General features: G+C 57.7%; 56 protein-coding genes (1 of these 56 only partly in view). 32 read left to right on the top strand and 24 right to left on the bottom strand.

Annotation, left to right across the window (positions count from 1 at the left end; genetic code table 11):
• Positions 1–617, bottom strand: partial view of a glutathione S-transferase family protein gene (locus ACR0JB_RS13990; protein WP_480790001.1) — the 5' portion only. It extends 373 nt beyond the left edge of the window; 617 of the gene's 990 nt are visible here — the first part of the coding sequence; its start codon is at positions 615–617; the stop codon falls past the left edge of the window.
• Positions 618–830: 213 nt separating this feature from the next.
• Here ACR0JB_RS13990 and ACR0JB_RS13995 point away from each other — a divergent pair, with 213 nt between their 5' ends.
• Positions 831–1,184: a hypothetical protein gene (locus ACR0JB_RS13995; RefSeq protein WP_170350352.1), complete on the top strand. Its 354-nt coding sequence runs from the start codon at positions 831–833 to the stop codon at positions 1,182–1,184.
• A 148-nt stretch (positions 1,185–1,332) separates the two neighbouring features.
• Here the strand turns inward: ACR0JB_RS13995 and ACR0JB_RS14000 are convergent, their stop codons facing one another.
• Positions 1,333–2,505: a MalY/PatB family protein gene (locus ACR0JB_RS14000; RefSeq protein ID WP_170377495.1), complete on the bottom strand. Its 1,173-nt coding sequence runs from the start codon at positions 2,503–2,505 to the stop codon at positions 1,333–1,335.
• Positions 2,506–2,599: 94 nt separating this feature from the next.
• Between ACR0JB_RS14000 and def (ACR0JB_RS14005) the strand changes: the two genes are divergently transcribed.
• The 6 genes from def (ACR0JB_RS14005) (at position 2,600) to speB (ending at position 5,891) form a co-directional block, all read left to right on the top strand.
• On the top strand, positions 2,600–3,118 hold the full coding sequence (gene def, locus ACR0JB_RS14005; RefSeq protein WP_480790002.1) for a peptide deformylase: 519 nt from the start codon (positions 2,600–2,602) through the stop codon (positions 3,116–3,118).
• Positions 3,115–3,609 (top strand): peptide deformylase, encoded by a 495-nt coding sequence (gene def, locus ACR0JB_RS14010; protein WP_170377499.1) that lies wholly within the window; start codon positions 3,115–3,117, stop codon positions 3,607–3,609. Before def (ACR0JB_RS14005) ends, def (ACR0JB_RS14010) begins: the two co-directional genes overlap by 4 nt.
• 2 nt (positions 3,610–3,611) lie before the next feature.
• Positions 3,612–4,526, top strand: a complete 915-nt coding sequence (gene fmt, locus ACR0JB_RS14015; RefSeq protein ID WP_170507393.1) for a methionyl-tRNA formyltransferase — start codon at positions 3,612–3,614, stop codon at positions 4,524–4,526.
• Between the two features lie 5 nt (positions 4,527–4,531).
• Positions 4,532–4,768 carry a hypothetical protein gene (locus ACR0JB_RS14020; protein ID WP_170350357.1) on the top strand — a complete coding sequence of 79 codons (237 nt, stop codon included), beginning with the start codon at positions 4,532–4,534 and terminating at the stop codon, positions 4,766–4,768.
• Position 4,769: 1 nt separating this feature from the next.
• Positions 4,770–5,006 carry a GlsB/YeaQ/YmgE family stress response membrane protein gene (locus ACR0JB_RS14025; protein ID WP_170398659.1) on the top strand — a complete coding sequence of 79 codons (237 nt, stop codon included), beginning with the start codon at positions 4,770–4,772 and terminating at the stop codon, positions 5,004–5,006.
• A 63-nt stretch (positions 5,007–5,069) separates the two neighbouring features.
• The gene (speB, locus tag ACR0JB_RS14030; protein ID WP_170398662.1) at positions 5,070–5,891 is read left to right on the top strand and encodes an agmatinase; all 822 of its coding nucleotides are present in this window, start codon (positions 5,070–5,072) and stop codon (positions 5,889–5,891) included.
• Here speB and ACR0JB_RS14035 read toward each other — a convergent pair.
• From ACR0JB_RS14035 to ACR0JB_RS14060, 6 genes are all read right to left on the bottom strand, one after another.
• Entirely contained in the window at positions 5,888–6,511 is a 624-nt protein-coding gene (locus ACR0JB_RS14035) for a trimeric intracellular cation channel family protein (protein ID WP_170398665.1), read from the bottom strand. The genes speB and ACR0JB_RS14035 overlap by 4 nt on opposite strands.
• Complete coding sequence (rnhA, locus tag ACR0JB_RS14040) at positions 6,508–6,975, bottom strand: ribonuclease HI (RefSeq protein ID WP_170360020.1); 468 nt, start codon at positions 6,973–6,975, stop codon at positions 6,508–6,510. The genes ACR0JB_RS14035 and rnhA overlap by 4 nt, the downstream gene beginning before the upstream one ends.
• Complete coding sequence (locus ACR0JB_RS14045; protein ID WP_170398668.1) at positions 6,968–7,552, bottom strand: class I SAM-dependent DNA methyltransferase; 585 nt, start codon at positions 7,550–7,552, stop codon at positions 6,968–6,970. Before ACR0JB_RS14045 ends, rnhA begins: the two co-directional genes overlap by 8 nt.
• Complete coding sequence (locus ACR0JB_RS14050) at positions 7,549–8,001, bottom strand: DUF3429 domain-containing protein (protein ID WP_170350363.1); 453 nt, start codon at positions 7,999–8,001, stop codon at positions 7,549–7,551. Before ACR0JB_RS14050 ends, ACR0JB_RS14045 begins: the two co-directional genes overlap by 4 nt.
• Entirely contained in the window at positions 7,998–8,948 is a 951-nt protein-coding gene (gene ispH, locus ACR0JB_RS14055; protein WP_170350364.1) for a 4-hydroxy-3-methylbut-2-enyl diphosphate reductase, read from the bottom strand. Before ispH ends, ACR0JB_RS14050 begins: the two co-directional genes overlap by 4 nt.
• Before the next feature lie 192 nt (positions 8,949–9,140).
• The gene (locus ACR0JB_RS14060) at positions 9,141–9,716 is read right to left on the bottom strand and encodes a LabA-like NYN domain-containing protein (protein WP_058283597.1); all 576 of its coding nucleotides are present in this window, start codon (positions 9,714–9,716) and stop codon (positions 9,141–9,143) included.
• Positions 9,717–9,844: 128 nt separating this feature from the next.
• Here ACR0JB_RS14060 and folK point away from each other — a divergent pair, with 128 nt between their 5' ends.
• The 10 genes from folK (at position 9,845) to rnc (ending at position 18,003) form a co-directional block, all read left to right on the top strand.
• The gene (gene folK / locus ACR0JB_RS14065; protein ID WP_480790009.1) at positions 9,845–10,426 is read left to right on the top strand and encodes a 2-amino-4-hydroxy-6-hydroxymethyldihydropteridine diphosphokinase; all 582 of its coding nucleotides are present in this window, start codon (positions 9,845–9,847) and stop codon (positions 10,424–10,426) included.
• A 95-nt stretch (positions 10,427–10,521) separates the two neighbouring features.
• Positions 10,522–10,875 (top strand): DNA-directed RNA polymerase subunit omega, encoded by a 354-nt coding sequence (gene rpoZ, locus ACR0JB_RS14070; RefSeq protein WP_170350365.1) that lies wholly within the window; start codon positions 10,522–10,524, stop codon positions 10,873–10,875.
• 26 nt (positions 10,876–10,901) lie between these two features.
• Complete coding sequence (locus ACR0JB_RS14075; RefSeq protein WP_170360026.1) at positions 10,902–13,034, top strand: RelA/SpoT family protein; 2,133 nt, start codon at positions 10,902–10,904, stop codon at positions 13,032–13,034.
• A gap of 16 nt (positions 13,035–13,050) precedes the next feature.
• Positions 13,051–13,749, top strand: coding sequence for a DUF2062 domain-containing protein (locus ACR0JB_RS14080; RefSeq protein ID WP_170360028.1), 699 nt, complete (start codon positions 13,051–13,053; stop codon positions 13,747–13,749).
• Entirely contained in the window at positions 13,742–14,488 is a 747-nt protein-coding gene (locus ACR0JB_RS14085) for a pyridoxine 5'-phosphate synthase (RefSeq protein ID WP_480790003.1), read from the top strand. Before ACR0JB_RS14080 ends, ACR0JB_RS14085 begins: the two co-directional genes overlap by 8 nt.
• A gap of 39 nt (positions 14,489–14,527) precedes the next feature.
• Entirely contained in the window at positions 14,528–15,505 is a 978-nt protein-coding gene (locus ACR0JB_RS14090; protein WP_170398677.1) for an NADPH:quinone reductase, read from the top strand.
• Positions 15,506–15,563: 58 nt separating this feature from the next.
• Positions 15,564–16,016: a hypothetical protein gene (locus tag ACR0JB_RS14095; protein ID WP_170398680.1), complete on the top strand. Its 453-nt coding sequence runs from the start codon at positions 15,564–15,566 to the stop codon at positions 16,014–16,016.
• Positions 16,013–16,432 (top strand): holo-ACP synthase, encoded by a 420-nt coding sequence (gene acpS, locus ACR0JB_RS14100; RefSeq protein ID WP_170350370.1) that lies wholly within the window; start codon positions 16,013–16,015, stop codon positions 16,430–16,432. Before ACR0JB_RS14095 ends, acpS begins: the two co-directional genes overlap by 4 nt.
• 57 nt (positions 16,433–16,489) lie before the next feature.
• Entirely contained in the window at positions 16,490–17,326 is an 837-nt protein-coding gene (lepB, locus tag ACR0JB_RS14105) for a signal peptidase I (RefSeq protein WP_170350371.1), read from the top strand.
• Complete coding sequence (rnc, locus tag ACR0JB_RS14110; protein ID WP_170360034.1) at positions 17,323–18,003, top strand: ribonuclease III; 681 nt, start codon at positions 17,323–17,325, stop codon at positions 18,001–18,003. The genes lepB and rnc overlap by 4 nt, the downstream gene beginning before the upstream one ends.
• A 62-nt stretch (positions 18,004–18,065) precedes the next feature.
• Here rnc and ACR0JB_RS14115 read toward each other — a convergent pair whose 3' ends face one another.
• On the bottom strand, positions 18,066–19,442 hold the full coding sequence (locus ACR0JB_RS14115; protein WP_170398683.1) for a multicopper oxidase family protein: 1,377 nt from the start codon (positions 19,440–19,442) through the stop codon (positions 18,066–18,068).
• A gap of 157 nt (positions 19,443–19,599) precedes the next feature.
• Here ACR0JB_RS14115 and era point away from each other — a divergent pair, with 157 nt between their 5' ends.
• Together era and ACR0JB_RS14125 are read left to right on the top strand one after the other, a co-directional pair.
• Positions 19,600–20,508 (top strand): GTPase Era, encoded by a 909-nt coding sequence (gene era, locus ACR0JB_RS14120; protein ID WP_170398686.1) that lies wholly within the window; start codon positions 19,600–19,602, stop codon positions 20,506–20,508.
• Entirely contained in the window at positions 20,505–20,834 is a 330-nt protein-coding gene (locus ACR0JB_RS14125) for a DUF1491 family protein (protein ID WP_170398689.1), read from the top strand. The genes era and ACR0JB_RS14125 overlap by 4 nt, the downstream gene beginning before the upstream one ends.
• Positions 20,835–20,883: 49 nt before the next feature.
• On the opposite strand, the gene ACR0JB_RS14130 is transcribed toward ACR0JB_RS14125, so the two are convergent.
• Positions 20,884–21,300, bottom strand: a complete 417-nt coding sequence (locus tag ACR0JB_RS14130; RefSeq protein ID WP_480790004.1) for a hypothetical protein — start codon at positions 21,298–21,300, stop codon at positions 20,884–20,886.
• 215 nt (positions 21,301–21,515) lie between these two features.
• Positions 21,516–21,956, bottom strand: coding sequence for a cupin domain-containing protein (locus ACR0JB_RS14135; RefSeq protein WP_480790005.1), 441 nt, complete (start codon positions 21,954–21,956; stop codon positions 21,516–21,518).
• A 207-nt stretch (positions 21,957–22,163) separates the two neighbouring features.
• Here ACR0JB_RS14135 and recO point away from each other — a divergent pair, with 207 nt between their 5' ends.
• The gene (recO, locus tag ACR0JB_RS14140; RefSeq protein WP_170411319.1) at positions 22,164–22,889 is read left to right on the top strand and encodes a DNA repair protein RecO; all 726 of its coding nucleotides are present in this window, start codon (positions 22,164–22,166) and stop codon (positions 22,887–22,889) included.
• On the opposite strand, the gene ACR0JB_RS14145 is transcribed toward recO, so the two are convergent.
• The 3 genes from ACR0JB_RS14145 to ACR0JB_RS14155 all read right to left on the bottom strand — a co-directional run bounded on the left by ACR0JB_RS14145 (position 22,873) and on the right by ACR0JB_RS14155 (position 25,712).
• Positions 22,873–23,265, bottom strand: a complete 393-nt coding sequence (locus ACR0JB_RS14145) for an META domain-containing protein (protein ID WP_480637567.1) — start codon at positions 23,263–23,265, stop codon at positions 22,873–22,875. The genes recO and ACR0JB_RS14145 overlap by 17 nt on opposite strands.
• Before the next feature lie 41 nt (positions 23,266–23,306).
• Positions 23,307–23,861, bottom strand: a complete 555-nt coding sequence (locus ACR0JB_RS14150; RefSeq protein ID WP_170377524.1) for a hypothetical protein — start codon at positions 23,859–23,861, stop codon at positions 23,307–23,309.
• A 159-nt stretch (positions 23,862–24,020) separates the two neighbouring features.
• On the bottom strand, positions 24,021–25,712 hold the full coding sequence (locus ACR0JB_RS14155; protein WP_480790006.1) for an acyl-CoA dehydrogenase family protein: 1,692 nt from the start codon (positions 25,710–25,712) through the stop codon (positions 24,021–24,023).
• Positions 25,713–25,857: 145 nt separating this feature from the next.
• On the opposite strand from ACR0JB_RS14155, the gene ACR0JB_RS14160 reads away from it, so the two are divergent.
• Positions 25,858–26,622, top strand: a complete 765-nt coding sequence (locus tag ACR0JB_RS14160) for a sulfite exporter TauE/SafE family protein (RefSeq protein ID WP_170507402.1) — start codon at positions 25,858–25,860, stop codon at positions 26,620–26,622.
• Here ACR0JB_RS14160 and ACR0JB_RS14165 read toward each other — a convergent pair.
• From ACR0JB_RS14165 to ACR0JB_RS14175, 3 genes are all read right to left on the bottom strand, one after another.
• On the bottom strand, positions 26,619–27,083 hold the full coding sequence (locus ACR0JB_RS14165; RefSeq protein WP_174821493.1) for a hypothetical protein: 465 nt from the start codon (positions 27,081–27,083) through the stop codon (positions 26,619–26,621). The genes ACR0JB_RS14160 and ACR0JB_RS14165 overlap by 4 nt on opposite strands.
• Before the next feature lie 111 nt (positions 27,084–27,194).
• Complete coding sequence (locus ACR0JB_RS14170; protein ID WP_170350384.1) at positions 27,195–27,485, bottom strand: hypothetical protein; 291 nt, start codon at positions 27,483–27,485, stop codon at positions 27,195–27,197.
• 360 nt (positions 27,486–27,845) lie between these two features.
• On the bottom strand, positions 27,846–29,444 hold the full coding sequence (locus tag ACR0JB_RS14175) for a phosphoenolpyruvate carboxykinase (protein ID WP_170350385.1): 1,599 nt from the start codon (positions 29,442–29,444) through the stop codon (positions 27,846–27,848).
• A 345-nt stretch (positions 29,445–29,789) separates the two neighbouring features.
• Here ACR0JB_RS14175 and ACR0JB_RS14180 point away from each other — a divergent pair, with 345 nt between their 5' ends.
• The 7 genes from ACR0JB_RS14180 to ACR0JB_RS14210 are packed head-to-tail and all read left to right on the top strand — an operon-like array spanning position 29,790 to position 35,213.
• Positions 29,790–30,494 (top strand): response regulator transcription factor, encoded by a 705-nt coding sequence (locus tag ACR0JB_RS14180; RefSeq protein WP_170350387.1) that lies wholly within the window; start codon positions 29,790–29,792, stop codon positions 30,492–30,494.
• A gap of 32 nt (positions 30,495–30,526) precedes the next feature.
• Entirely contained in the window at positions 30,527–32,245 is a 1,719-nt protein-coding gene (locus ACR0JB_RS14185; RefSeq protein ID WP_170398714.1) for an ATP-binding protein, read from the top strand.
• A 4-nt stretch (positions 32,246–32,249) separates the two neighbouring features.
• Positions 32,250–32,720, top strand: a complete 471-nt coding sequence (locus ACR0JB_RS14190) for an HPr kinase/phosphorylase (RefSeq protein ID WP_480790007.1) — start codon at positions 32,250–32,252, stop codon at positions 32,718–32,720.
• Positions 32,705–33,598 (top strand): RNase adapter RapZ, encoded by an 894-nt coding sequence (rapZ, locus tag ACR0JB_RS14195; protein ID WP_254429537.1) that lies wholly within the window; start codon positions 32,705–32,707, stop codon positions 33,596–33,598. The genes ACR0JB_RS14190 and rapZ overlap by 16 nt, the downstream gene beginning before the upstream one ends.
• Positions 33,595–34,002 (top strand): PTS sugar transporter subunit IIA, encoded by a 408-nt coding sequence (locus tag ACR0JB_RS14200; protein ID WP_170398721.1) that lies wholly within the window; start codon positions 33,595–33,597, stop codon positions 34,000–34,002. The genes rapZ and ACR0JB_RS14200 overlap by 4 nt, the downstream gene beginning before the upstream one ends.
• Before the next feature lie 2 nt (positions 34,003–34,004).
• A complete protein-coding gene (locus ACR0JB_RS14205) occupies positions 34,005–34,274 on the top strand; it encodes an HPr family phosphocarrier protein (RefSeq protein WP_170328297.1) in 270 nt (89 codons plus the stop codon).
• Between the two features lie 39 nt (positions 34,275–34,313).
• Positions 34,314–35,213 carry a lysophospholipid acyltransferase family protein gene (locus tag ACR0JB_RS14210; protein ID WP_170350394.1) on the top strand — a complete coding sequence of 300 codons (900 nt, stop codon included), beginning with the start codon at positions 34,314–34,316 and terminating at the stop codon, positions 35,211–35,213.
• Positions 35,214–35,270: 57 nt separating this feature from the next.
• Here ACR0JB_RS14210 and ACR0JB_RS14215 read toward each other — a convergent pair whose 3' ends face one another.
• The gene (locus ACR0JB_RS14215; RefSeq protein WP_170377533.1) at positions 35,271–36,146 is read right to left on the bottom strand and encodes a 3-hydroxybutyryl-CoA dehydrogenase; all 876 of its coding nucleotides are present in this window, start codon (positions 36,144–36,146) and stop codon (positions 35,271–35,273) included.
• Positions 36,147–36,309: 163 nt separating this feature from the next.
• On the opposite strand from ACR0JB_RS14215, the gene ACR0JB_RS14220 reads away from it, so the two are divergent.
• Positions 36,310–37,131, top strand: coding sequence for a DUF6473 family protein (locus tag ACR0JB_RS14220; protein WP_254440546.1), 822 nt, complete (start codon positions 36,310–36,312; stop codon positions 37,129–37,131).
• A gap of 60 nt (positions 37,132–37,191) precedes the next feature.
• Here ACR0JB_RS14220 and ACR0JB_RS14225 read toward each other — a convergent pair whose 3' ends face one another.
• The 6 genes from ACR0JB_RS14225 to ACR0JB_RS14250 form a co-directional block, all read right to left on the bottom strand.
• On the bottom strand, positions 37,192–38,121 hold the full coding sequence (locus tag ACR0JB_RS14225) for an electron transfer flavoprotein subunit alpha/FixB family protein (RefSeq protein WP_170398724.1): 930 nt from the start codon (positions 38,119–38,121) through the stop codon (positions 37,192–37,194).
• Complete coding sequence (locus ACR0JB_RS14230; RefSeq protein WP_170360063.1) at positions 38,121–38,879, bottom strand: electron transfer flavoprotein subunit beta/FixA family protein; 759 nt, start codon at positions 38,877–38,879, stop codon at positions 38,121–38,123. The genes ACR0JB_RS14225 and ACR0JB_RS14230 overlap by 1 nt, the downstream gene beginning before the upstream one ends.
• Before the next feature lie 163 nt (positions 38,880–39,042).
• Complete coding sequence (locus ACR0JB_RS14235) at positions 39,043–39,615, bottom strand: cob(I)yrinic acid a,c-diamide adenosyltransferase (RefSeq protein WP_170360066.1); 573 nt, start codon at positions 39,613–39,615, stop codon at positions 39,043–39,045.
• Entirely contained in the window at positions 39,616–39,819 is a 204-nt protein-coding gene (locus ACR0JB_RS14240; protein WP_170350405.1) for a twin transmembrane helix small protein, read from the bottom strand.
• 80 nt (positions 39,820–39,899) lie between these two features.
• Positions 39,900–40,727 (bottom strand): SDR family NAD(P)-dependent oxidoreductase, encoded by an 828-nt coding sequence (locus ACR0JB_RS14245; RefSeq protein ID WP_170398727.1) that lies wholly within the window; start codon positions 40,725–40,727, stop codon positions 39,900–39,902.
• A 69-nt stretch (positions 40,728–40,796) separates the two neighbouring features.
• Entirely contained in the window at positions 40,797–41,405 is a 609-nt protein-coding gene (locus ACR0JB_RS14250) for an SH3 domain-containing protein (protein ID WP_480790008.1), read from the bottom strand.
• 203 nt (positions 41,406–41,608) lie between these two features.
• Between ACR0JB_RS14250 and ACR0JB_RS14255 the strand changes: the two genes are divergently transcribed.
• From ACR0JB_RS14255 to ACR0JB_RS14265, 3 genes are all read left to right on the top strand, one after another.
• Positions 41,609–43,957 carry a DNA topoisomerase IV subunit A gene (locus tag ACR0JB_RS14255; protein WP_170398730.1) on the top strand — a complete coding sequence of 783 codons (2,349 nt, stop codon included), beginning with the start codon at positions 41,609–41,611 and terminating at the stop codon, positions 43,955–43,957.
• Between the two features lie 98 nt (positions 43,958–44,055).
• Positions 44,056–44,649 (top strand): hypothetical protein, encoded by a 594-nt coding sequence (locus ACR0JB_RS14260; RefSeq protein ID WP_170360073.1) that lies wholly within the window; start codon positions 44,056–44,058, stop codon positions 44,647–44,649.
• A gap of 113 nt (positions 44,650–44,762) precedes the next feature.
• The coding region (locus tag ACR0JB_RS14265; protein ID WP_480526299.1) for a GTP-binding protein at positions 44,763–44,943 on the top strand (181 nt) is incomplete at its 3' end.

A 44,943-nucleotide genomic window follows, 5' to 3' on the forward strand; every position in this document is an offset into this window, starting at 1 on the left:
TAGGCCTGTTGTGTGGTGGCAAAACCGGATTTGTAGACCCCATTGTTGATGTCGGAATAGATGCGGGCGTTGACCTCTTCGATCTCGTCCCGTATCGCCTCGGGCCAGTAGTTATCGGTGTTGCCGGTAATGCCGTCAAAGGCCGTATTGAACATACGGATGATTTCCGAACTTTCGTTCGAAACGATGGTCTGTTGTTGCTTGTCCCACAGGATCGGCACAGTGACACGTCCCGAATAAGCTGGATCAGCCTTGGTATAGATTTGATGGGCGTAATCGAATCCATAAAGGGTGTCGCCGGTTGCACCGTGGTCGTCAGTTTCAAAGGTCCACCCCTTGTCCAGCATGTCTGGATGCACCACCGAGACGGAAATCAGATCGCTCAGCCCTTTTAGTTCGCGAAAGATCAGTGTGCGGTGTGCCCAGGGGCAGGCGTGGCTGACGTAGAGATGATAGCGATCCGGTTCCGCCTTGAAACCGTCCTTGCCGGACGGCCCTGCGCTGCCATCTGCGGTCAGCCAATTGCGAAACTGCGCGGCGCTGCGTTTGAAGGCGCCGCCAGTAGATTCGGTGTCATACCATGTGTCGTGCCATTTGCCGTCGACCAACAGGCCCATTGCGTATCCTCCGCTTGTGCGTTTCGACAAACATAGGGTGTTGAACACAGCCATGACACGTGAAGGGTCGCGCACTGGCTCTGCGTCTGCGCACAGGGCATGCGATGATTTCCCAGCAACAGATCGTCAGCGCATGGCGCTATGTGACGGCCTTCACTGGATTTTTACAGTTGAGCCGTCACAATGGAATCCATTGCCGGGGGAATAATTGTTATGAGTACCTATGTTTCAAAGGAAATAAGCGCAGAATTGGACGCGGCGCGAATCGCGGGGTTGAAGAAAACCAGCCGCCTTCGTGTCGAAGTTGACGACAATACGTTCAAAATACTCAGATTGTGGAAGGATGGCTTTACGGTTGAGGCCGCTACGACACCGCAATTGCGTGGATTGGTCGATATCTACGACGGTGCGCGCCATTTGTATCAATGCCTGATCATCGCCGATGATGAAGAGGCCGGTGAGATGCGGTATGATTTTAAGCGTAGTACGGCCGCGGCCGACAAGGCCCCGCTGGATTTCTACCGCGCACCCGACGCGCCGATTGCTTTGCTAGGGCACAAAGACTAGGGACGGATTTTTCGAACAGGATGTAATCGGTTTGGTTGCTTGCGGCACCAATGCGGCGCGGGCGTGCGCAGGTCTAATCTGTGCCAGCTAATCCACGCCGTGGCAGCCAGTACGACAAGCAGGATCTATAGCTCAATCTAGCGCGACGCTATTGAAGGTCGCCAAACGCGCGTTTCAGGCGCGCGCAGGCTTCCTCGACGCGGCTGCGCTGGGTGGCCAGATTGAACCGTTCGAAAGTTTCTCCGCCAGCGCCGAATCCGGGGCCGGAGGAGGTGGCAATCCGGGCGTCCTCGCGCAGACGTCGAACAAATTCGTCGTGATCCATCCCGGTGCCCGAGAAATCGACCCAGGCCAGATAGGTGGCCTGCAGGGGCATTGACCACAGACCCGGTATTTCGGCGATGGCGGCGTCAAATAGTTTGCGGTTGCCGTCCAGATGCGCCACCTGCGTATCCGCCCAGGCCGCGCCTTCCGGTGAATAGGCCGCAGTGATCATGGCCACGCCTAAGGCACTGGGCGCATAGTCCAACGTTTTCAACCGATGCCGCATAGTGGCGCGCAGCTTGTCATCGGGGATGATCATGTTGCCGGTCCGCTGCCCTGCGATGTTGAACGTCTTTGACGCCGCAGTCAGCGTCACGGTCCAGGGGCGTGCCTCGGGCGCGGCCTTGTCCATCGGCACGAAGGTATGACCGGGATAGACCAGATCCTGGTGAATTTCATCCGACACAAGGATCAACCCGTTGCGTTCGGCAAAGGCGGCGACGGCCCGCAGCTCCTCGGGGCTCCAGACCCGACCCGACGGGTTTTGCGGTGAGCACCACATCAACAGTTTTTCAGACCCGTCCAGCCGTGACTGTGCATCCTCAAGATCAATGCCATAGCTGTCGCCTTGCCGCGCCAGCGGGCATTCCACCACGCGCCGCCCAGCGGTGTTAATCTTATGAGCAAACTCGTGATAGACCGGGGTAAAGATGACAACACCATCCTCCGGCTGGGTCCAGACATCCAGGCACAGGGCAATTGCATTGCCCAACCCTTGCGAGGTCAGCACCCAATCGGTGTCAATCGCCCAATCGTGACGGTTCTGCATCCACCACTGTACAGCGGCCAGATATTGCGGGTGTTCCCAGGTATAGCCAAAGGCCCCGTGATCGGCGGCATCCCGGACAGCCTCGATTACGCAAGGCGCGGTGGCATAATCGGAATCGGCGGTCCACATGGCCAGCCCATCCTGCGGCGAGACACCGTACAGCTTTTCCATCTTGTCCCATTTTGAGCTGTTGGTGCCCCGGCGGTCGATCAGGTCGTTGAAAGTCATGTCTGCTCCATCTGTCCGCAGGAAAGCTAGCTACAATTCCCGCAGGTGCAAGGGGGGCGTTGCGGCGGGGGGCGGGATGGCCTAAATCAACCCCATGAAGCGTAATATTTTGATCCATCCCGACCCCCGTCTGAAAAAGGTCTGCGCCCCTGTGACCGACCTGTCGGACGAACTGCGCAAACTAGCCGACGACATGCTTGAGACGATGTATGATGCGCCCGGCATCGGGCTGGCCGCACCGCAGATCGGCGTGCTGGACAGGCTGATCGTGATGGACTGCATCAAGGAAGAAGGCGAGACGCCACGCCCTCTGATCATGTTCAACCCTGAGGTCATCGCTTCGTCAGACGAGACTAACGTCTATGAAGAAGGGTGCCTGTCGATACCTGAGCAGTTCGCTGAGGTGACGCGCCCGAAAGTGGTGGACGTGACGTGGATGGATTGCGACGGGAACTTGCAGAAAGAGACGTTCGATGGGCTCTGGGCAACCTGTGTGCAGCACGAGATCGATCATCTGAACGGTAAGCTGTTCATTGATTATCTCAAGCCGCTGAAACGTCAGATGATCACTCGTAAGATGCAGAAACTCAAACGCGAACAGGCCCGCGCATGACCGTCCACAGCTGCCTGCCCTGGCCGGACAAACGTCTGCGGACCAAGGCCGAGGATGTGTCTGAAGTAACCGACGAAATTCGTGCTATCTGGGATGACATGATCGACACGATGGAGGCCATGCCTGGCGTTGGCCTTGCCGCCCCGCAGATCGGTGTGATGCTGCGCTTGGCGGTCGTTGACGGATCGACCGAGCGGGGCCGTGCAGTACGTCTGGCAAATCCCGAAATTCTGCACAGCTCTATCGAATTGCGAGAACACGAAGAGGCCAGTCCGAATCTGCCCGGCGTCTCGGCCAAGGTGAAACGCCCGCGTGCGGTGACGGTCCGGTTTCTGAACGAACAGGGTATGATCGACCGCCGCGACTTTGTCGGGATCGAGGCTACCAGCGTGCAGCATCAAATCGATCATCTGAACGGTCGGATGTATTTTGATCGTCTCAGCAAGGTCAAACGCGACATGCTGCTGCGCAAAGCCAAGAAACAGGGGTAGAAATGCGCGTCATTTTCATGGGCACGCCCGATTTTTCGGTCCCAGTTCTGGATGCGCTGGTTGAGGCCGGTCATGAGATCGCCGCAGTCTATAGCCAACCTCCGCGTCCGGCCGGGCGGGGCAAGAAAGACCGCCCGACGCCCGTACATGCCCGCGCCGAGGCGTTGGGCCTGACTGTCCGCCATCCGGTTTCACTAAAATCGCCTGAGGAACAGGATGCCTTTGCCGCACTGAACGCTGATGTGGCCGTAGTGGTGGCCTACGGGCTGTTGTTGCCTCAACCCATTTTGGATGCCCCGGCGCAAGGCTGCCTGAATATTCACGCCAGCCTGTTGCCACGCTGGCGCGGGGCGGCTCCGATCCATCGGGCGATCATGTCAGGCGATGCGGAAACCGGCATCTGTATCATGCAGATGGAGGCCGGTTTGGACACCGGCCCCGTCCTGTTGCGGCAGGCCACTGATATCGGGCCGCAGGAAACCACGGCGCAACTGCATGATCGTCTAGCACCGATGGGGGCTGATCTGATCGTAAAGGCTCTGGCCCGTCTGCCCGAACTGACGCCCGAGCCTCAGCCCGAGGATGGCGTGACTTATGCTTCGAAGATCGACAAGGCTGAGGCGCGGGTCGACTGGACCCGCCCGGCGGTCGAGGTGGATCGCCAGATACGCGGCCTGTCACCATTTCCTGGTGCGTGGACTCTGATCGGAGGGGATCGGGTCAAGCTGCTGGCCTCGAAATTGGCCGAGGGACAGGGCGCGCCCGGAGAGGTTCTGAACGACGCGCTGCGCGTGGCCTGCGGTGATGGGGCGATTGACCTGTTGCGCTTGCAGCGAGCAGGAAAAGGGGCACAGGATACGGAAACCTTTTTGCGGGGCTGGTCAATCGTGGCCGGAACCCGCCTGAACGCGGAGTAAGACAGATGTTCATGGTCTTGATGGGCACCGTCGTGATTGCCGGTATCGTGGGCTATCTGGCCGAGAAGACCGGGTTTACCCATAACGGATACCTGCCCTCGATCATCATTTGCGTGGGCGGGGCGTTTCTGTTCTATTTTGTCCGCATCATGTTCGGTATCAGTTTTGGCTCGCCCGGTCTGAACGCAGTTCTGTCGTCCATTGGTGCGCTGATTATCGTGCCAACGCATTGGAGGAAGTAACGTGCCCGTCATTGCCCTGATCGTCATCGGTGCTGCTGCCGGATTTCTGGCCACCCGGTTGATGCGGATTGAGGCAAACATACCAACGACCATGCTGATCGGAATCATGGGTGCGCTGGTGGGTGGTTTCCTATTGCGCTTTTTTATTACAGTGGCAGGTTGGCTGTCGGGCTTTGTGGGCGCGGTACTGGGCGCATTGTTGGTGATCTGGATTTGGCAGACCTATCTACGCCGCTAACCTCTTGACGTTTGGGCAGGATGCCAGCCAGATCGCCGGAATATCCAACCTGAAAGGTGCCTCATGCCACATAACCTGAATTCCGGTGACGTCGCTCTGATGGGAGTGCCGCTGGATTTGCATTCGTCTTTTCTGCAAGGACCTGCCTTTGCACCGGGTCGTATCCGCGAAGCGCTGCATTCCGGGGCCGCCAATCTGACAGCCGAGGATGGAACCGATCTGGGCGCGACGGACCGCTTCAAGGATACCGGCGACCTGGAGGTGTTCGAGATGATCGGGCAGGAACCCATCGACCGGATCGAAAAGGGCGCTGCCGCCCGCATCGCAACCGGTGCGCGGCTGTTGTCACTGGGCGGGGACCACTCGGTCGCTTATCCGCTGATCAAGGCGCATTCTGAGCGGTATGAGGGGCTGAACATCCTGCATATCGACTCGCATCCTGACTTGTATGACAGCCAGCAGATCGGCCCTTTGGGCCACGGTTGCCCGTTCGCGCGGGTGATGGAAACCTGTCAGATCAATCGTCTTGTGCAGGTGGGCATCCGCACCATGAACAAACACCAGCAGGAACAGGCCGACAAGTTCGGGGTCGAGGTCATCGACATGCGCAACTGGCGCCCTGATTTGGATATCCGTTTTGACGGCCCGGTCTATTTGTCGCTGGATCTGGACGCGCTGGACCCGGCTTTTGCGCCCGGTGTGTCGCATCATGAACCCGGCGGGTTGAGTACGCGTGAGGTGATCAATCTGATCCACCGGTTCGAAGGTCAGCTTGTCGGTGCGGATATCGTCGAGTTGAACCCCCATCGCGATCCCTACGGAATGACCGCAATGGTGGCGGCGAAATTCGTCAAGGAAATTGGCGCGCGGTTGTTGTCGCGTTAATGGCGGGGCGGGCGGCTTTTGTAAGCGGGCAGTCTCCAGCCGAACAGCAATGACCCCGCCCGCAAGGCCCAGCAGATCAGCGCGCAGGTTGCCAGCGTCACAAGCTCGTCGATCCCAAGACGGTGTGCGATCACGGCGGTCACAGCACCCGCGAAAGCGCACGAGACGTAGAGTTCCCCCTGTTTCAAAACCAGCGGTACCTCGTTGCAAACCACATCGCGCATCAGCCCGCCCAAGCATCCGGTGCAGACACCCATCAGAACCACAATGGTGCCGGACTGCCCCAACGACAGCGCCGCACCTGTTCCAGCCGCGACCGCAATAGACAGGGCAAAACTGTCCAGCCAGATCAGCCAGTTATAACGGCTTTCAACGAGGTGAGCGGTGAAAAACACCAGCACCGCTGCGGCTACGGCGATCAGGATATAGTCGGGCTGCCCAATCCAGAATACCGGATGCCGGTTCAAAAGAACGTCGCGCACAGTGCCACCGCCTACTGCCGTCAGGCAGGCGATGAAGGCAAAGCCCACCAAATCCAGCTGCGCTCGGCTGGCCACCAAGGCACCGGTCAGGGCAAAGACAAGAACCGAGGCATAGTCCAGCAGGGCCAGACCGTTCACGATTTGGCCTTTTGGGGCTTGAATGGTGCCATGCCGGCGCGGGCTAGCTCATCGGCTTTTTCATTTTCGGGATGGCCCGCGTGACCCTTGACCCATTCCCAGGTCACATCATGCCGGGTCTGGGCCTCATCCAACCGCTGCCACAGATCGACATTCTTGACCGGTTTTTTGTTCGAGGTCTTCCAGCCGTTCCGCTTCCATCCGAAAATCCACCCCGTCACGCCATTCTTTACATAGGCACTGTCGGTTATGACGGTGATTTTCGAGGCGCGTTCCAGCGCCTCTAGCGCATTGATCGCGGCTAGCAGTTCCATGCGGTTGTTGGTGGTCTCGGCCTCTCCGCCCTTCAACTCGCGCTCTTTCAAGACTTTGTCGCCATCCATTGCGCGCAGTAACACGCCCCAGCCACCGGGTCCGGGATTGCCGGAACAGGCTCCGTCGGTATAGGCAAACAGTTCAGGCATGGGCTAGCACCAGAATGAACCCGTCATAAGACCCGGCCAGACCCGTTCCCATACCGGTGGTGATCCGGTCGATGGTGAACCCGGTTTTTTCCAGCGCAGCCTCGATCTCGGTCTGAGAGAAATAGGTGTAGTAGCGATCCAGATCGTCGCGGTGTTCGCCCGTGCCCAGCTTCAGGCCGAGAAAAAAGATGCCCTCGGACTTCAGTGCCCGGTGAATGGCCGCCAGGTGGCGCGAGAAATCTGCGCGGGGGGCGTGCAGCAGGGAAAAGCTGGCATAGATGCCGTCATAGGCGTCCACCTCGGTCACATCGTCAAACGTGCCCAGATGCGCGTCGACACCATTTTCCCGCGCGTGTTCGACGAAGGCAGGGGTTGCGTCCAGTGCGCGGACGGTCAGACCCTCGCGCATGAAAAAGGCGCTGTCTGATCCCGGGCCCGAACCCAGATCCAGAATGTGGCCACTGCCAATGGCCTCGGTAAAGGCCAGGCGGGCCTCGATCTGTTCCGGGGGCAGGGGGACTTGCAGGTACTCCGCCACCCGTGTCGTATAGGCGTTGATCGTTTTATCGTCGGTCACAGGTATACTCCTACGGCGAGGCAGACCAACACGACGGCGGTCAACATGACTCGCAACCGCAGCCACCAGGTTGGGGTCAGCCGCCAATAGGCAAAGATGGCATCCAATACCAACAACCCGGCAAAACCGTACATCAGATTGGTGCCGGTGCTGACAGGACCGCCCCCGGTTTTAAAGAACGCCCATAGCGCGGGTAGAACCGACAGGGCATAACATGTCGCCGCCTTGCCGCCCGAGGTTTTGGTGGCGAATCCCCACAAAACGCCGGACATAAAGCTCAGGATCACCGAGCCATAGAACAGCTGTACATAGGGCCCGACGAAACGCGAGCCAAACATCTGCGTACCCCAACTATGCAGATCATCGTTCAGATAAGTCAGCGCGCCCCAGATAAACGGGATCAGCCCCGCCAGTCCAAGAAAAAGCGGGGCCGTTGGTATGCCCCTCATGCAGGTTCTCTGAGCACGCGGGGCACTTTGAACTCGACGTTTTCCGTGGCGGTTTCGACCAGCTCGACAGTCACGTCATAGTGGGCGCGGAAGGCGTCGATCACTTCGTTGACCAGCACTTCGGGAGCCGACGCCCCGGCGGTGATCGCAACCGACGAGATACCTTCGAGCGCGCGCCAGTCGATCTCGGTCGCGCGTTGCACCAGCTGCGCGTAATTGCAGCCCGCGCGCGAGGCGACCTCAACCAGGCGGCGCGAATTCGAGGAATTCGGCGCGCCGACAACCAGCAAGGCATCCGATTTCGGGGCTACGGCCTTGACGGCCTCTTGCCGGTTGGTGGTGGCGTAGCAGATGTCTTCCTTGTGCGGTCCAACGATGGCCGGAAACCGTTGTTCTAGCGCGGCGATGATGTCCTTGGTGTCATCCACCGACAGGGTGGTCTGGGTGACAAAAGCCAGTTTGCCCGGATCGCGCACCTGTACGGTGGCCACATCCTCGACGGTTTCTACCAGCAGAACCTCACCCTCGGGCAGCTGACCCATGGTGCCGACGGTTTCGGGATGACCTTTGTGACCGATCATGATCATTTGCAACCCGGACTCGGCGTGGCGCTGGGCCTCGACATGGACCTTGGACACCAGCGGGCAGGTTGCGTCGACATAGATCATCTCGCGCTGTGCCGCGGTCGCGGGGACGGATTTTGGCACACCGTGGGCTGAGAAGATCACCGGACGGTCGTCGGGGCATTCGTCCAGTTCTTCGACGAACACGGCACCCTGCGCGCGCAATCCGTCGACGACGAATTTGTTATGCACGATCTCGTGGCGCACATAGACCGGCGCGCCCCATTTCTGCAGCGCCATCTCGACGATCTTGATGGCGCGGTCGACGCCGGCGCAGAATCCGCGCGGGGCAGCAAGGTAAAGAGTCAGGGGTGGCTTAGTCATGTCACGGTCTCCTTAGGCCACAGGTAAGTCTTTTCCCGGCCTTGGTCCAGACAGGAGCTTGTCATTTCCCTGACATGAATCGGTGCTAGCCAATAGATGTTTCAGCACCTGTTCATTGTTAAAAATGGCGCGGTCAGGATTGAGACTCTGACCGCGCCGATTACTTTCCCCGGTTTGATAGGTGGCCGGGGTTTATTGCCCGCCCGCAGCCGCAACGCTGCGCGGCTCCATCGGCATTTCCCGCGGAGGCCGCCCGATCACATCGCGCAAGTCTTCCAGTTCGATGAAATTGTCGGCCTGGCGACGCAGCTCGTCCGAAATCATCGGCGGCTGGCTGCGGATGGTTGAAACAACCGAAACACGCACGCCCTGGCGCTGAAGGCTGGCAATCAGCGGGCGGAAATCCCCATCGCCCGAAAACAGCACGATATGATCAACGCGAGGTGCAAGTTCCATGGCATCAACGGTCAATTCGATGTCCATGTTCCCTTTGACTTTCCGACGCCCCATGCTGTCGGTGTATTCTTTTGCCGGTTTGGTCACCATCGTGAAGCCGTTATAATGCAGCCAGTCAACCAAGGGACGGATCGGCGAATACTCGTCATTTTCCAATAGCGCTGTGTAGTAGAAAGCACGAAGCATCTTGCCGCGGCGCATGAACTCCTGGCGCAGCAATTTATAGTCGATGTCAAACCCCAGTGCTTTTGCGGCCGCATAAAGATTCGAGCCGTCGATGAACAGCGCTAGCCGTTCGTCTTTATAAAACATAAATAGATCCTTCCGGTACTAACCAGAACGCCGGATGATTAGGTGAGTGAGCTAGAAAATAGGCGGCGCGCTGATATGCCTATAATTAGGGCTTTTATCATGTATCGCAACCATGCAATTCACCGAATATAGCGAGTAGTAGGAGCAAATCTTTGTCAGAATCAGTGATTGCACTGGGTGCGAATCTCAATTTGAGATCATCTGGGCCCAAGGTGACACTTGAAAGGGCTATTGACGCGATTTTGCGTCAGGGGGTGGTGATTCGCGCCGTCAGCCGCTTTTTCGAGACCCCTTGTTTCCCTGCCGGAGCTGGGCCGGATTACGTCAATGCCGCTGCATTGATCGAGACTGAAAAGACCCCGGCCGAGGTTCTGCAATTACTGCATGAGATCGAACACGAATTTGGCCGCGAGCGGGTGCAACGGTGGGGCATGCGGACATTGGATCTGGATCTGGTCTCTTATGACGATCTTATACTGCCGGATCGTGCTGAATACGACCATTGGCTTAACCTGCCGCCCGAGGCGCAGAAACAGCAGGCGCCCGAGCAATTGATCTTGCCACATCCGCGCCTGCAGGACCGGGCATTCGTGTTGGTTCCGTTGGCGGATGTAGCCCCTGATTGGCGGCACCCGGTGCTTGGTCGGACCGTCACCGAGATGGTCGCAAGTCTGCCTACCGAGGATGTCGAGGCTGTAACCCCTCTGTGAATGGTGCAATTGACGCCATTTCCTGCTTGTCAAGGCGGGGATTCGCCCTTAGATAAACGTCTTCCTGACATGGATTCAGTAACGGAGAGCGCCCCATGGCCCGCGTGACGGTTGAAGATTGCGTAGACAAGGTTCCAAACCGGTTTGAACTGGTGATGCTTGCCGCCCATCGTGCGCGCGAGATTTCCGCCGGTGCATCGATCACCGTCGACCGTGACAACGACAAGAACCCTGTTGTGTCGCTGCGCGAGATCGCGGACGAAACCCAAGGTGCCGACGAGCTGCGCGAGCGTCTGATCGAAGCCAACCAGACCCAGATCGAGGTGGATGAGCCAGAAGAAGATCAGATGGCTCTGCTGATGGGTGCGGAATCGGACAAACCAGTCGAAGATGATATGTCGGAAGAGAAGCTGCTGCGCGCTCTGATGGAGGCTCAAGGCCAGGGGTAACCCCCAAACACGAAGGTGCGGACCGGATGATTTCTGCTGAAGACCTGATTGCGCTGGTCCGCAACTATAATCCCAAAACCAATGCCGACCGCATCGCCCGGGCTTATGAGTTCGGGATGCAGATGCATGACGGTCAGTTCCGCCATTCCGGCGAACCCTATTTCACCCATCCCGTTGCCGTTGCCGCCATCCTGACCGAACAGCGTCTGGACGATGCGACAATTATCACAGCGCTGCTGCACGACACGATCGAGGATACCAAGGCCAGCTATGGCAAAGTGTCCGAGTTGTTTGGGGATGAGGTCGCCAAGCTGGTCGATGGCGTCACCAAGCTGACCAATCTGCAGCTGTCCAGTCGTGAGACCAAACAGGCCGAGAATTTCCGCAAACTGTTCATGGCCATGTCCAAGGACCTGCGGGTTATTCTGGTCAAGCTTGCCGACCGTTTGCACAACATGCGCACCATCAAAGCGATGCGTCCGGAAAAGCAGGTGGTCAAGGCGCGCGAGACGATGGATATCTACGCGCCACTTGCGGGACGGATGGGTATGCAGTGGATGCGCGAGGAACTGGAAGACCTCGCCTTCCGAGTGCTGAACCCCGAAGGCCGCCAATCTATCATCCGCCGCTTTATTACTCTGCAACGGGAAACTGGCGATGTGATCCACCGCATCACCGGCGATATGCGGCACGAGCTTGAAAAGGCCGGGATCGAGGCAGAAGTGTTTGGCCGTGCCAAAAAACCTTACTCGATCTGGCGCAAGATGCAGGAAAAGGATCAGGGGTTTTCACGCCTGTCCGACATCTATGGCTTCCGCATCATCACCCAGACCGAAGAAGACTGTTACCGTACCCTTGGCGCTATCCACCAGCGCTGGCGCGCGGTGCCGGGAAGGTTCAAGGATTACATCAGCCAGCCGAAATCGAACGGATATCGCTCGATTCACACGACGGTGTCAGGGCGTGATGGCAAACGGGTCGAGGTTCAGATTCGCACCCGTCAGATGCATGACGTGGCCGAAACCGGTGTTGCGGCGCACTGGTCTTATCGCGATGGTGTGCGGTCGGAAAACCCGTTTGCAGTCGATCCTGCCAAGTGGATTGCCAATCTGACCGAACAGTTCGACAGCGAGGATGATCACGAAGATTTCCTCGAAGCCGTCAAGCTTGAGATGTATTCGGACCAGGTGTTCTGCTTCACGCCCAAGGGTGATGTGGTGAAACTGCCGCGCGGCGCGACGCCGATTGATTTTGCTTATGCCATCCACACAAGGATCGGCCATGCGTGCGTCGGGGCCAAGGTGGACGGTATCCGTGTGCCGCTGTGGACCCGGATCAAGAACGGGCAATCGGTGGACGTGATTACTGCGGATGGGCAAACCCCACAGGTCACATGGCTTGAAATCGCAGTTACCGGCAAGGCCCGCACGGCCATCCGTCGCGCCCTGCGCGAGGTGGATCGTGAACGGTTCATCAAACTGGGCAAAGAACTCGCACGTTCAGGGTTTGATCATGTCGGGCGCAAGGCCACCGACAAGGCGCTGGACACCGCAGCCAAGCACCTGCGTCTGAAAGACCGGCACGAGCTGCTGGCCCGCCTCGGCAGTGCTGAGCTTACGGCACATGATGTGGTCAGCGCCGTTTACCCGGAGCTGACCCAAGACGATGGCGACGCCATTTCCCCTCGTCGTGCTGTGATTGGTCTGGAGCCTGGGCAGAAATTCGACCGCGCGCCCTGTTGCCAGCCGTTGCCGGGCGAACGCATCGTCGGCATCACTTTTCGCGGAAAGGGCGTGGTGGTTCATGCCATCGATTGCGACCGCTTGTCCGACTATGAAAGCGAACCGGATCGATGGGTCGACTTGCACTGGCATTCGGGCACACACCCGGCAGTTTATGGGGTGACGCTGGACCTGACCATCGGCAATGACGCTGGGGTGTTGGGGCGTATCTGTACGTTGATCGGTGAGAAAAAGGCCAATATCTCGAACCTGGAATTCGTTGACCGCAAACCGGATTTTTATCGTCTTTTGATCTCTGTCGAACTGCGTGACCTTGAACAGTTGCATTCGCTGATGTTGATGCTTGAGGCTGAAAGCGACGTTGCCGCGGTCGAGCGGCATCGGAATCGGGAAAAAACCGCAGTTGCGGCAGGCTGAGAAGGGGTGATCAGGAGTGGTTTTCAAGCGCCGAGACCGACGCTCGCCCATTCAGATCGCTTCGGAATTCATCTATCCGCGCGGCGGCTGGACCCGTGCCTTTCATTACGTCAAACACCGCATCCGGCGGCTGCCCGATTCACCTGAGCGTATCGCGCGTGGTGTCGGAGTGGGCGTGTTCACGGCGTTCACGCCGTTTTATGGGTTCCACTTCTTTATCGCGGCCCTGCTTAGCCGGATTTTCAATGGCAATTTGCTGGCATCGCTCAGCGGTACCTTCTTTGGCAACCCTCTGACTTATGTGCCCATCGGGGTCGTCTGCCTGCAAACAGGCCATTTCCTTTTGGGTGACGACTTTGAAGAGGAAGAAACCCACGGCCTGATGGATAGCTTCTTCAAGGCGTTGAGTGACCTGAAGAACAACTTCATGGCGATGTTCACGGGCCGCGATGCCGATTGGCGCGGGCTAAGTGTGTTTTATGATGAGGTGTTCTTTCCTTATCTGATCGGCGGCATCTTTCCTGGGCTGATTGCCGGGTATATCTGCTATTATCTCAGCCTGCCGGTGGTACGCACCTATCAGCAGCGCCGCCGCGCCCGGATCAAGGCGAAATTCGATGAAATCAAACGTTTGGCCGAAACCAAGGCTGCCGTTCCGGTGGCAAACCCTCTAGGCTCGGGCCGGAATTCGGGAAAGGAATCAAGCGATGTCTGACAAACACCTGCGTCTGGGCGTGAATATCGACCACGTGGCCACCGTGCGTAATGCACGTGGCGGGGCTTATCCTGACCCTTTGCGCGCGGCCAAGCTGGCTGAGGAGGCCGGTGCCGACGGCATCACTGCTCACCTACGCGAAGATCGCCGCCATATCTCGGACGCTGATATCGATGGGTTGATGGAGGTTCTGTCGGTGCCGTTGAATTTTGAAATGGCCGCCACGCACGAAATGCAGCAGATCGCCCTGCGCCACAAACCGCACGCGGTTTGCATCGTTCCCGAAAAACGCGAAGAGCGGACCACCGAAGGCGGGCTTGAGGTTGCGCGCGAGGAAAACAAGCTGGCCCATTACATCGCCCCTTTGCGCAAGGCGGGGTGTCGCGTGTCGATCTTTATTGCAGCCGACCAGCGCCAGATCGAAGCTGCCCACCGCATCGGCGCAGAAGTGATCGAACTGCACACCGGCGCCTATTGCGATGCCCACGCCGAGGGCCGCATGGACGAGGCCACGCGCGAAATGGAATCACTGCGCGAGATGTCCGCCTATGCCCACTCGCTGGGACTGGAGGTTCACGCGGGCCACGGCCTGACCTACGACACGGTGCAACCCATCGCCGCGTTCCCCGAGGTGCGCGAGTTGAACATCGGTCACTTTCTGATCGGTGAATCGATCTTCCGCGGCCTCCCCCCTGCCATTGCCGAGATGCGTCGGCTGATGGATGAAGCGCGGGGCTGACCGCTTCATATCACCATTGTCGGAAGATGGGGTAATGCAATGAAAGCAATTTCATATCGTAACTTTGGTCCAGCAGAGGACGTGCTTGAACTGATTGATATGCCCGATCCGGTGGCTGGGCTGGGTGAAGTTGTGGTTCAGATCAAAGCCACCGGAATCAATCCATCAGATGTTAAGTTGCGGGGTGGCGCGCGGCCAGGCGCTGTCATGCAGCACCCGCTTGTCATTCCACATTCGGATGGTGCCGGAGTAATTGTGTCCGTTGGCTCAGGTGTCGATCCGTCCCGGGTTGGTGAAAGGGTCTGGATCTGGAATGGCCAGTGGCAACGCGCGTTCGGAACCGCTGCTGAGTATATCGCTTTACCGTCAGAGCAGGCCGTTACTCTTCCTGACACTACCAGTTTCGCCGAAGGTGCGTGTTTTGGGATTCCGGCAATGACCGCATGGTATGCCTTGTATGCTGACGGGCCGATCGCTGACAAAACTATCCTGGTGACCGGCGGGGCGGGGACTGTGGGGCGTTACGCCTGCCAAATGGCCGCTCTTGGCGGGGCTCGGGTTATCACCACGGTCAGTTCGCAGGAAAAAGCAACGCACTCTGGTGCAAAGGAATTTGTGAATTACCGCACCCAAAACGTGGCTGAGACTGTATTGGATATGACAGACGGCGCGGGCGTTGATCGTATTGTCGAAGTGGACTTTGCGGCAAATCAGGATGCGTCTCTGGCACTAATCCGGCCGGGTGGTACCATCGCAAGTTATTCTTCCGTGTCGCAAATGCGACCAGAGCTCGATTTCTACGGTTTCATGTTCAAGAACATCCGCTTGCATATGTTGATTGTTTATCAACTGGATGCTGTTGCACGGCGCAGGGGGGAGGCGCAGCTAACGGAATGGCTGGAGCAAAAAGTGTTGAGCCACGCGGTGGTTCCAGCGGGCGACCTCACGAATGCCGCTGCTGCCCATGCAAAGGTCGAGACCGGGCAAAAGCTGGGTACTGTGGTGTTGGAGGTGTGATGTTTCCGGAAGAAAACGCTGAGTCTTTTCCGCCAAAGCTACAGGAGCGTTGGTAGCTGTGACGTTGCGGTTTGATTCAAACCAAAAGGTCGGGCTGGATCGGTTAGGCTATTTAGCCTTCTTTTTCTCGACCTTAGTCACCCTTGGATTGATACAAAGATGGTTAGACTTCGAATGGCCCTTCCAAACACTGCCGCTGTCCATTGCAATGGTTTTTTCTGCGTCACTGTACGGCATGGCAAAAGGTATTAGAGGTAAATCCTTGGGCCCTACCTTTAAGAGTTGGATCATCGCAAGGCAGATGGTGCTGACTGTGATGTTTTTCTTCCTCGTGATCCTCTCAATTTTCTATCTGCTCGGAGAGGTTCCCAGGTTATTTGTGAATGTCTCGCGGATCATAGAACTCACGCTTTGTATGCTGATTTCGTTTGTTTTTTGTCGGTACGCCTTCATTTTGGGAGTGAACAAGGGATACTCGGCTTTTCTAAAGAAGGAAAACCACAAACTATGATCCTTGGCATTGGCACAGACCTCGCAAATATCGAACGCATTCAGGGTACGCTCGACCGGTTTGGCGACCGGTTCCGCAATCGTGTTTTCACCGATACTGAACAGACCAAGGCCGAGCGCCGCGCCGATACGGCCGGGACCTATGCCAAACGCTGGGCCGCGAAAGAGGCATGTTCCAAGGCGCTGGGCACTGGCCTGCGCATGGGTATCGCGTGGAAGGATATGGCGGTCACTAACCTGCGTACAGGCCAACCTGTCATGCATGTTACCGGTTGGGCCGCCGAACGTCTGAAAGAGATGACGCCCGAGGGCCATGAAGCCATCATCCATGTCACTCTGACAGACGACCACCCTTGGGCACAGGCCTTCGTGGTGATCGAGGCCCGACCACTTCAAGATAACGCCACGCAGCCTTGACTTGCCCCCGTCGGCCCCGCATGTAGCACCCCAACAACCAAAGGACCGGAGAGCAGTATGGCCGAGGACGTCAAAACCGGAAATCCCGTGTGGGAGACGATCAAAACCATCGTCTATGCCCTATTGATCGCGGGCGTTTTCCGTACCCTGTTCTTTCAGCCGTTCTGGATTCCTTCCGGCTCGATGAAACAGACGTTGCTGATCGGGGACTTCCTGTTCGTCAATAAAATGGCCTATGGCTATTCTTATGCTTCTTGCCCAAGCTTGATTATTCCCAGCGTCGGCTTGAACGTCGATGCGGAAGATATTTGCGGTTGGATGAAAGGTGACAACACGCGCATTTGGGGGGGTGAGCCCGAGCGCGGCGACGTCATCGTTTTCCGTCATCCCGTCACCGGGCGCGACTATATCAAGCGGCTGATCGGCCTGCCGGGGGATCGCGTTCAGGTCCGTGAGGGGCAGATCATCTTGAACGGTACACCAGTGCCGCAACAACCCGACGGCGTCTTTACCGAAACCGCCGAACCTCAAGGCCCGCAAGGCCTGCGCCCGCGCTGCGAGAACGGGCCTGTCGGCATTGGCGGTGTCTGCGAAAAGAGCCGTCTGATCGAAACCTTGCCCAACGGGGTCTCTTACGACGTGCTGAACATCACTGATCAGGGTTCGGACAATACCGGCATTTATACTGTGCCCGAAGGCCACTATTTCTTCATGGGTGACAACCGCGACAATTCCAGCGACAGCCGCTTGCCACAATCCGCCGGGGGCGTGGGGTATGTTCCTTATGAAAACCTGATTGGTCGTGCTGATCGGATCATGTTCTCGTCCGCGGGTCGGTCGATGCTGTTCTTCTGGACCTGGCGTGGTGACCGCTTCTTCAAGGCGATCAATTGAAGCTTTCCGCCGAGATAAAAGCGTTTGAGCAGCGATTGGGGTATGAGTTCGCAGACCCCGAACTGCTGGTACGCGCGTTGACTCATGGATCGGTCTCTTCGGCGACCCGACCCGACAATCAACGGCTGGAGTTTCTGGGCGATCGCGTTCTGGGCTTGGTCATGGCGACGGCTCTGCTTGAGGCCGACAAGAAGGCATCCGAGGGCCAACTTGCCCCCCGCTTCAATGCGCTGGTCCGCAAGGAGGCGTGCGCTGACGTGGCCCGTCAGATCGACCTGGGCGCGGTGTTGAAACTGGGCCGGTCGGAAATGATGTCTGGCGGCCGCCGTAAACAGGCCCTGCTGGGCGACGCGATGGAGGCGGTCATTGCCGGGATCTATCGTGATGCCGGGTTCGAAGCGGCGCGGGATGTTATTCTGGCGCTTTGGGGGGATCGTATCCACACGGTCGAAGCTGATGCGCGGGACGCCAAAACCTCGTTGCAGGAATGGGCGCAGGCGCGGGGCCAAAAGCCGCCGTCTTATGTCGAGATCAAGCGCAGCGGCCCGGATCACGCCCCCGTCTTCACGATTGCCGCTCGACTGCAAGACGGCACCGAGGCTCAGGCAACCGCAGGTTCAAAACGTCAGGCAGAACAGGCCGCAGCCAAATCGCTGTTGGAAAACCTACCTAAGTAGATTGTGGTCTTGGGCAGGGGGCAAGCCCCCTTTCGCCCGTATTGGTGTGGTCAAACTGAACCTCAATCCACCCGAATATATCCGGTTAGCCCGGTTTTCTGATGCTCGATCACGTGGCAATGAAACGCCCAGTCGCCCGGGTTGTCGGCGACCAACGCGATCTCGACCACCTCATCTTTCAACAGCAACATCGTGTCGGTCAGCAATGGTGGTAACGGGCGAAGGTTCGATTTTATCGGTACAAAAGCCAACCCATGCAGGTGGATCGGATGCAGGTTCGGTGACTCGTTACGCAATCGCAAAACATAACTTTTACCTCGTTGCAGCGTGGCCAACGGACCAACCCCTTTCGCCGCATCCCCCGGCCAAGGCCTTCGGTTGATCGACCAGAAGTTATACCCCAGAGAGCCACAAAACCCATTGGTCGGTTCGCCTCCTTCGGGTGTCCAGCCAAAGACAAATTCGTGCAATTCGGCATTCGCCAGATCCGGTTTTGTTGTGGGGTTCACGGGTAGGGGGCGCAGCTCGCGCAGTTCGCGCGAGACGGGCGCACCCACTGCACGCAAACGGGTCATAGAGCGATTCGGCTGTCCAGGAAACTTGGCCATCAGATCGACAGTCTGACCCTCGCCTAGTGGCATTTTCAAAGCAAAATCCACACGCTGTCCGGGTCCAATCAGCAAGGGGTCATCGGCACTGGGCAATGGAAAGTCAACTTCGACCGGATGACCGTCCCATGCGATAATTCGGGCCTCGGCACCGTTCAGATGCACCTTGTAGATGCGGGTTGTGTCCGTGTTTACCACGCGCAAACGTACAAGGCTGCCTGCGGCGTGATCATAAACCGGCCCATCCAGCCAGTTCGCCGTTTGCACATTACCAAAGGTTCCCGCCCTTGCGGCCCCGCGCGCAGTGTAGGCAGGCAGGAACGACCCGTCATCATTCAGGCGGAAATCACGCAGGTTGATCACCTGCTCGCTGTCAAAACCGGGATCTTCGGCCTCGGCGATCACCAACACTCCAGTCAGACCATGGGCCATCTGTTCCATCGTCATGCAATGAGGGTGATACCAAAAGGTGCCCGCATCCGGAGGCGTGAATTCATAGTCAAACACCTCACCCGGTCCAATCGGCATTTGGGTCAGATAAGGCACCCCGTCCATGTCATTCGGAATACGCAGCCCGTGCCAATGCATCGCCGTATAATCAGGCAGGGTGTTGCGCACTGGCAGGCGCATCACCTCACCCTGTTTGCCATGTAAAATCGGAGGCGGCGCGTCAGGCGACAGGCTGACCATACCGGTGGTGACCTGATCGCGCAGGGCAAAGCTGGCGGGTTGGACGACCAGCTCTTGCGCACCTGCCGCTAAACCAAAGCCACCTAGACCCAATACCCCTGTGGCAGCGCCACTACCCAAAAGAAACTCGCGACGGTTCATATCAGCCTCATGAAAAGAAGGATTACCTGGCTGTTATTGGCGTGGCTTGATCCGGTGATGCCATTCCGACCGCATGGCCGCAATGCGACAAATGCCTCTGGCCCGCGGGGGCTTTCTGCTATAGGGGTGCGCACTTGCAAACAGGATCGCATCACACATGACCACACGCGCCGGATTTATCGCCCTGATCGGAGAGCCCAACGCAGGCAAATCCACCCTTCTGAACCGCATGGTCGGGGCCAAGGTTTCGATCGTGACGCATAAGGTGCAAACCACCCGCGCCCGCATTCGTGGTGTGGCGATGGAAGGGGATGCGCAACTGGTTTTCGTCGACACTCCCGGCCTGTTCAAACCCCGACGTCGTCTGGATCGCGCCATGGTCGCCGCCGCATGGGGTGGCGCCGCCGACGCCGATGTCGTCGTGCTGATGGTCGAAGCGCATCGCGGCATCACCGAAGGGGTCGAACGCATCCTCGAAGGTCTGGAAGAGATCGGGCAGGGCCGTACCATCGCGCTGGCCATCAACAAGATTGACAAGGTTCCGTCCGAGAAACTGCTGGCGCTGACCAGCGATCTGAACGCGCGCTATCCTTTTGCCGAAACTTTCATGATTTCGGCTGAGCGCGGCTATGGTGTGGACGATCTGCGTGAGTGGCTGGCCGCAGAACTGCCCGAAGGGCCGTGGCTGTATCCCGAAGATCAGATTGCCGATCTGCCGATGCGCATGATCGCCGCCGAGATGACGCGCGAGAAACTGACCCTGCGCCTGCATCAGGAACTGCCCTACCAGTTGACCGTCGAGACCGAGAACTGGGAGGAACGCAAGGACGGGTCCGCCAAGATCGATCAGGTCATCTATGTCATGCGCGATGGTCATAAAGGTATCGTTCTGGGCAAACGCGGCGAGACCATCAAGGCCGTCAGCCAGGCGGCGCGGGCCGAGCTGGAAGAGTTCCTCGACCGCAAGGTTCATCTGTTCCTGCAGGTCAAGGTTCGCCCGAACTGGTTGGAAGAATCCGAGCGATATTCGGAAATGGGTCTGGATTTCAAAGACGGCAACGCATGACGCGTCTGACGGCTGATTTCTGGGTCCACGCCTATCTGGCAAGGCTGCGGTTTCAAGAGATTCCGGCCTACGTAGTGGCCCACGGGGACGATACGGCGGGCGCGGTGCTGGTCAAGCTGAACACGTTGGACGGTCAGGCCGTAGCCTTCCAACGCAGCTTTGATCTGATGAGTGGTGAACGTAAATGGGTCGAACTCTCTAGCGGTGCGGAAATGGACGTGGATGAAGCCATCCGACGCCAGCGCAGCTTTGACCCCGATCTTTGGGTGATCGAGGTCGAGGATCGGCAGGGGCGGCATTTGCTGGGCGAAGAAGGGTTGGAATAGCGCTCCTTGTGCTTTGTAATGGTAATCTACGGCAGTCAAAACATGGTTGCTACGTGGAAACCTGTTCAACAAGACAGGCGTCGTCGATCTGGAACGTAGCGATCTTGCCGTCTGCTACGACGAAGACGACCTGACTGACGCAATTGTCGACCGTAGTGGCACGTCCGACCAAAGTCGTTTTATCGGTTGTGATATTGACGCTGGTGAAGGAAACACTCGTATAGGCTTGCACGGTTTCGAACTGAGATTTAAGTGCCTGCAGCGGATAAATCGATTTCATTTCGGTTGATGTGAGTTCGAAGGCAGCTGAATATTTTTTCTCACCGACTAATGAAAGGAATTCCCTTGCCAAAGCTCGTTCCTGTCGGCTGAAAAAATAGATGCTGGCAACAAACAAAACCAACAAAATTGCCAGCGCACCAAATGCTTTTAGTACCCAGCCCAAAATTCTTTTAAGTGTTCCCATTGCTCTATTCGATTTACGAAATTAATTTTTTGCCAGATTATTCACACAGTTTTTTGAGCGCAACCTAAACGGGTCGAATTTACCACCTTCTTCGTTCGTGAGTGTTATGCACCGGCTGGTTGGCTTAAAACTCCCTAACGTTGGACGTTCGGAGTCACTGCATTCAATATCGTAGTGCTTGTTTAGTATTGGTTTGTTTTTGCTGGTGTGAGGTTTCAAACCATCAGTTCGACGCCCGTCTTTCGTACCACTTCGGCAATTTTTGCACCGTCCTGAACGGGGCCCGGTGCTTCGCGGTCCAGGTCTGTGAACATCTCGATAGCGCGTGAACCTCTTCCGCTTATCTCAAGTAGATGCGCCCCGCCGGGGCCGAACTTAAAGCTGTGTACCGCACCGGCCGGGAAATGGACTAGCGTGCCAGCGGGGGCGCTTCTGGTTTCCCCGTCCATGACAAATTCGATCTCGCCATTTACCACAAAAAAGGTCTCATCCCAAGGGTGCGTGTGGGGCGGTGGGCCATTGCCTTCGTGACCGTAATTGAGCGTGACTGCATAATCCCCGATCTGTTCAAGACGTGCTAGCACAGTGATTTTGTCGCCAAGAACGTTCAGGGGTTCAGGGTAGTCGGAAGGTGAGGTGAAAAAAGGTGTTTTCATGGTGTACTCCTGTCTGTTCTCGGGGCGTATCCCGTTCAAATCAATCAATGAACCTGCCCCAGCAGCGCGCCGGTGCCGTTGATCATAGCATTTGTCGGAAGGTCTGGGGACTTTTACAGAATTGCAGCGGAACCGGCATATATCTTGCGCATGATCGGTTGTTGCGGTCTTGTGGCCGGGAAGTTCTATACCCATCAGGAGCCCACTTTGGATTGGCGTGATCACGGCATCCTTCTGACCTCGCGCCGCCACGGCGAAACGGCGGCGATCATCGAGGTTTTTACCGAAGGCCACGGTCGCCATGCTGGGGTTGTGCGCGGGGGCGCCAGCCGCAAGACCGCGCCGATCCTGCAACCGGGGGCGCAGTTGGACGTTCTGTGGCGCGCGCGGCTTGAGGAACATATCGGAACGTTTCAGGTTGAACCCCTGCGATCCCGCGCGGCGGCGGCGTTTTCGGGGCGCTTGGCGCTGGCCGGGTTAAACGCTGTTGTCTCCTTGTTGTCCTTTTGTCTGCCGGAACGAGAGCCGCACCCTGCCGTCTACAATCAGACGGAACAGCTGATGGATTTGCTGGGCCAGGATGAAATTTGGCCGCTGGCTTATCTACGGTGGGAACTGGCCATGTTGGAAGAGCTTGGGTTCGGGCTTGATTTGTCCGTTTGCGCCGTGACGGGCGCACGTGAGGGGCTTGTTTATGTCTCGCCCAAATCCGGCCGGGCGGTCAGCGGCGAAGCGGCAGGGGAATGGGCGGATAAGCTGTTACCTCTGCCGCCTTGCCTGCGCGGAGAAGGCGCTGCGCCGGACGCAGAGATCGCAGCGGGTTTGCAAACGACCGGGTATTTTCTGGAACACCGCGTGGCCCCGTCGCTGGGGCACCACCCGCTGCCAGAGGCGCGGGCACGATTTGTGGATCAGTTCACTCGACGGCTGTAAACACCATCTCGTGCCCGTCTTCATTTCGCAGGATCAATACATCACCAGAGACCTCGGACTGGGTCATGGCCATAAGGGCTGCGAAGTAGAACCCTTCAGCCTCAAGCCCGGCACAGGCGGCGCGGGTCGCAGTCAGGTCTGCAATCTCAAACCACGGATATGGCGCGTTCAGAGTACCGCTGTAGCTGTTGCAAGGGGCATTTCCTGCAATCTTGCCTTCCTCGGGAAAGCGCAACAGGGCGCTGGTCTCAAAGGGTTGTCCGTCGATTTCCTGCAACGCCCATGTTTGATCAGCCGCGCCGTAGGCAGCGACGGTTTCGTCCTTGTCGCATTGGAAAAGGGCCAGCAGAGGTAGGGTCAGGATCAGGCGGGTCATGGGATGGTCTTAGCGCAACCTTTGAGCGGACGGAACCGACGTCAGTAGGGGATCTCGCCGCTAATCAATTCTTCCCGGACCTCCAGACGAGGGCGCCAGTTGTATTTGGTATCTTCCCGGACCGGCGCCCATGTCAGCGCGCCGCTGGCCCGCCAAGGGTCAAGGATGATCCCGTCATACATCGAATCCCCCTTGGCACTGATCAGAGCCGAGTGGTGGATGATCCGAAACGCCGTCGGCGGGGAAGTCGCCCAGTGCAGGTCCAGCGTGCGGAAATTCTCTTGCTTTAGGCGTGTGGTCATGGCCTGAGCCCAATCATTGCACAGCCCAAACTCGCGAAAGCCGTTGATGACCTTGGCGTTGTGGATGATGGCTGAGTCTGTGACGTTCCATTCCTGCTTCAATTGCTGGGAATAAGAGTAGGCAATCGTCGCGGCTTTGTTTGCCTCGGCCGGATCGACCTTGGGGCCAAGGGCCTGGATGGCCATCGCCAGATCGTCAATATCGCTTTGGCCGACGGTCGGTTGCTTGGTCGCGCATCCGCCAAGGACTATTGCCGCTAGAACCGCACACAGTGCGAAAAGTCGTCTGGTCATTTTTCGTGCCATTCTTTCTTGAGCGCAGGATGCTCTAACCAGGTTCGTATCTGAGATCAAAGGGGAAGTTCGCCATCAGCGGATCACAACCTGCCCCGAACAGAAAAAGACCCGGCGCCAGGGCCGGGTCAGTTGGGGAAACGGGAATACCGAAAACCGTCAGCTCAGCAGTCGTCTTGCGATAACCTGAGCCTGAATTTCAGCAGCCCCTTCGAAAATATTCAGAATACGTGCGTCGCACAGAACGCGGCTGATCTTGTATTCCAGCGCAAAGCCGTTGCCGCCATGGATTTGCAGACCGTTGTCCGCAGCCGCCCAGGCCACACGCGCGCCCAACAGTTTGGCCATACCTGCCTCAAGATCGCAGCGCTGGCCGTGATCCTTTTCCCAGGCCGAAAAATAGGTCAGTTGCCGCGCGATCATGATCTCAACCGCCATCATCGCCAGCTTGCCCGAGACACGGGGGAAGTTGATCAGCGATTTGCCGAATTGCTTGCGGTCCTGCGCGTATTGCATGGCGATATCCAGCGCACTTTGTGCCACGCCGATGGCGCGGGCGGCGGTCTGGATACGGGCCGACTCGAAGGTTTCCATCAGCTGTTTGAAGCCTTTGCCCTCTTCGCCACCCAGAAGGTTTTCACCTTTCACATGGAAACCGTCAAAACCCAGCTCATATTCCTTCATGCCGCGATAGCCCAGCACTTCGATCTCGCCACCGGTCATGCCGGGGGTGGGGAAGGGGTTCTCGTCCGTGCCGGGTGTTTTTTCAGCTAGGAACATGGACAGGCCGCGGTGATCGGTAGTGTCCGGATTGGTCCGCGCCAGCAGGGTCATCACATGGGTTCGGGCCGCGTGAGTAATCCAGGTCTTGTTGCCGGTGATCTGGTAATCGCCGTTCTCATCCTTGACGGCGCGTGTACGCAGGCTGCCAAGGTCGGATCCGGTGTTCGGTTCGGTGAACACAGCGGTCGGCAGGATCTCGGCGCTGGCCAGTTTCGGCAACCAGTTGGCCTTTTGCTCGTCGGTGCCGCCTGCGATGATCAGCTCGGCCGCGATCTCGGACCGGGTGCCCAGCGAGCCGACGCCTATGTAACCGCGCGACAGTTCCTCGGACACCACGCACATCGAGGCTTTGGACAAGCCGAAGCCGCCGAATTCCTCGGGGATGGTCAGGCCGAAGACGCCCATTTCGGCCAGTTCTTCGATGATTTCGATTGGGATCAGCTCGTCCTTGAGGTGCCAGTCATGGGCGTTCGGTTCAACCTTTTCCTGTGCATAGCGGCGGAATTGGTCGCGGATCATTTCCAGTTCTTCATCCAGACCCGAGGCGCCGAACATGGTGGAACCGGCCTGATCACCCATAAGACCAACCAGTTGTGTGCGGGCGGCCTGTGTGTTGGCCTGAGCCATCAGCGTCTGGACTTCAGCGCATTGGAAACCGGACAGGGCGTCCCAACCAAGGCCCATATCTTGCAGACGCACGACCTCACCCTGGTTCATCGGGATGCCACCTGCGACCTGATGCAGGTACTCACCAAAGGCGATCTGATGCAACAGCTGTTCCATTTCGCCAAATTTGCCATCTGCATCCAGGGCTTCGGCCCAGCGTTGCATCTGTTGTAGTGATTGGTTGTACGTCGCCAGCCACGAAAGGCCGTGGGCGGCGGTTTGATTGGCTTCAATCAACGCGCCAGAGACCCGGCCGTCAGCGGTGACTATCCCGCGGACCGACTCGCGGGCGCGTTCAAAAACTGCTTCAACGGCAGGCAGGGCCGCGCGGGTCAGCGTCAGAAGGTCGGGCAAAATCGCGGATGTCGTCATCTGGGTCATATCCTGTCCGTCATGGGCCATGAATCACGTCCTTCTTTAGAGTCGTCTGGTCATACCATGCTGCACGTGCAGCGCAACAAAAATGCGAATTAAGCAGTGAAAAAGTTCGAAAATTGCTTTGTCGATTTTGCGATGCAGCGCGTGCCAAGAGTGTTATCACGGGCGCATGACATTGTTTTCCTTACTCAGTCCGCATGACTTGATGCTGGCCGCCGCCCTTGCTTTTGTTGCGGGGTGGGTTAAGGGCATGGTTGGATTTGCCATGCCGATGGTTCTGGTGTCGGGGCTGAGTATGTTCTTGCCGCCCGATCTGGCGATCGCCGGGTTGATCTTACCAACGCTGGTAACCAACGTGTTTCAGGCCCTGCGCGAGGGGGTGCCCGCCGCCGTGTCCGCGATCAAGCAGTTCCGTACCTTCTTGATGGTAGGTTTTGTGTTCCTGCTGTTGGGGGCCCAGGTTGTCAGCGCCGTGCCCGCGTCCACGTTTCTGTTGATGATTGGCCTTCCGGTTACGGTTTTCGCGCTGTTTCAAGTGCTGGGAATGCAGTTGACACTGAGCAAACCATCGGCACGTGTCGAGGTGGGCATAGGCGCGATTGCCGGGTTTATCGGAGGGATGTCCGGCATCTGGGGGCCGCCAACCGTCGCCTATCTGACTGCACTGAACACACCGAAGGCAGTGCAGATGCGCGTGCAAGGCGTGATATACGGACTGGGATCAGTGGCATTGTTGCTGGCGCACATAGCGTCGGGCATTTTGCGAGGCGAGACGGCACCTTTCTCGGTTGCTTTGGTCCTGCCGGCACTGTTTGGTATGTGGGCGGGCTTGCAGTTGCAATCACGAATCGATCAGGCGTTGTTTCGAAAGGTAACGTTGCTGGTTTTGCTGGTCGCAGGGGTGAATCTGCTTCGTCGCGCGCTAATCGGTTAGTGGCGCCTGTCCGCAAGCCGAAAGGCAAAATATAGCCCCAGCATCAGGAAAAACAGGCCTGAGATATCACCGATCAGAAAGGCGACATATTCGACGCGCGCGCTGCCAAAAGCCAGATTGGTCAACCCCGAGACAAGGAAGGAGGTGACGATCCCAACCCCCATGACGCATAACCAACAAGGTTTGCGATCCGGTCGGGGAAACAGATCCCAACCTGCCCACTTAAATAGATAGAACACCGCAGGAACGGTGGTGACGGCAATGAATATCGCCATCAGTCGGCTTGGCAGAAACACGTCGCTGCCGCCGAGAACGGCAAAAACAAGGAAAACGCCGGGCAACAAGGCGAATATCGCCCGCCATCCTAACAGCCACGCCGATAGAACCCGCACCCCGTGCGGAAGAAACAAAAGACTGGCCCGACTGGGGTATTCCGGAAAAAACACGTTCTGAAGCGGCATCAGGACCTCAAAAGTGAGGTACGATGCGACGACATAAGCCGATGAGGCAAAGAGCGTGTCAGTAGCCCACCTGCGCACGTTGATCAGCCACCTGTACGCAGGAAGAAGGCATTACTTGGGTGCATGAACGATATACCGGCCCCGGTTGGCGGTACCGCTTTGCGACAGATACCCTTTCTGTACCAACGATTTCAGCGCACGAAAGAATGTCGGGCGCGAGACGCTTTGAACCAGCGTGTGTTCAATCAAGCCGAATGTGCGCACTTCGTCATCGGATTTGGACAGCTCTTCGGCGGCGTAATAAATGTCACGCTCAACCGGAGACAGCTGTTCCAGGCCCAGCGTCCGTTCCATGCTCTGCATCAGTTTACGCAGTTCGGTCAGTTTTGAGATTTCTGTCATATTCTACCTGTCGCTCTTCGTGTCGATGCCGCTGCTCGGCGGCAAAATGCGATATACCGATTTCTTAAACAATATCAGTAAGTCTCATATTGACACTCATCCCCTTTAGCTTACACTAGTCACGTTTTCAGGTTGCTCATCGTGCTGATGTGAGAGTTCGCCCGAGCCACCCAAAGGTCTTTTTACTTTCCGCCCGGTGCGTAAGCGCCGGGCTTATTCATTTCAATAGCGTCGAAATTACCTCAGGCAGGCATGCCGGGCAACGCATTTGTACGTGAAGTCTGCATTATGCAACTTTAGAGAGAGTATTTTCGCGATACCCTCTAAGGAAAAAGGGGGCGTCAGCGCCCCCTTGTCCAATTACCCGATTGCAACGGCTTTGATGTCGTCGTCGATGAACGGCAGGTACTGCTCAAAGTTCTCGGCGAACATCTTCACCAGTTTCTCGGCCTGTTTGTCGAATGCCGCCTGATCGTCCCAAGTGCGGCGCGGGTCCAGCAGAACCTCGGCTACGCCGGGTACGGTCACCGGCACGTCAAAGCCGAAATTTGCGTCCTTGCGGAATTCGGCATCACGCAGCGAACCGTCCAGTGCCGCAGTCAGCAGCGCACGGGTGGCTCTGATCGGCATCCGCGAGCCAACGCCGTAGGCACCGCCGGTCCAGCCGGTATTCACTAGCCAGCAGGTCGCGCCGTGCTGAGCGATTTTTTCACGCAGCAGGTTGCCGTAAACTTCCGGACGGCGCGGCATGAACGGCGCGCCGAAACAAGTCGAGAAGGTCGGCTGGGGTTCAGTGACGCCACGCTCGGTTCCGGCCACTTTGGATGTGAAGCCCGACAGGAAGTGGTACATCGCCTGTGCCGGGGTCAGTCGCGCGATCGGAGGCAGAACGCCGAACGCATCACAGGTCAGCATGATGATGTTCTTGGGGTGCCCCCCCAGCGCGCTGCTGGACGCGTTCGAGATATACTCGAGCGGATAAGCGCAGCGCATGTTTGCGGTCAGCGAGTCGTCGTCGAAATCCAGTTCCTTGGTTTCGGGGTCGAAAACCATGTTTTCGATGACCGTGCCAAATTTGCTGGTTGTCGCATAGATTTCCGGCTCGGCCTCGGCATTCAGATTGATGGTCTTGGCATAGCAGCCGCCTTCGAAGTTGAAGGTGCCGCGATCCGACCAGCCATGCTCGTCGTCACCGATCAACGTACGCGACGGGTCGGCCGACAGGGTAGTCTTACCCGTGCCGGACAAGCCAAAGAAAACAGCGGTGTCGACTGGATTGCCAACTGCGTGGTTGGCCGAGCAATGCATCGGCATCACACCTTTTTCCGGCAGCATGTAGTTCAACAGGGTGAATACGGACTTTTTGTTTTCACCTGCGTATTCCGTGCCGCCGATCAGGATCAGCTTGCGATCGAAGTTCAGTGCAATCACCGTCTCAGACTGGCAGCCGTGCTTTTTCGGGTCGGCCTGGAAGCTGGGGCAGTTGATGATGGTGAAATCCGCGATGAATTCATCCAAATCCTCGCGATCCGGACGGCGCAACAGGTGGCGGATGAACAGGTTGTGCCAGGCCAGCTCGGTGACCATCCGAACGTTGATCGAATAGGCTGGGTCTGCTCCGCCAACGAGGTCCTGCACGAAATAATCCCGGCCCTTCATGTGAGCCAGCATATCATCATAAAGCGCATCAAAGCCTTTGGGGCTCATCTCGGCGTTGTTTTCCCACCAGATAGAGTCAAGGACGCTTTCAGTTTTGACAACATGTTTGTCCTTGGGTGAGCGACCGGTAAACTTGCCGGTAGTGACCAGAAATGCCCCGCCGTTGCCAAGTGTACCCTCGCCACGCTTCAACGCCTCTTCAATCAGCGCCGGTTCCATGAAGTTGTAATAGACATTGCCCAATCCCTCGATGCCCTGATCTTCGAGGCGGAATTGCGGGTTAACCCGTCCAGATGTCATGTGTGTCTTCTCCTGTGGCGGCGCATTGGCGATTGGCCTGGATGCGCTCTTGGGGCATTTGCCGGAAAAACCCGGCGGTCAAGCGCCTCTTATCACGGTCGTTTAGGGCATGAACAGGACGGTTTGGCGCAGTTAGCGCCACCAAGCTCAAGTTTAGCGCCACCAAGAATTTCCTGATGGAAATCTGGGCAGTATTTTGCGGGCTGCAAGGCATTTTTGCCGCATAGCTGCCGCAAGAATGGCATGATTCGCAGTTACGGATTGATTCGGCGCGTCAAAACCGCCAACAATGACTTACAAAAAAGCGTATTATTGCGTAGGTGAGCAGGAATAGGGGTGAACCCGATGTCAAAGATTGCACTGGTGGACGACGACAGAAACATTCTGACGTCAGTGTCCATGACGCTCGAAGCTGAAGGATTCGAAGTCGAAACCTATAATGATGGGCAGGCGGCTCTGGATGCTTTCAACAAGAAACTGCCCGATATGGCCGTGCTGGATATAAAGATGCCGCGTATGGACGGTATGGATCTGTTGCAACGGCTGCGACAGAAAACCCAGATGCCGGTGATCTTTCTGACCTCGAAAGATGATGAAATCGATGAGGTTTTGGGCCTGCGCATGGGCGCGGACGACTATGTAAAAAAGCCCTTTTCCCAACGTTTGCTGGTCGAACGCATCCGCGCATTGCTGCGTCGACAAGAGGCGACGGCGGGTGATGCGACCAACGCCAATACCGGCGAAACCAAGGTGATGGAACGTGGCGAATTGCGGATGGACCCGTTGCGCCATGCGGTCAGTTGGAAGGGTGCGGATGTATCGTTGACGGTGACCGAGTTCTTGCTGCTTCAGGCGTTGGCGCAGCGACCGGGCTTTGTCAAAAGCCGTGATCAGCTGATGGATGTTGCATATGATGACCAAGTCTATGTCGACGACCGGACCATCGATAGCCACATCAAGCGCCTGCGCAAGAAAATGCGCACCGCAGACCCTGAGTTTTCGGCCATCGAAACGCTGTATGGTATCGGATACAGGTACAACGAAGAATAAGTGTGGCCACTGAGAAGGGGTAACCGGGTCTCGTGCGCGATACGGAACAAGCAAACGAGTTGCGCGACGGTGACGTCGTTCTGGGGGATGATTGGGTCATCCCACAAGACCCGGATTCGGCTGAACTCCGGGCCTCGCGCCGACGTCGCAACATGTTCTCGCTGCGCGGGTCGCCCCTTGCGCGTCGGATTATTACCTTCAATCTGATTGCCCTTGTGATCCTAGTCACCGGGTTGCTGTATCTCGACGATTCTCGCGAAGAGCAGGTCCAGCAGACTGCGCGCAACCTGATCGGGGACGCGCAGCTAGTCAGCAATGTGTTCGAAGCCCAGCTGCGTCAAAACCAATCCGGAACCGCACAGGATGCGGCGGCGTTGGACGTTAAGGATACGCTGGCGGGGCTTAGCCTGCCTGACGGCGGCGAGGTCTTTGTCTATGACATGGATGGAACGCTGATCGGCTGGACGCGCGGAGTTTCGACCTCAACGCAGACCTATGCACTGCTGAAAACCGAAGCCGAAGTGCAGACCGGAAGTACCCTGATCAGTGACGCACTGAACGCTGTGTGGACCGGGCTGTCCCGGGTGTTCACCCGTTCCGACCCCGACGAAGCACCAACGCTGGCGCAGCGCGTGCAGGAAATCATTCCATTGTCGATTCAGGGGCAGAAGCAGATTGAGGCGGTAAAGGATGACGCTGGTCAAACGGTCATCGTGGCAGCGGCTCCGATCCTGCAAAGCGGCGAGCCGGTGGGCGCCGTCGCAATGGCTGGTCCTGCTGGACAGATTGACGCGCTGGCCCGGCGCGCGCAAGAACGCATTTTGCAGATGTTTGTTGTGGCATTGCTGGTGTCCATCGGTCTCAGCCTTGTTTTGGCCTCGACCATCGCCAACCCGTTGGCCGATCTGGCCGCTGCGGCCGAGATGGGCAAAGATCGCGGTGCCGGGGTAAATCCCGGCCGTATCCGCATCCCGGACCTCAGTGCGCGGCCGGATGAAATCGGACGCCTCAGCCGCGCCCTGCGCGGGATGGTAACAGCGCTGTATAATCGTATTGATGCCAACGAACAGTTTGCCGCCGATGTGGCGCATGAAATCAAGAACCCGTTGGCCAGCCTGCAATCTGCGGTTGGAACCCTGCGCGTGGTCAAACGCGACGACCAGCGCGACAAGTTGCTGGGCGTGATTGAGCATGACGTGCGGCGGCTGGACCGTCTGGTCAGCGATATCTCGAACGCATCGCGTCTGGATGCCGAACTGGTCAAAGAAGAGGAACAACCTTTTGATCTGCTGAAATTGCTGGGCAATATCGGTCAATATCTGGGCGAAGAGGCCCGTACCAAAGGCATCGACTATATTACTGATCTGCCGTCTCAGCCGATTGTCGTGAACGGGCTCGAGGCGCGGTTGGCGCAGGTGTTCGTCAACCTGATAACCAACGCGATTTCTTTCTGCGAAGACAGCGATGCCATTCGCGTCTGGGTGCGGCGTCGCGAAAACCGGGTGTTGATCGTGGTCGAGGATACCGGCCCGGGCATCCCGGAACAGGCGCTGACCAAAATCTTCAAACGGTTCTATTCGCAGCGTCCCGACGAGCATTTCGGCAACAACTCGGGCCTTGGACTGGCGATCTCGAAACAGATTGTCGAGGCCCATGGCGGTGTGATTTGGGCCGAGAACATCCGCCCGACTGAGGCAGATGTTACATCAGACCCACAAGGCGCGCGCTTTGTCGTGGGGCTGCCTGTATAAGCGCATGAGCGGCAAGACCCTCTTGGACATCCAACATCAAGACAAGGCCATCCTCCATGCGACATGTGTTGCCGTCGAGGGGCAAGGCGCATTGATTCTGGGGCAGTCGGGCTCGGGCAAATCGGCGCTGGCCTTGCAGATGATGGCGCATGGCGCAACTTTGGTGGCTGACGACCGGGTTGCCCTGTCGATGGTGGGCGATACGGCCATGGCGGATGCTGCTCCAAACCTGCGTGGATTGATCGAGGCACGGGGCATTGGCTTGCTTCGGGCGCACAAGGCGGGGACAACGCCGATCCGCTATGTGGTGGATCTTGATCAAAACGAACCCGCCCGCTTGCCCGATCCCGATAAGACCCTAGTTCTAAAGCAATCCGTTCCCTTGCTACGGGCGGCAGGCGTCCCCAATTTGGCGGCAGCACTCATGCAAATTTTGAAAATGGGACGCGTGGACCCGGAATGGCCCAGCACATGACCTCGCAACGGCGCATCGTTCTGGTAACCGGCCCCTCGGGCGCCGGGCGTTCGACGGCGATTCGCGTTCTTGAAGATCTGGGTTTTGAAGCCATCGATAACCTGCCGATGGGTCTTTTGATGCGCCTGCTGGACGGTCCGCAAAGCGATCGTCCAATGGCGCTGGGCATCGACGCACGCAACCGCGATTTCTCGACCATCGGGTTTATTGAGCTGGCGGTCCGGCTGCGGCGGATGGAGCAGGTGGACTTGACTACCCTCTATCTGGATTGCAGCGACGAGGTATTGCTGCGGCGTTTCTCGGAAACCCGGCGTAGGCACCCTGTGGCCACAGATGCCAGCCCGGAAACCGGTGTGCGGCAGGAAAAGGAACTGTTGGCTCCGATCCGCGAGATCGCCGACACATTGATCGATTCCAGCCCGCTGAACGTCCACCAATTACGCGAAGAGGTCGAACGCTGGTTCGCTCCCAAAGGCGGACGGCATCTGGCTGTTTCGATTGAATCTTTCTCGTACAAGCGCGGTTTGCCGCGCGGGTTGGATATGGTGTTTGACTGTCGGTTTCTGGACAATCCGTACTGGCGTCCTGACTTGCGGGCGAAAGATGGTCGAAACCCCGATGTCGCGCGCTATGTACAATCGGACACGAACTACGCACCTTTTTTCGACCGGGTGGTGGATCTGCTGAAACTCTTGTTACCGACCTTCCGTGCCGAAGGCAAAGCACACCTGTCCGTGGCCTTTGGGTGTACCGGAGGGCAACACAGATCGGTGGCCATGGCCGAAGCGGTTGCAAAGGCCCTTGCAGAGGAGGGGCAGCAAGTGGCAATTAGGCACCGCGAAATGGAACGTCGATCGTTGAATGTGAGGCCGGATTGATCGGGATCGTACTCGTAGCACATGGTGGGTTGGCCAAAGAGTATCTGGCCGCCATGCAACATGTGGTCGGAAAGCAGCCCGGCCTAGTCGCGATTTCGATCGAGGCTGACCATGACCGTGCCGCAAAACAGGCTGAAATCTGTGCGGCTGCTGACAGCGTCGATGTCGGGGATGGGGTTGTTGTTGTAACTGATCTGTTCGGGGGCAGCCCGTCGAACCTGAGCTTACGGGCCTGCGCGCCACAGGATCGCCGTATCCTTTACGGTGCAAATCTGCCTATGTTGATCAAACTGGCCAAAACCCGCCACCTGCCCATAGCGGATTCAGTACGACAGGCGATGGAGGCTGGACGCAAATATATCAATGCGCAAAACGTTACATTAGAAGAAGACCGGACAGATTAAGAATGACCAATCGAAGCCTGAAAATCATTAATGAAAAAGGTTTGCATGCCCGCGCTTCGGCCAAGTTGGTTGAGGTGGTCGAGGGCTTTGACGCACAGGCCGAAGTATCCAAAGACGGATTTTCTGCATCCGGCGATAGTATAATGGGCCTTTTGATGTTGGCAGCCTCGCGCGGAACGACTATTGACGTCGAGACGTCCGGACCGGATGCTGAGGCGTTGGCTGATGCCTTGGAAACCCTGGTGAATGACAAGTTCGGGGAAGGTTTCTGATTTCATCCGCCGCGTAACGAAGAACGGGAAGACCTGGAATTGGCGGAAACAACGCACGAGACGAAGACCGGCCCAGTGGTGGATGGGACCACAGATCAGGGTGAGATCTACGATCGTAGAACCCTGACCTATGCGAATTCGTTCGATGATGTCTGGACGTCGACGGCCATTCGCGCCATCGAATGGTGTACTGGCAAGCTGACCATTCTGCGTATGGTCAACAAGTTCGAAAAGAAGAACGAATATTATCGCGGCCAACGGTTCTGGGGTGGTGCGCTCAAGACGATGGGCATCGACCTGACCACCCCTCAGGAACAAATCGCCCGTATACCTAAAGAAGGTCCCGTTGTTGTGGTGGCGAACCACCCCCACGGTATGGTTGACGGGATGATCTTGGCTGAACTCATTGGCCAGGTGCGCAGCGATTACCGCATCCTGACCCGTTCTGTTCTGACGGGGCTGGACGAAGCCGCGACATCGTTCATGATCCCAGTGCCATTTCCCCATGACCCCGAGGCGCAAACCAAGATGCTGGAAATGCGCAGCAAGTCGATGGACCACCTGAAAGAAGGTGGTGTCGTTGCCTTGTTCCCGTCAGGCGTGGTGATGTCCTCGGACGACTGGTTCGGCCCGGCGCAAGAGCGGGAGTGGAACGTGTTCACCGCCAAGATGATCCGCCGGTCCGGTGCCAAAGTGGTTCCGATCTTCTTTCCGGGCAGAAACTCTCGCGCCTATCAGATAGCCAACAAGCTGTCCCCGATCCTGCGACAAGGCCTTCTGCTGCATGAGATCGTGCGGTCGTGCAACAAACCGCAATCACCGGTTATCGGCGATCCGATCTCGGACGAGGACATGCAATTGCTGGAGCGCGACCCGCGTGGCTTCATGGCTTGGCTCAGAAAACGCACGATGTCGCTGGCCGAAACGCAAAAAAACTGATCCGTTTCTTCATCTGGCCAAAATACCTCGGGGGTGAGGGGGCTGGCCCCCTCTGCCTTAGCGGGTCGGAATCGGAACCTCGCCCCGATAGTCATAAAACCCGCGTTCGGTTTTTCGGCCCAGCCATCCGGCTTCGACATATTTGGTCAGCAACGGGCAGGGGCGGTATTTTGTGTCGGCTAATCCTTCGTGCAACACGTTCATGATCGCCAAACAGGTGTCCAAACCAATGAAATCGGCCAATTCCAACGGCCCCATCGGGTGATTGGCGCCCAATTTCATGGACTGGTCGATGGATTGCACATTGCCCACGCCTTCGTACAAGGTATAGACCGCCTCGTTGATCATCGGCATCAGAATGCGGTTCACGATGAAGGCGGGGAAATCCTCGGCGCTGGCGGCGGTTTTACCCAGACGATCCACCACGGATTTGCAAGTGTTGAAGGTCTCTTCGTCCGTGGCGATCCCGCGGATCAATTCGACCAGCTGCATCACTGGCACCGGGTTCATAAAGTGAAACCCCATAAACCGTTCAGGCCGGTCCGTACGACTGGCCAGGCGGGTGATTGAAATTGACGACGTGTTCGACGTCAGAATCGTGTGCGGTTGCAGGTGCGGCTGCAAATCCTCGAAGATCGCCTGCTTGATTGATTCTCGCTCGGTGGCGGCCTCGATCACCAGGTCCGTTTGCCCCAGTTCCGGCAATTCCAGTGTCGTCTTTACGCGTTTCAGGGCGGCTTGCATCGCCTCATCGGTAATTTTCCCGCGCGAGGCCTGACGCGCCATGTTGCCTTCGATTGCGGCGACGGCAGCTTCCAGTGCATCCTGGTTCACGTCATTCAGCAGAACGTCATATTCCGCAAGGGCCAGGACGTGGGCGATACCATTGCCCATCTGGCCTGCGCCAATCACTCCGACTGATTTTACGTCCATGTTCTGATGCCTCTGTGTCTCTGGATTGAAGGGACAGTACCGGCAGATCGGTAGGGGCGGCAAGGGGATCGGACCCATCGACTTTGTCTAAATTGCGCGCATTAGGAATTTCTCAAGACATGCGGCTGCAAGATGGCAACCGGGTGAAAAATGGGTGAGTGTTATGAGCTATCATCAAACAGGCTCGGCAGGTGCCGGGCATGCCGTATGCCAATACGGTCAATCACGTCTTTGGTTTCGGGGACCAGAGAGGTCTTTGGACACGGCCTATATGGCCTGTGTCGGCGGGGATGAGACCTATGGGCGATTTGTTGACCGTCCTTATGCAGCGATTCTAGAGGACAGGCTGGACCGGCGCTGCCTGAATTTGGGCAGCCTGTATTGCGGGGTCGAGGCGCTGTGCGGCGATGCAGGCCTGTTCACGCTGTTGAATGGGGCCGAACTGTGTGTGTTACAGGCGCCCGGGGTTCTGAGCCAGTCAAACCACTTTTACCGTGTCCATCCCCGGCGCAACGACCGGGTTTTGGCACCAACTCAGGATCTGATCGACCTCTACCCCGAGGTTGACTTTACCGATGTCCATTTTGTGGGCCACTTGATGCGGCGTTTGCAAGACTGTCAGGATACCCGCTTTGAGGTTGTGGCAGAAGAGCTGCGTCGTAACTGGGTTCGGCAAATCAGCGACCTGCTGCAAAGGTTGAAGGTACCGGTCCTGCTGCTGGCGCTGAAGGTGCTGCCGCAAAAAAATGATGAACGTCAGGAAGAGAGGGCACCAATCACAGTCACTCCTGAAATGCTAAAGGCCGTGCGGCCTTTCTGCGCCGATTGTGTCGAAGGCACGGCTTATGTGTCCGGGCAATCTGATGAGCTTGAGGATATGTTGTTCGGTACATTACAACAGCCGATGGCCGAGCACATGATTGGCCCGGCGGCACATCGGTCAATCGCGGAGGCATTGGTCGGACCCATTCGGAACCTGCAATGAAAAAGGCCCGCCACGTGGCGGGCCTTGCTAGATTTTTCGGCGAAAAATCTTTTCCTGCTATCAGCCAAGCTTTTCGGTCAGTTCTGGCACGGCCTGGAACAGGTCGGCAACCAGTCCGAAGTCTGCGACCTGGAAGATCGGTGCTTCTTCGTCCTTGTTGATCGCGACGATGACCTTGCTGTCCTTCATACCGGCCAGGTGCTGGATCGCACCCGAGATACCGACGGCGACATACAGGTCCGGGGCAACAACCTTACCGGTCTGCCCAATCTGCCAGTCGTTCGGCGCATAGCCCGAATCGACCGCCGCGCGCGAGGCACCAACCGCCGCGCCCAGCTTGTCGGCCAAACCTTCGATCAGTTTGAAATCGTCTTCCGAGCCGACACCACGTCCGCCCGAGACAACGACCCCAGCCGAAGTCAGTTCCGGCCGGTCGCTTTCGGCCACCTTGTCCTCGACCCACGATGACAGGCCTTCGGAGCCGGGAACCGAGATGGTCTCGACCGCGGCCGATCCGCCTTCGCCCGCCGCGTCAAAGCTGGCGGTCCGCAGAGTGACAACCTTTTTGGCGTCGTTCGACTTCACAGTCTGGATGGCGTTGCCCGCATAGATCGGGCGCTCGAAGGTCGAGCCGTCGACCACACCCGACGCGTCCGAGATCACCATCACGTCCAGCAGCGCGGCAACGCGCGGCATCACGTTCTTGGCGTCGGTGGTGGCAGGGGCAACGATGTGCTCATACCCGTCGGCCAGCGACACGATCAGTGCGGCGGTCGATTCCGCCAGGCGATGACCCAGCGAGTCGTCTTCGGCAACCAGAACCTTGGACACACCGTCGATCTTGGCAGCGGCTTCTCCAGCAGCAGCGGCGGAACCGCCAGCGGCCAGAACGGTAATGTCGCCCAGAGCCTTGGCGGCATTGACGGCCTTGGCGGTGGCGTCCAGCGCCAGCTCGCCATTGTTAACCTCGGCAAGAAGAAGAACAGCCATTACACAGCCCCCGCATCTTTGAGTTTCGTAACCAGCTCATCAACCGAGCCAACAATGATGCCCGCAGCACGTGCCGGCGGCTCTTCGGTCTTGACGATCTCAAGGCGCGGGGAAACGTCTACGCCGTAATCGGCGGCGGTCTTCTCCTCCAACGGCTTCTTCTTCGCCTTCATGATGTTGGGCAGCGACGCATAGCGCGGCTCGTTCAGGCGCAGATCAACGGTCACGATGGTCGGCATCTTGACGCTGATGGTCTGCAGGCCGCCGTCCACCTCGCGGGTGATCTTGGCGGCGTCGCCTTCGATGTCCAGCTCGGATGCGAAGGTGCCTTGCGACCAGCCCAGCAGAGCCGACAGCATCTGGCCGGTGGCGTTCATGTCATTGTCGATCGCCTGCTTGCCCGCCAGAACTATGCCGGGCTGCTCTTCTTCGACCACTTTGGCCAGGATCTTGGCGACGGCCAGCGGCTCGATGTCTTGATGCACGTCATCGGCGGCCACAACCAGAATGGCGCGGTCGGCGCCCATGGCCAGTGCGGTCCGCAGAGTTTCTTGCGCCTGCTTGACGCCAATCGAAACGGCTACAACCTCTTCCGCCTTGCCGGCTTCTTTCAGGCGGATCGCCTCTTCCACCGCGATCTCGTCGAACGGGTTCATCGACATTTTGACATTGGCGAGATCGACACCGCTACCGTCCGCTTTCACGCGAACCTTCACATTGTAGTCAATCACGCGTTTGACAGGCACGAGTACCTTCATTTTAGCGCTTGCTCCTCACAAAAAACGGTAAGCCGCGTTGCGACTCCACCAATGCTCTCGGACGACTGAATAACGTCTGAATTCGCCCTGCAACAGAGCAAAATCGTCACGTCATGGGTTTGGGACGTCGCGTTTCGTGTTTTTTGACGTTAAGGTCCGCGACTTAGCGGTTCGCTCCCGGAACCCAAAGCACATCCTGCGTGCCGTTTTCATTGGCGCAACGTGCGGCGACGAAGAACCAGTCGCTGAGACGATTGAGGTATTTCACCGCAACCGTGTTCACCGGTTCCATATTGGTCAGCTCTACCGCAAGCCGTTCGGCCCGGCGTGAAACCGTGCGGCACACGTGAAGATGTGCCGCCAGACGCGAACCACCCGGCAGAATGAAGCTGCGCAGCGGCTCCAATGCTTCGTTCATGGCGTCGATTTCCGCTTCCAACCGGTCGATCTGGGCTGGCACGACGCGCAGCGGGGGATAGTCGGCCTCGGCATCCTTTTCCATGTCGGGACGGCAGAAATCGGCGCCCAAATCGAACAAATCGTTCTGGATACGGGACAGGGCGGCTTCGACATCGCCCTCGGCTTCGGTGCGGGCCACGCCAACAAATGCGTTCAACTCGTCAACAGTGCCATAGGCAGCAACACGGCCGGAATACTTTGCAACGCGCTCACCATTGCCCAGAGCGGTTTTGCCGTCATCGCCAGTGCGAGTGTAAATCTTGTTGAGAACGACCATCTATTGGGCTCCTTGTCCACGCAACCAGACGTAAAGCACGATCAGCACTACGGCAATGAACTGAAACAGGATACGCAGGCGCATCATCTTGTTGCTTTTCATCGCGGCCTCTTTACCGCTTTTGCCAAAGTTTGAGATGCCAATCGCCAGCACGACGACAACAGCCGCCATGGCCAACAGCAAAACGACCATCATTAGGTCCATGGGTACACCGTCCGCGTTTTTTGTTTCCTTGGGCTATCATCTAGCCCCGTAGGTGTGAAAAGCGAACGGGTAATATTGCCTCAGACGTCCGACAAAATACGATCAATCGTGCGGGTCGGCAGAACGCGGCGCAGGTATCCGGCGATATAAGTCGGCGTCGTCACATAATATCGCGCGCGTGGCCGTTTTGATTCGACCGCATGGGCCAGCTTGTCGGTTACCGCCGACGCGGGTAGTTCGAACCGATCCGGCCCCGAGGATTCGTACAGTCTTTTCAACAACGAAGATTCGTACCGCTCTCGCAGGGGCGAGTTCTGCCAGTTGATGAATTTTTCAAAGAAGGGGATCGAGTTTTCGCGGATTTTCGAAGTGATCGGGCCGGGCTCAATCAGGATAACCTTGATGTCCGTATCTGCCAGTTCCAGGCGCAGCGTGTCCGTCAGACCTTCGACCGCGTATTTTGTGGCCACATAGGCGCCGCGCCAGGGATAGGCCACCAGACCCAGCACGGACGAGTTCTGAACGATTCGCCCATGTCCTTGCGCCCGCATGGCTGGAATCACCTGCCGGGTCAGCTCGTGCCAGCCAAAGAAATTGGCCTCGAAAATTGCGCGTAAGCCATCCGTCGGCAAATCCTCGACAGCACCGGGCAGGCCATGCGCGCCATTGTTGAACAACGCATCCAGGGTGCCACCCGTCGCCTCAAACACCGAAGCCAGCCCCGCGGTGATGCTGTTGGCGTCGGTGTAATCAATATGCGGGCTTTCAAACCCTTGTGCCCGCAGCCGGTCGCAATCTCGCTGCTGACGGCAGGAGGCAAACACCCGCCAACCTCGGGCGCGCATGCCGTGCGCCGCATCCAGTCCAATGCCCGAGGAGCAGCCGGTGATAAGAATGGTCTTTTGCATGGTCTTCCTGAATCTGAACCTGATCTATAGCTATGGCGAGGTTCAGGTCAGGACAATGACACGGCTGCGTCAGTTCGCGATTTTTCGCACCAGCGAGGCCGAAATCCATCCGACCTGTTGCTGAGGCAACACGCGCAGGCGCAGCCAGCCGGTTCCGGATTCGCTTAGTACTTCGACCTTCTGACCGATGGTGGCCTTGCCGACAATCGGATAGATCGTACCCGGCCCGTCGCGCATGTTCACGCGGGTTCCCGAAATCTCGCGAATGTCTTTTTCGGGCTCGGGGATGGCGGGTGTTTCGGCCACATCTTCCTGCACGTCATCCGTGATCTGGCGCAGCCCGGCCACACCGTCCTCAAGCGAAGCAAACGTGATGTTGGCGTCTTGGTCCGCGAAAACCGTAATGGTTGAGAAAGACCCCAGCGTGGCATCATCGGCCACAAATTCAACCACCTCTTCCACGGCGGGCTTGGGTTGCACACGTGCAGTAGGCGCACGAACTGCGACATTGGTCACAAGCTCTTCGGCCTGGGCAGGAGCAATGGTTTGCGTCGGGGCGGTTGCAATACGAGCGGGTTGCTCGGCACGCAGGCCACGCGGTTCGAAATCCGGCCCGCCGCTCATTACGTAAAAGCACCAACCAAGTGCAGCGAAAGTAAAAACAACAAGGCGCGTCATGGCGCATCCCCCAGGGTCAATCGTAAGATACAAGAAATAGGCAGCAGTCTAATCCATTCAGCGTAGCATATTTCAGGGTCCAAGTCGAAAGACGGGGGAAATCGGGGGGTTGCCTCCCCCTGTTGCAAAAAGCGCCACTTGTCCCCAGTAAAATGCGTGCTGCTCGCTTTACCAGCGCGCGGTTGCGGCGTATCACATCATGTATGACCGATACGATCGACGACCCCAACATGGAGGCCCCCGACAACGGGGGCGAGATAGCCGAACCGCTACGCCGCGCGATTGGCGAACGCTATCTGACCTATGCTTTGTCCACCATCATGCACCGGGCGCTGCCTGATGCGCGCGACGGGCTGAAGCCGGTTCACCGGCGAATCCTGTATGCGATGCGCGAGTTGCGACTCAGTGCGACGGGTGGTTTCCGGAAGTCTGCGAAGATTTCCGGCGACGTGATGGGCAACTATCACCCGCACGGCGACGCCGCGATTTACGATGCGATGGCGCGTCTGGCGCAGGACTTCAACGTCCGTTACCCGCTGGTCGACGGGCAGGGGAACTTCGGCAATATCGATGGTGATAACCCGGCGGCCTCGCGATACACCGAGGCACGGATGACCATCGTCGCCGAGGCGCTGCTTGAGGGGTTGAACGAGGACGCCGTCGATTTCCGCGATAACTATGACGGCACGCTGACCGAACCGGTCGTGCTGCCCGCGCAGTTTCCGAACCTGCTGGCCAATGGCTCCAGCGGCATCGCGGTCGGTATGGCGACAAACATTCCGCCGCATAACATCGCCGAGCTGTGTGACGCCTGCCTGCATTTGATCAAAACACCAGACGCGCGTGACGACACCCTGCTGAACTATGTGCCCGGCCCCGATTTCCCGACCGGTGGCGTCATTGTCGAGCCGCCTGAGAATATCGCGCAGGCCTATCGCACCGGGCGCGGGTCCTTCCGTCTGCGCTGTAAGTTCGAGGTTGAGGATCTGGGCCGTGGCCAGTGGCAGATCATTGTCACCGAGATTCCGTATCAGGTTCAGAAATCCAAGCTGATCGAAAAGATCGCCGAGCTTATCCAGACCAAGAAAATTCCAATTCTCGCTGATGTGCGCGACGAATCTGCTGATGACATCCGCCTGATACTTGAGCCGCGTTCCAAGAATGTGGACCCCGAGGTGCTGATGGGCATGCTCTATCGCAACTCGGACCTTGAGGTGCGGTTCAGCCTGAACATGAACGTGCTGATCGACGGGGTCACGCCCAAGGTCTGCTCGATGAAGGAAGTCCTGCGCGCCTTCCTCGATCATCGGCAAGAGGTGCTGCTGCGACGTTCGCGTCACCGTATGGCCAAGATCGACCACCGCCTTGAAGTGTTGGAAGGCTTTATCGTCGCCTTCCTGAACCTCGACCGTGTGATCGACATTATCCGCTACGACGACGACCCCAAAGCCGCGCTGATGCGCGAGGACTGGGGGATCGATCATGTCCGTGCCACAAGTGAGGCCGACTATGTCTCACCCAAACCGGGTGAGGGCGAGCTGTCCGAGGTTCAGGTCGACGCGATCCTCAACATGCGCCTGCGCAGCTTGCGCCGTCTGGAAGAGATGGAACTGGTGCGCGAGCGCGACGAGCTGATGATGGAGCGCGCCAATCTTGAGGACTTGCTGGCCGATCCGGCCTTGCAATGGGCCAAGATCGCCGAGCAGTTGAGAGAGACCAGAAAGACCTTTGGCAAAGACTACGAAGGCGGTGCGCGCCGTACCCAGTTTGCCGAAGCCGGACAGGTTGAAGAGGTTCCCCTTGAGGCGATGATCGATAAGGAACCGATCACGGTCGTCTGCTCTCAGATGGGCTGGATTCGCGCCATGACCGGGCATATCGATCTGAAGCGAGAGTTGAAATTCAAGGATGGCGACGGCCCGCGTTTCATCTTTCACGCGGAAACGACGGACCGGCTGCTGGTGTTTGCCTCGAACGGGCGATTTTACACGGTCAGCGCCGCCAACCTGCCCGGCGGGCGGGGCATGGGCGAGCCGCTGCGTCTGATGGTCGATCTACCAAACGAGGCGCAGATCATCGACATCCTGATCCATAAACCCGGGCGCAAGCTGCTTGTGGCCTCGGATGCGGGTAACGGGTTCATGGTGCCCGAGGATGAGGTGCTGGCCCAGACCCGCAACGGTAAACAGGTGCTGAACGTCAAAGGCGAAGAAACCGCAATGATCTGTAAGCCCATCGATGGCGATCACGTGGCGGTGGTGTCTCAGAACGGTAAGTTCCTAGTCTTCCCAACCGAAGAATTGCCCGAGATGACCCGCGGCAAAGGCGTGCGTCTGCAGAAATACAACATGGCGCGTGGACGGCAGGGCACACTTGAGCTGGATGGCGGCTTGTCCGACCTGACCACCTTCAACTGGGAAGAGGGTCTCAAGTGGTCGATGGGTGGGGATAAAACCCGGCACGAGGCGGATATGTCCCAATGGCTCGCCAAGCGCGCCAGTGTTGGGAAAAAGCCGCCCTATGGCTTCCCGCGCGACTATAAATTCTCGTGAATATGCACTGGTCGCAGGTAGAATTTCGCTGATACGGCTTGGCACAGGCCGTATCGGTGCGCTAGACCAAAGAAAAACAGGCCTATCGAGATGAACCTATGCTGCGCATTCTGACTTTGATCACCGGATTGGCCCTTATGGGCGCCTGCACGCAAACGCAGCTTTATGAAGAGCCGGAATCGCTGGGCGAATTCAAGTTGCGGGTCAATTATGCCTTTGCTGACAAGGCGGTGCAGGGGCCGGTCAGCCGCGATGCCACACCGGATGAATGGACCGCTGCTATTCAGAACGCAGTTGATATCCGGCTGGGTCGCTATGAAGGCGTGCAGGAATACGACATCGGTATCAGCCTCGAAGGCTATATGCTTGCGCCTCCGGGTATCCCGGTCATCTACAATCCGAAAAGCACGGCCATTGTCCTGGTCAACGTCTATGACGTGAACAAAAAAGAGTTCCTTGCCAAGGGCAAGCAGTTCCAGGTTCTCGAGGACACGACCGGCGGCAGTGCTTTGAAGGGCTCTGGCCACGAACGGACCAAAGAAGAGCAGATGAGCGGGCTTGCACTGAAGGTCGCGGACCGAGTCGAGGAATGGTTGGCCGAGGAACATAAAGACAATGGCTGGTTTGATCGTCGTCCAGACCTGATCCAACCGCTCGAATCCGGTGTTGTTACGCAAAATCCGGCATCTTAACCTGCTTTTCACGCAGGATGTGCTTGATTTTCCCCTTTGAACCAAATATCTCGCGCGCGCAGATGTAACCACGGGACCGAGGGTCCCCCAAATCGCAAAAGGGCGCCTGAGGAATGGCAAAGGAAAAGTTTGAGCGTACAAAACCGCACGTCAACATCGGCACGATTGGGCACGTTGACCACGGTAAAACCACGCTGACCGCAGCAATCACCAAGTATTTCGGTGACTTCAAAGCGTATGACCAAATCGACGGCGCGCCTGAAGAGAAGGCTCGTGGCATCACCATCTCGACCG

The sequence above is a fragment of the Ruegeria sp. BI7 genome (genome assembly GCF_056537925.1).

What these genes read in the sequence shown, in the direction of transcription:
- ACR0JB_RS14155 (WP_480790006.1), bottom strand. Translation starts at nt 25,712, where the DNA reads ATGGCCCATGACGGACAGGATATGACCCAGATGACGACATCCGCGATT.
- rapZ (WP_254429537.1), top strand. Translation starts at nt 32,705, where the DNA reads ATGGCCCAGCACATGACCTCGCAACGGCGCATCGTTCTGGTAACCGGC.
- ACR0JB_RS14075 (WP_170360026.1), top strand. Translation starts at nt 10,902, where the DNA reads ATGATTTCTGCTGAAGACCTGATTGCGCTGGTCCGCAACTATAATCCC.
- rnhA (WP_170360020.1), bottom strand. Translation starts at nt 6,975, where the DNA reads ATGCCTGAACTGTTTGCCTATACCGACGGAGCCTGTTCCGGCAATCCC.
- ACR0JB_RS14000 (WP_170377495.1), bottom strand. Translation starts at nt 2,505, where the DNA reads ATGACTTTCAACGACCTGATCGACCGCCGGGGCACCAACAGCTCAAAA.
- ACR0JB_RS14130 (WP_480790004.1), bottom strand. Translation starts at nt 21,300, where the DNA reads ATGGGAACACTTAAAAGAATTTTGGGCTGGGTACTAAAAGCATTTGGT.
- ACR0JB_RS14150 (WP_170377524.1), bottom strand. Translation starts at nt 23,861, where the DNA reads ATGACCAGACGACTTTTCGCACTGTGTGCGGTTCTAGCGGCAATAGTC.
- rpoZ (WP_170350365.1), top strand. Translation starts at nt 10,522, where the DNA reads ATGGCCCGCGTGACGGTTGAAGATTGCGTAGACAAGGTTCCAAACCGG.
- ACR0JB_RS14250 (WP_480790008.1), bottom strand. Translation starts at nt 41,405, where the DNA reads ATGACGCGCCTTGTTGTTTTTACTTTCGCTGCACTTGGTTGGTGCTTT.
- ACR0JB_RS14245 (WP_170398727.1), bottom strand. Translation starts at nt 40,727, where the DNA reads ATGCAAAAGACCATTCTTATCACCGGCTGCTCCTCGGGCATTGGACTG.
- ACR0JB_RS14160 (WP_170507402.1), top strand. Translation starts at nt 25,858, where the DNA reads ATGACATTGTTTTCCTTACTCAGTCCGCATGACTTGATGCTGGCCGCC.
- ACR0JB_RS14020 (WP_170350357.1), top strand. Translation starts at nt 4,532, where the DNA reads ATGTTCATGGTCTTGATGGGCACCGTCGTGATTGCCGGTATCGTGGGC.
- ACR0JB_RS14180 (WP_170350387.1), top strand. Translation starts at nt 29,790, where the DNA reads ATGTCAAAGATTGCACTGGTGGACGACGACAGAAACATTCTGACGTCA.
- ACR0JB_RS14260 (WP_170360073.1), top strand. Translation starts at nt 44,056, where the DNA reads ATGCTGCGCATTCTGACTTTGATCACCGGATTGGCCCTTATGGGCGCC.
- ACR0JB_RS14215 (WP_170377533.1), bottom strand. Translation starts at nt 36,146, where the DNA reads ATGGACGTAAAATCAGTCGGAGTGATTGGCGCAGGCCAGATGGGCAAT.
- def (WP_480790002.1), top strand. Translation starts at nt 2,600, where the DNA reads ATGAAGCGTAATATTTTGATCCATCCCGACCCCCGTCTGAAAAAGGTC.
- lepB (WP_170350371.1), top strand. Translation starts at nt 16,490, where the DNA reads ATGGCCGAGGACGTCAAAACCGGAAATCCCGTGTGGGAGACGATCAAA.
- ACR0JB_RS14255 (WP_170398730.1), top strand. Translation starts at nt 41,609, where the DNA reads ATGACCGATACGATCGACGACCCCAACATGGAGGCCCCCGACAACGGG.
- acpS (WP_170350370.1), top strand. Translation starts at nt 16,013, where the DNA reads ATGATCCTTGGCATTGGCACAGACCTCGCAAATATCGAACGCATTCAG.
- fmt (WP_170507393.1), top strand. Translation starts at nt 3,612, where the DNA reads ATGCGCGTCATTTTCATGGGCACGCCCGATTTTTCGGTCCCAGTTCTG.
- ACR0JB_RS14205 (WP_170328297.1), top strand. Translation starts at nt 34,005, where the DNA reads ATGACCAATCGAAGCCTGAAAATCATTAATGAAAAAGGTTTGCATGCC.
- ispH (WP_170350364.1), bottom strand. Translation starts at nt 8,948, where the DNA reads ATGACTAAGCCACCCCTGACTCTTTACCTTGCTGCCCCGCGCGGATTC.
- ACR0JB_RS14230 (WP_170360063.1), bottom strand. Translation starts at nt 38,879, where the DNA reads ATGAAGGTACTCGTGCCTGTCAAACGCGTGATTGACTACAATGTGAAG.
- ACR0JB_RS14090 (WP_170398677.1), top strand. Translation starts at nt 14,528, where the DNA reads ATGAAAGCAATTTCATATCGTAACTTTGGTCCAGCAGAGGACGTGCTT.
- ACR0JB_RS14165 (WP_174821493.1), bottom strand. Translation starts at nt 27,083, where the DNA reads ATGCCGCTTCAGAACGTGTTTTTTCCGGAATACCCCAGTCGGGCCAGT.
- ACR0JB_RS14220 (WP_254440546.1), top strand. Translation starts at nt 36,310, where the DNA reads ATGAGCTATCATCAAACAGGCTCGGCAGGTGCCGGGCATGCCGTATGC.
- ACR0JB_RS14050 (WP_170350363.1), bottom strand. Translation starts at nt 8,001, where the DNA reads ATGAGGGGCATACCAACGGCCCCGCTTTTTCTTGGACTGGCGGGGCTG.
- speB (WP_170398662.1), top strand. Translation starts at nt 5,070, where the DNA reads ATGCCACATAACCTGAATTCCGGTGACGTCGCTCTGATGGGAGTGCCG.
- ACR0JB_RS14115 (WP_170398683.1), bottom strand. Translation starts at nt 19,442, where the DNA reads ATGAACCGTCGCGAGTTTCTTTTGGGTAGTGGCGCTGCCACAGGGGTA.
- ACR0JB_RS13995 (WP_170350352.1), top strand. Translation starts at nt 831, where the DNA reads ATGAGTACCTATGTTTCAAAGGAAATAAGCGCAGAATTGGACGCGGCG.
- ACR0JB_RS14135 (WP_480790005.1), bottom strand. Translation starts at nt 21,956, where the DNA reads ATGAAAACACCTTTTTTCACCTCACCTTCCGACTACCCTGAACCCCTG.
- ACR0JB_RS14060 (WP_058283597.1), bottom strand. Translation starts at nt 9,716, where the DNA reads ATGTTTTATAAAGACGAACGGCTAGCGCTGTTCATCGACGGCTCGAAT.
- ACR0JB_RS14225 (WP_170398724.1), bottom strand. Translation starts at nt 38,121, where the DNA reads ATGGCTGTTCTTCTTCTTGCCGAGGTTAACAATGGCGAGCTGGCGCTG.
- ACR0JB_RS14175 (WP_170350385.1), bottom strand. Translation starts at nt 29,444, where the DNA reads ATGACATCTGGACGGGTTAACCCGCAATTCCGCCTCGAAGATCAGGGC.
- ACR0JB_RS14190 (WP_480790007.1), top strand. Translation starts at nt 32,250, where the DNA reads ATGAGCGGCAAGACCCTCTTGGACATCCAACATCAAGACAAGGCCATC.
- def (WP_170377499.1), top strand. Translation starts at nt 3,115, where the DNA reads ATGACCGTCCACAGCTGCCTGCCCTGGCCGGACAAACGTCTGCGGACC.
- ACR0JB_RS14240 (WP_170350405.1), bottom strand. Translation starts at nt 39,819, where the DNA reads ATGGACCTAATGATGGTCGTTTTGCTGTTGGCCATGGCGGCTGTTGTC.
- ACR0JB_RS14145 (WP_480637567.1), bottom strand. Translation starts at nt 23,265, where the DNA reads ATGACCCGCCTGATCCTGACCCTACCTCTGCTGGCCCTTTTCCAATGC.
- ACR0JB_RS14170 (WP_170350384.1), bottom strand. Translation starts at nt 27,485, where the DNA reads ATGACAGAAATCTCAAAACTGACCGAACTGCGTAAACTGATGCAGAGC.
- ACR0JB_RS14125 (WP_170398689.1), top strand. Translation starts at nt 20,505, where the DNA reads ATGACGCGTCTGACGGCTGATTTCTGGGTCCACGCCTATCTGGCAAGG.
- ACR0JB_RS14085 (WP_480790003.1), top strand. Translation starts at nt 13,742, where the DNA reads ATGTCTGACAAACACCTGCGTCTGGGCGTGAATATCGACCACGTGGCC.
- ACR0JB_RS14235 (WP_170360066.1), bottom strand. Translation starts at nt 39,615, where the DNA reads ATGGTCGTTCTCAACAAGATTTACACTCGCACTGGCGATGACGGCAAA.
- era (WP_170398686.1), top strand. Translation starts at nt 19,600, where the DNA reads ATGACCACACGCGCCGGATTTATCGCCCTGATCGGAGAGCCCAACGCA.